The organism is Pseudomonas sp. zfem002 (assembly GCF_032621685.1).
GTDB lineage: Bacteria > Pseudomonadota > Gammaproteobacteria > Pseudomonadales > Pseudomonadaceae > Aquipseudomonas > Aquipseudomonas japonica.
The window spans coordinates 170,085-224,932 of the sequence record NZ_JAVYJH010000009.1; the positions used below are offsets into that span (position 1 = coordinate 170,085).

General features: G+C 60.6%; 63 protein-coding genes (1 of these 63 only partly in view). 4 read left to right on the forward strand and 59 right to left on the reverse strand.

Features of this window, described 5'->3' with window-relative positions:
* Positions 1–189: 189 nt before the first annotated feature.
* Complete coding sequence (fpr, locus tag RTI28_RS12925; RefSeq protein ID WP_003222277.1) at positions 190–969, reverse strand: ferredoxin-NADP reductase; 780 nt, start codon at positions 967–969, stop codon at positions 190–192.
* Positions 970–1,089: 120 nt separating this feature from the next.
* Here fpr and RTI28_RS12930 point away from each other — a divergent pair, with 120 nt between their 5' ends.
* Positions 1,090–2,016 carry a LysR family transcriptional regulator gene (locus RTI28_RS12930; RefSeq protein WP_316920807.1) on the forward strand — a complete coding sequence of 309 codons (927 nt, stop codon included), beginning with the start codon at positions 1,090–1,092 and terminating at the stop codon, positions 2,014–2,016.
* On the opposite strand, the gene RTI28_RS12935 is transcribed toward RTI28_RS12930, so the two are convergent.
* The 3 genes from RTI28_RS12935 to RTI28_RS12945 form a co-directional block, all read right to left on the reverse strand.
* Complete coding sequence (locus tag RTI28_RS12935; RefSeq protein ID WP_316920808.1) at positions 2,013–2,375, reverse strand: diacylglycerol kinase; 363 nt, start codon at positions 2,373–2,375, stop codon at positions 2,013–2,015. The two genes, RTI28_RS12930 and RTI28_RS12935, sit on opposite strands and share 4 nt — an antisense overlap.
* Positions 2,376–2,453: 78 nt before the next feature.
* Complete coding sequence (erdR, locus tag RTI28_RS12940) at positions 2,454–3,104, reverse strand: response regulator transcription factor ErdR (protein ID WP_316920809.1); 651 nt, start codon at positions 3,102–3,104, stop codon at positions 2,454–2,456.
* Between the two features lie 250 nt (positions 3,105–3,354).
* Positions 3,355–4,065 (reverse strand): tRNA-uridine aminocarboxypropyltransferase, encoded by a 711-nt coding sequence (locus RTI28_RS12945; protein ID WP_316920810.1) that lies wholly within the window; start codon positions 4,063–4,065, stop codon positions 3,355–3,357.
* 214 nt (positions 4,066–4,279) lie between these two features.
* Between RTI28_RS12945 and RTI28_RS12950 the strand changes: the two genes are divergently transcribed.
* On the forward strand, positions 4,280–4,702 hold the full coding sequence (locus tag RTI28_RS12950; RefSeq protein WP_316920811.1) for a quorum-sensing-regulated virulence factor family protein: 423 nt from the start codon (positions 4,280–4,282) through the stop codon (positions 4,700–4,702).
* Between the two features lie 10 nt (positions 4,703–4,712).
* Here RTI28_RS12950 and RTI28_RS12955 read toward each other — a convergent pair whose 3' ends face one another.
* Positions 4,713–4,913, reverse strand: a complete 201-nt coding sequence (locus RTI28_RS12955) for a hypothetical protein (RefSeq protein WP_316920812.1) — start codon at positions 4,911–4,913, stop codon at positions 4,713–4,715.
* Positions 4,914–5,342: 429 nt separating this feature from the next.
* On the opposite strand from RTI28_RS12955, the gene RTI28_RS12960 reads away from it, so the two are divergent.
* Positions 5,343–6,464: a TIGR00730 family Rossman fold protein gene (locus tag RTI28_RS12960; RefSeq protein ID WP_316920813.1), complete on the forward strand. Its 1,122-nt coding sequence runs from the start codon at positions 5,343–5,345 to the stop codon at positions 6,462–6,464.
* Positions 6,465–6,470: 6 nt separating this feature from the next.
* Here RTI28_RS12960 and recX read toward each other — a convergent pair whose 3' ends face one another.
* From recX to RTI28_RS13065, 21 genes are all read right to left on the reverse strand, one after another.
* The gene (gene recX / locus RTI28_RS12965) at positions 6,471–6,938 is read right to left on the reverse strand and encodes a recombination regulator RecX (protein WP_316920814.1); all 468 of its coding nucleotides are present in this window, start codon (positions 6,936–6,938) and stop codon (positions 6,471–6,473) included.
* 7 nt (positions 6,939–6,945) lie between these two features.
* On the reverse strand, positions 6,946–8,013 hold the full coding sequence (recA, locus tag RTI28_RS12970) for a recombinase RecA (protein ID WP_316920815.1): 1,068 nt from the start codon (positions 8,011–8,013) through the stop codon (positions 6,946–6,948).
* 104 nt (positions 8,014–8,117) lie between these two features.
* The gene (locus RTI28_RS12975; RefSeq protein WP_316920816.1) at positions 8,118–8,600 is read right to left on the reverse strand and encodes a nicotinamide-nucleotide amidohydrolase family protein; all 483 of its coding nucleotides are present in this window, start codon (positions 8,598–8,600) and stop codon (positions 8,118–8,120) included.
* A gap of 40 nt (positions 8,601–8,640) precedes the next feature.
* Complete coding sequence (locus tag RTI28_RS12980; protein ID WP_316920817.1) at positions 8,641–9,138, reverse strand: lysis system i-spanin subunit Rz; 498 nt, start codon at positions 9,136–9,138, stop codon at positions 8,641–8,643.
* Entirely contained in the window at positions 9,135–9,686 is a 552-nt protein-coding gene (locus tag RTI28_RS12985) for a glycoside hydrolase family 19 protein (RefSeq protein WP_316920818.1), read from the reverse strand. The genes RTI28_RS12980 and RTI28_RS12985 overlap by 4 nt, the downstream gene beginning before the upstream one ends.
* Positions 9,683–10,738 (reverse strand): phage late control D family protein, encoded by a 1,056-nt coding sequence (locus RTI28_RS12990; RefSeq protein WP_316920819.1) that lies wholly within the window; start codon positions 10,736–10,738, stop codon positions 9,683–9,685. Before RTI28_RS12990 ends, RTI28_RS12985 begins: the two co-directional genes overlap by 4 nt.
* Before the next feature lie 58 nt (positions 10,739–10,796).
* Positions 10,797–11,003 (reverse strand): tail protein X, encoded by a 207-nt coding sequence (locus tag RTI28_RS12995; protein WP_316920820.1) that lies wholly within the window; start codon positions 11,001–11,003, stop codon positions 10,797–10,799.
* On the reverse strand, positions 10,978–11,823 hold the full coding sequence (locus RTI28_RS13000) for a phage tail protein (protein ID WP_316920821.1): 846 nt from the start codon (positions 11,821–11,823) through the stop codon (positions 10,978–10,980). The genes RTI28_RS12995 and RTI28_RS13000 overlap by 26 nt, the downstream gene beginning before the upstream one ends.
* Before the next feature lie 9 nt (positions 11,824–11,832).
* A complete protein-coding gene (locus tag RTI28_RS13005) occupies positions 11,833–14,568 on the reverse strand; it encodes a phage tail tape measure protein (RefSeq protein ID WP_316920822.1) in 2,736 nt (911 codons plus the stop codon).
* Between the two features lie 138 nt (positions 14,569–14,706).
* Positions 14,707–15,006: a phage tail assembly protein gene (locus RTI28_RS13010; RefSeq protein WP_316920823.1), complete on the reverse strand. Its 300-nt coding sequence runs from the start codon at positions 15,004–15,006 to the stop codon at positions 14,707–14,709.
* Between the two features lie 18 nt (positions 15,007–15,024).
* Complete coding sequence (locus RTI28_RS13015; protein WP_316920824.1) at positions 15,025–15,534, reverse strand: phage major tail tube protein; 510 nt, start codon at positions 15,532–15,534, stop codon at positions 15,025–15,027.
* A gap of 13 nt (positions 15,535–15,547) precedes the next feature.
* Positions 15,548–16,714: a phage tail sheath family protein gene (locus RTI28_RS13020; protein WP_316920825.1), complete on the reverse strand. Its 1,167-nt coding sequence runs from the start codon at positions 16,712–16,714 to the stop codon at positions 15,548–15,550.
* Positions 16,715–16,805: 91 nt separating this feature from the next.
* The gene (locus tag RTI28_RS13025) at positions 16,806–17,270 is read right to left on the reverse strand and encodes a phage tail assembly chaperone (RefSeq protein ID WP_316920826.1); all 465 of its coding nucleotides are present in this window, start codon (positions 17,268–17,270) and stop codon (positions 16,806–16,808) included.
* Complete coding sequence (locus RTI28_RS13030; RefSeq protein WP_316920827.1) at positions 17,270–19,438, reverse strand: phage tail protein; 2,169 nt, start codon at positions 19,436–19,438, stop codon at positions 17,270–17,272. The genes RTI28_RS13025 and RTI28_RS13030 overlap by 1 nt, the downstream gene beginning before the upstream one ends.
* Complete coding sequence (locus tag RTI28_RS13035) at positions 19,435–20,040, reverse strand: phage tail protein I (RefSeq protein WP_316920828.1); 606 nt, start codon at positions 20,038–20,040, stop codon at positions 19,435–19,437. Before RTI28_RS13035 ends, RTI28_RS13030 begins: the two co-directional genes overlap by 4 nt.
* 1 nt (position 20,041) lies before the next feature.
* Entirely contained in the window at positions 20,042–20,923 is an 882-nt protein-coding gene (locus RTI28_RS13040) for a baseplate J/gp47 family protein (RefSeq protein ID WP_316920829.1), read from the reverse strand.
* Complete coding sequence (locus RTI28_RS13045; RefSeq protein WP_316920830.1) at positions 20,920–21,246, reverse strand: GPW/gp25 family protein; 327 nt, start codon at positions 21,244–21,246, stop codon at positions 20,920–20,922. The genes RTI28_RS13040 and RTI28_RS13045 overlap by 4 nt, the downstream gene beginning before the upstream one ends.
* A gap of 144 nt (positions 21,247–21,390) precedes the next feature.
* The gene (locus RTI28_RS13050; protein WP_316920831.1) at positions 21,391–21,951 is read right to left on the reverse strand and encodes a phage baseplate assembly protein V; all 561 of its coding nucleotides are present in this window, start codon (positions 21,949–21,951) and stop codon (positions 21,391–21,393) included.
* The gene (locus tag RTI28_RS13055; RefSeq protein ID WP_316920832.1) at positions 21,948–22,454 is read right to left on the reverse strand and encodes a hypothetical protein; all 507 of its coding nucleotides are present in this window, start codon (positions 22,452–22,454) and stop codon (positions 21,948–21,950) included. The genes RTI28_RS13050 and RTI28_RS13055 overlap by 4 nt, the downstream gene beginning before the upstream one ends.
* Positions 22,451–22,786 carry a phage holin family protein gene (locus RTI28_RS13060; protein ID WP_042121892.1) on the reverse strand — a complete coding sequence of 112 codons (336 nt, stop codon included), beginning with the start codon at positions 22,784–22,786 and terminating at the stop codon, positions 22,451–22,453. Before RTI28_RS13060 ends, RTI28_RS13055 begins: the two co-directional genes overlap by 4 nt.
* A 473-nt stretch (positions 22,787–23,259) precedes the next feature.
* Complete coding sequence (locus RTI28_RS13065; protein ID WP_316920833.1) at positions 23,260–23,994, reverse strand: helix-turn-helix transcriptional regulator; 735 nt, start codon at positions 23,992–23,994, stop codon at positions 23,260–23,262.
* Between the two features lie 703 nt (positions 23,995–24,697).
* On the opposite strand from RTI28_RS13065, the gene RTI28_RS13070 reads away from it, so the two are divergent.
* Positions 24,698–26,344: a hypothetical protein gene (locus tag RTI28_RS13070; protein ID WP_316920834.1), complete on the forward strand. Its 1,647-nt coding sequence runs from the start codon at positions 24,698–24,700 to the stop codon at positions 26,342–26,344.
* Positions 26,345–26,481: 137 nt separating this feature from the next.
* On the opposite strand, the gene RTI28_RS13075 is transcribed toward RTI28_RS13070, so the two are convergent.
* From RTI28_RS13075 to RTI28_RS13230, 33 genes are all read right to left on the reverse strand, one after another.
* Positions 26,482–28,443, reverse strand: a complete 1,962-nt coding sequence (locus RTI28_RS13075; RefSeq protein WP_316920835.1) for an acyltransferase family protein — start codon at positions 28,441–28,443, stop codon at positions 26,482–26,484.
* 342 nt (positions 28,444–28,785) lie between these two features.
* Positions 28,786–29,352 (reverse strand): hypothetical protein, encoded by a 567-nt coding sequence (locus RTI28_RS13080; protein ID WP_316920836.1) that lies wholly within the window; start codon positions 29,350–29,352, stop codon positions 28,786–28,788.
* Positions 29,353–29,725: 373 nt separating this feature from the next.
* Complete coding sequence (locus RTI28_RS13085; protein WP_410478981.1) at positions 29,726–30,229, reverse strand: lysis protein; 504 nt, start codon at positions 30,227–30,229, stop codon at positions 29,726–29,728.
* Positions 30,226–30,777 (reverse strand): glycoside hydrolase family 19 protein, encoded by a 552-nt coding sequence (locus RTI28_RS13090; protein ID WP_316920838.1) that lies wholly within the window; start codon positions 30,775–30,777, stop codon positions 30,226–30,228. The genes RTI28_RS13085 and RTI28_RS13090 overlap by 4 nt, the downstream gene beginning before the upstream one ends.
* 47 nt (positions 30,778–30,824) lie before the next feature.
* Positions 30,825–31,253 carry a phage tail assembly chaperone gene (locus tag RTI28_RS13095; protein WP_316920839.1) on the reverse strand — a complete coding sequence of 143 codons (429 nt, stop codon included), beginning with the start codon at positions 31,251–31,253 and terminating at the stop codon, positions 30,825–30,827.
* 9 nt (positions 31,254–31,262) lie between these two features.
* On the reverse strand, positions 31,263–32,657 hold the full coding sequence (locus tag RTI28_RS13100) for a hypothetical protein (RefSeq protein WP_316920840.1): 1,395 nt from the start codon (positions 32,655–32,657) through the stop codon (positions 31,263–31,265).
* The gene (locus tag RTI28_RS13105; RefSeq protein ID WP_316920841.1) at positions 32,658–33,263 is read right to left on the reverse strand and encodes a YmfQ family protein; all 606 of its coding nucleotides are present in this window, start codon (positions 33,261–33,263) and stop codon (positions 32,658–32,660) included.
* Positions 33,254–34,294 (reverse strand): baseplate J/gp47 family protein, encoded by a 1,041-nt coding sequence (locus RTI28_RS13110; RefSeq protein ID WP_316920842.1) that lies wholly within the window; start codon positions 34,292–34,294, stop codon positions 33,254–33,256. The genes RTI28_RS13105 and RTI28_RS13110 overlap by 10 nt, the downstream gene beginning before the upstream one ends.
* The gene (locus RTI28_RS13115; protein WP_316920843.1) at positions 34,284–34,685 is read right to left on the reverse strand and encodes a phage GP46 family protein; all 402 of its coding nucleotides are present in this window, start codon (positions 34,683–34,685) and stop codon (positions 34,284–34,286) included. Before RTI28_RS13115 ends, RTI28_RS13110 begins: the two co-directional genes overlap by 11 nt.
* 1 nt (position 34,686) lies before the next feature.
* Positions 34,687–35,178 carry a phage baseplate assembly protein V gene (locus RTI28_RS13120; RefSeq protein ID WP_316920844.1) on the reverse strand — a complete coding sequence of 164 codons (492 nt, stop codon included), beginning with the start codon at positions 35,176–35,178 and terminating at the stop codon, positions 34,687–34,689.
* A complete protein-coding gene (locus RTI28_RS13125) occupies positions 35,175–36,287 on the reverse strand; it encodes a phage baseplate assembly protein (protein WP_316920845.1) in 1,113 nt (370 codons plus the stop codon). Before RTI28_RS13125 ends, RTI28_RS13120 begins: the two co-directional genes overlap by 4 nt.
* A 3-nt stretch (positions 36,288–36,290) precedes the next feature.
* Positions 36,291–37,694, reverse strand: a complete 1,404-nt coding sequence (locus tag RTI28_RS13130) for a DNA circularization protein (protein ID WP_316920846.1) — start codon at positions 37,692–37,694, stop codon at positions 36,291–36,293.
* Positions 37,695–37,696: 2 nt separating this feature from the next.
* On the reverse strand, positions 37,697–40,003 hold the full coding sequence (locus RTI28_RS13135) for a phage tail tape measure protein (RefSeq protein WP_316920847.1): 2,307 nt from the start codon (positions 40,001–40,003) through the stop codon (positions 37,697–37,699).
* A gap of 1 nt (position 40,004) precedes the next feature.
* Complete coding sequence (locus RTI28_RS13140; protein WP_316920848.1) at positions 40,005–40,130, reverse strand: hypothetical protein; 126 nt, start codon at positions 40,128–40,130, stop codon at positions 40,005–40,007.
* Positions 40,131–40,132: 2 nt separating this feature from the next.
* Positions 40,133–40,435, reverse strand: a complete 303-nt coding sequence (locus RTI28_RS13145) for a phage tail assembly protein (RefSeq protein ID WP_316920849.1) — start codon at positions 40,433–40,435, stop codon at positions 40,133–40,135.
* The gene (locus RTI28_RS13150; RefSeq protein ID WP_316920850.1) at positions 40,435–40,782 is read right to left on the reverse strand and encodes a phage tail tube protein; all 348 of its coding nucleotides are present in this window, start codon (positions 40,780–40,782) and stop codon (positions 40,435–40,437) included. Before RTI28_RS13150 ends, RTI28_RS13145 begins: the two co-directional genes overlap by 1 nt.
* Positions 40,783–40,836: 54 nt before the next feature.
* Entirely contained in the window at positions 40,837–42,333 is a 1,497-nt protein-coding gene (locus RTI28_RS13155) for a phage tail sheath subtilisin-like domain-containing protein (RefSeq protein WP_316920851.1), read from the reverse strand.
* Complete coding sequence (locus RTI28_RS13160; protein WP_316920852.1) at positions 42,330–42,545, reverse strand: DUF2635 domain-containing protein; 216 nt, start codon at positions 42,543–42,545, stop codon at positions 42,330–42,332. The genes RTI28_RS13155 and RTI28_RS13160 overlap by 4 nt, the downstream gene beginning before the upstream one ends.
* The gene (locus RTI28_RS13165; RefSeq protein WP_316920853.1) at positions 42,542–43,141 is read right to left on the reverse strand and encodes a hypothetical protein; all 600 of its coding nucleotides are present in this window, start codon (positions 43,139–43,141) and stop codon (positions 42,542–42,544) included. Before RTI28_RS13165 ends, RTI28_RS13160 begins: the two co-directional genes overlap by 4 nt.
* Before the next feature lie 9 nt (positions 43,142–43,150).
* Positions 43,151–43,660 (reverse strand): hypothetical protein, encoded by a 510-nt coding sequence (locus RTI28_RS13170; protein WP_316920854.1) that lies wholly within the window; start codon positions 43,658–43,660, stop codon positions 43,151–43,153.
* Positions 43,638–44,027 (reverse strand): head-tail adaptor protein, encoded by a 390-nt coding sequence (locus RTI28_RS30320; protein ID WP_410478982.1) that lies wholly within the window; start codon positions 44,025–44,027, stop codon positions 43,638–43,640. Before RTI28_RS30320 ends, RTI28_RS13170 begins: the two co-directional genes overlap by 23 nt.
* 2 nt (positions 44,028–44,029) lie before the next feature.
* Positions 44,030–44,581, reverse strand: a complete 552-nt coding sequence (locus RTI28_RS13175; RefSeq protein WP_316920855.1) for a hypothetical protein — start codon at positions 44,579–44,581, stop codon at positions 44,030–44,032.
* 2 nt (positions 44,582–44,583) lie between these two features.
* Entirely contained in the window at positions 44,584–44,844 is a 261-nt protein-coding gene (locus RTI28_RS13180; protein ID WP_316920856.1) for a hypothetical protein, read from the reverse strand.
* A gap of 45 nt (positions 44,845–44,889) precedes the next feature.
* A complete protein-coding gene (locus tag RTI28_RS13185) occupies positions 44,890–46,212 on the reverse strand; it encodes a phage major capsid protein (RefSeq protein ID WP_316920857.1) in 1,323 nt (440 codons plus the stop codon).
* Positions 46,213–46,276: 64 nt separating this feature from the next.
* On the reverse strand, positions 46,277–47,224 hold the full coding sequence (locus tag RTI28_RS13190; RefSeq protein ID WP_316920858.1) for a S49 family peptidase: 948 nt from the start codon (positions 47,222–47,224) through the stop codon (positions 46,277–46,279).
* Complete coding sequence (locus RTI28_RS13195; protein ID WP_316920859.1) at positions 47,221–48,489, reverse strand: phage portal protein; 1,269 nt, start codon at positions 48,487–48,489, stop codon at positions 47,221–47,223. The genes RTI28_RS13190 and RTI28_RS13195 overlap by 4 nt, the downstream gene beginning before the upstream one ends.
* 2 nt (positions 48,490–48,491) lie before the next feature.
* A complete protein-coding gene (locus RTI28_RS13200; protein ID WP_316920860.1) occupies positions 48,492–48,668 on the reverse strand; it encodes a hypothetical protein in 177 nt (58 codons plus the stop codon).
* Positions 48,665–50,494: a terminase large subunit gene (locus RTI28_RS13205; RefSeq protein WP_316920861.1), complete on the reverse strand. Its 1,830-nt coding sequence runs from the start codon at positions 50,492–50,494 to the stop codon at positions 48,665–48,667. Before RTI28_RS13205 ends, RTI28_RS13200 begins: the two co-directional genes overlap by 4 nt.
* Positions 50,457–50,990 (reverse strand): phage terminase small subunit P27 family, encoded by a 534-nt coding sequence (locus RTI28_RS13210; protein ID WP_316920862.1) that lies wholly within the window; start codon positions 50,988–50,990, stop codon positions 50,457–50,459. The genes RTI28_RS13205 and RTI28_RS13210 overlap by 38 nt, the downstream gene beginning before the upstream one ends.
* Before the next feature lie 374 nt (positions 50,991–51,364).
* The gene (locus RTI28_RS13215) at positions 51,365–51,676 is read right to left on the reverse strand and encodes an HNH endonuclease signature motif containing protein (RefSeq protein WP_316920863.1); all 312 of its coding nucleotides are present in this window, start codon (positions 51,674–51,676) and stop codon (positions 51,365–51,367) included.
* A gap of 49 nt (positions 51,677–51,725) precedes the next feature.
* Positions 51,726–52,067, reverse strand: coding sequence for a phage holin family protein (locus RTI28_RS13220; RefSeq protein WP_316920864.1), 342 nt, complete (start codon positions 52,065–52,067; stop codon positions 51,726–51,728).
* Between the two features lie 187 nt (positions 52,068–52,254).
* Complete coding sequence (locus tag RTI28_RS13225; protein WP_316920865.1) at positions 52,255–52,800, reverse strand: hypothetical protein; 546 nt, start codon at positions 52,798–52,800, stop codon at positions 52,255–52,257.
* Positions 52,801–53,125: 325 nt separating this feature from the next.
* Positions 53,126–54,848, reverse strand: the 3' portion of a protein-coding gene (locus RTI28_RS13230; protein ID WP_316920866.1) for a DUF5906 domain-containing protein. 1,034 nt of this gene lie beyond the right edge of the window; the window shows 1,723 of its 2,757 coding nt (coding positions 1,035–2,757); its start codon lies beyond the right edge, outside the window; its stop codon occupies positions 53,126–53,128.

Genomic DNA, 54,848 nt, shown 5'->3' on the forward strand with positions numbered 1-54,848 from the left:
AGCTGGCTTGCCTGCGAAAGGACCGTGCAGCGGTCCCGGAATCGCATGAGCAGCACCATTTTGGGGACCGCTTTGCGGTCCTTTCGCAGGCAAGCCAGCTCCTACAGCGTCCGCGCTAGAACAACTTTTTGAATCTCAGGCATAAAAAAACGCAGACCAAGGTCTGCGTTTTTTGTGCTTCGCCGAAACTTACTTCTCGACGAAAGCCCGCTCGATCAGGTAGTCACCCGGCTCACGCATGCGTGCCGAGATCTTCAGGCCGAAGCTGTCCAGCACTTCGCTGGTTTCGTCCAGCATGCTCGGGCTGCCGCAGATCATCGCGCGGTCGTCCTGCGGGTTGATCGGTGGCAGGCCGATGTCGCTGAACAGCTTGCCGCTGCGCATCAGGTCGGTCAGACGGCCCTGGTTCTCGAACGGCTCGCGGGTCACGGTCGGGTAGTAGATCAGTTTGTCACGCAGCGCTTCGCCGAAGAACTCGTTCTGCGGCAGGTGCTCGGTGATGAATTCGCGGTAGGCGACTTCGTTCACGTAGCGAACACCGTGGACCAGGATCACTTTCTCGAAACGCTCATAGGTTTCCGGATCCTGGATGACGCTCATGAACGGTGCCAGGCCGGTACCGGTGCTGAGCAGGTACAGGTGCTTGCCCGGGTTCAGGTCGTCGAGGACCAGGGTGCCGGTAGGCTTCTTGCTGATGATGATCTCGTCGCCTTCCTTCAGGTGCTGCAGCTGGGAGGTCAGCGGACCGTCCGGCACCTTGATGCTGAAGAACTCCAGATGCTCTTCCCAGTTCGGGCTGGCGATGGAGTAAGCACGCATGAGCGGGCGGCCGTTGGGCTGTTGCAGGCCGATCATCACGAACTGACCGTTCTCGAAGCGCAGGCCCGGATCGCGGGTGCACTTGAAGCTGAACAGGGTGTCGTTCCAGTGATGCACACTGAGGACACGTTCGTGGTTCATGTTGCTCATGTAAGGAGGCTCCTGAGAAAAACGCAGCGCTAACCGAGAGCGCGATTGCGCGGTAGTTTAATGCGGAGGACAATATCTGTTAAATGAATTATCAAGATATGTGTTATCGGTTATATAGATATGCGATTTACACTGCGTCAACTTCAAGTCTTCGTCGCCGTCGCCCAGCACCAGAGCGTGTCGCGCGCTGCCAGCGTGCTGGCCTTGTCGCAATCGGCGGCAAGCACCTCCATCACCGAGCTGGAACGGCAATCCAGCTGCCAACTGTTCGACCGCGCCGGCAAGCGCCTGAGCCTCAATGCCCTGGGCCATCAGTTGCTGCCCCAGGCGGTGGCCCTGCTCGACCAGGCCAAGGAAATCGAGGACCTGCTCAACGGCAAGTCCGGCTTTGGCTCACTGGCGGTGGGCGCCACGCTGACCATCGGCAATTACCTGGCGACCCTGCTGATCGGCAGCTTCATGCAGGTCCACCCGGAAAGCCAGGTCAAGCTGCACGTGCAGAACACTGCGCATATCGTGCAACAAGTCGCTCACTACGAAATTGACCTGGGTCTAATCGAGGGCGACTGCAATCACCCGGACCTGGAAGTGCAGCCCTGGGTCGCCGATGAACTGGTGGTGTTCTGCGCGCCGCAACATCGGCTGGCCCAGCGCGGCCAGGCCAGTCTGGAGGAACTGACCCGCGAGGCGTGGATTCTGCGCGAAGAAGGCTCCGGGACCCGCCTGACCTTCGACCAGGCGATGCGTCATCATCGTTCGGTGCTGAATATCCGTCTGGAACTGGAGCACACCGAAGCGATCAAGCGCGCGGTGGAGTCCGGCCTCGGTATCGGCTGCATTTCCCGCCTGGCGCTGCGCGATGCCTTTCGGCGCGGCAGCCTGGTGCCGGTGGAGACGCCGGAGCTGGATCTGGCGAGGCAGTTCTTCTTCATCTGGCACAAGCAGAAATACCAGACCTCGGCCATGCGCGAATTCCTCGAACTGTGTCGGACCTTCACCGCTGGCGTGCAGCGCAGCGATGAAATCGTCCTGCCGAGCATCGCTTAAAGCAGGATCACGCCCCAGACCAGTGCCACCATGGTCAGCGCCACGAACTGCGCGGCGCTGCCCATGTCCTTGGCGTTCTTCGACAGCGGGTGGCGATCCAGGGAGATACGGTCGATCGCCGCCTCCACCGCGGAGTTCAGCAGTTCGACGATCAGGCCCAGCAGGCAGACCGCGATCAGGACCGCCCGCTCGGCGCGGCTGACGTCCAGCCAGAACGCCAGCGGGACCAGGATCACGTTGAGCAGGACCAACTGGCGAAACGCCGCTTCGCCGTTGAATGCCGCGCGCAGGCCATCAAGGGAATAACCCGCGGCATTGAAAACACGTTTGAAACCGGTCTGACCTTTGAAAGGTGACATAGCTAGCAGCCACTTCGACTCTGGAAAGCGGTGCAGACTAGTGCACCGCGGGTAAAAAAACCGTGAAGGCCAATGGCCTTATCCGGCGCCAACCGATTCGAGCTGTTGCAGGAGCAGCGCGGCCTGGGTCCGGGTACGCACCCCGAGTTTGCGGAAGATCGCCGTGACGTGGGCCTTGATGGTCGCCTCGGAGACGTTCAGCTCATAGGCGATCTGCTTGTTCAGCAGGCCTTCGCAGACCATGGTCAGCACGCGGAACTGTTGCGGCGTGAGGCTGGCCAGGCCTTCGCTGGCAGCCTTGGCTTCAGCGGAGACATCGACCTTCTCGAACGCCTGTGGCGGCCACCAGACGTCACCGTCGAGCACCTTGCGCACGGCGTCCTGGATCGATTCCAGCGGACTCGACTTGGGAATGAAGCCACTGGCCCCGAACTCCCGCGACTTGACGACGACAGACGCCTCTTCCTGGGCCGATACCATCACCACCGGGATCTGCGGGTACTGTCCACGCAGCAGCACGAGGCCGGAGAAGCCATAGGCGCCCGGCATGTTCAGATCGAGCAGCACCAGGTCCCAATCGGATTTTTCAGTGAGGCGGGTCTCCAGTTCGGCGATGCTGGCGGCTTCCACCAGACGCACGTCGGCGCCCAGCCCCAGGGTCACGGCCTGGCGCAGGGCGCTGCGGAAAAGCGGGTGGTCATCGGCAATCAGGATTTCGTATGTGGCCATCGATCTAATGATCCTGTTCTGTGCAGGTACCGGAAGCGGCCGGGACCTGGCGGAGCAACTCAAGGCGCCGGCGGCAGTGCCGGACGCCAAAAAGGCACAGCGGGGCCAGTAAATACCGCATTCAAGCCCTCGACGTGCCCGAATCGGCGCCAAGGATGCCGAGGCGGAACCGGGTGGTCAAGTTCGGTCCCGGCCCGTTCCGGCGCCGACGTCATCATTATGAAGCAAAGTGCAAGGCTTGCCCCTTGGACTATAGGAAGGGCTTGAGGCGCTGATGGACGGCATCGTCGACATCCAGCGGCAACTGGAACTTGGCGCCCAGGTAATGCGCGCTGAAGACATCCAGGTAGGCATCCAGTGCCTGCGCGGCGCGTTGATCGCCGGCCAGCTCGAGACACATGGCCGCCACCTCCGCAGTGCAGAAGTGATCGTCGCGCTTTGAGCGGCGCAGGCGATAGCGCGAGATCTGTTCCGGCTGCAGACTCAACACCGGAAAGCGATCCAGGTACGGACTCTTGCGAAACATCTTGCGTGCTTCGGTCCAGGTCGCATCGAGCAGAATGAACAACGGACGCTTGCCCGCTGCCGGCCTGACCTCGGTCACCACCCGCGAAGGCTCCACGAACTCGCCGGGAAACACGATGTAGGGCTGCCACTGCGCTTGCTCGAGCAGCGCCAGCAATGCCGGATCCACCACCGTGCGCTGCCAGCCGAAGGCGCTGATGTCGTCGATCAGATCGGCGATCAGCCAGCCGGTATTGGTCGGTTTGAGCGGCTCGGTGTCGTGCATCAGCAGGCACATGGCCGATTCGGCACTGACCCTCGGACGCCAGGCGCACAGGCAATAGTCGAAGATCACCCGGCAATCCGGGCAACGTGGAGCCCGGGAGCCGCGCGCGACGAAGGGTTTGACGCTGCGGGCCAGGCGCTCGGCGCGCAGGCGCGATACGGCGTGACTCATGACGGATTACGGCGAGAAAGAGGGAAAAGAAGCACAGCACAGGCTCGGCGGGCAGAAGGCGCGGGAGTTTACGGCACATCGCTTTGCCGTGCAGGGAAATCTCCTGCTCCACTATAATCCCCGGCTTGTAATGGTTGCGACTGACCGCGCCACGTGACGGAACACGGCGCGCGGATGCAGGTCAAAGCGCCAGTCATCGAATCTGGAGAAATGAATGCTGCGTTTCATCGCCCCCACCCTTGGCCTGCTGCTGGCCCTGCCTGTTGCCACCAATGCCGCGTCCAAGCAGGAATACGAACTGACCCAGATGCTGGAAAAGGTCGCCAGGGAAAGCAGTGCCGGTACTCCACGCGCCATCAACGAAGACATTCTCGACCAGGGCTACACGGTTCACGGACCACAGTTGATCAACCACCTGAGCGTGCGCGCCAGCCACGCGGAGCAGATGCGCTCCAACCCGGAGAAAGTCCGCGACCAGCTGGGTGCCAGCGTCTGCAGCAACAACGGCTATCGCCAACTGATGGCACGCGGCGCGGTGCTGACCTACCAGTTCACCGAATACAAGACCAACCGCCCCGTGGCCGTTCAGAACTTCAACGCCCAGAGCTGCGGTATCAACGGCAAGAAGAAAAAGTGAGTCGACCGACTTACATCAATTGACTGCTTTCGCGCCGTTGCTCCTCATCGGCGCGCAACTCGGCGACCAGCGCCTGCAGATAGCGCGAACGTCTCTCGCCGCCCTCGAGCCGACGCAGGCATTCCTCTTCAATACTCAGGTTGTTGGCCCGAGCCGCATTTTGCAGAAGTCGGAACAGCTGGCTATCGACCTCAAGACTGACACGTTGCATGAGCAACCTCCCTGTACCGGTATCGCTACTACTCAGTTAACCAGACCGTCATCACTATTGGATCCGATCTGACGAGCGGCGTGCCAGAGCGTCCGAAAGCGAATAAAACGATCGATTGTCATGACGTTGTGCGCACATGTGCAACGAAGCGCAAATACACGGCAGGGTCTAGATTGATTACAAAGACCTTTCATTTTCCGGACAGAACTAAGGAGGCTGTCCGCGACCATTGCGTGTGATACGAATACATCCCGAAAAGCACAATACAAGGGATCCAGATCATCACTGCGACGAGACCTTCATCAGGTCTACTGCAACGTCCGGGGCTATCCTCCCGGGCCTGCGCAGCCAGCGACTCAAGCAGGGTCGCGGCCAGGTCTGCGATCCTGACCTGGTCTGAGGTTTTGCTGCAGAAAGGAGATGTCTTTAATGCCTTACCTACCCAATGAGCTACTCGCCAGCCATTTCAAGAACCAGGGTATCGACCTCGAACACATCGACCGGCAACTTGGCCTGGTCGCCGCCAACAGCCCCAACCTTCCGCTCTACCGGGACATGATGCTCACCGTCCTGCGCATGGCCCATGACGACAGCAACCGCTGGAATGCCAAGATCACCCTGCAGGCCCTACGCGAGCTCGATCACGCCTTTCGCGTGATGGAACAGTACAGAGGTCGACGCAAGGTCACCGTGTTCGGCTCGGCACGAACGCCGGTCGAACATCCGATGTATGCCCTCGCCCGCGAACTCGGCGCCACCCTCGCCCGCTCCGGGCTGATGGTGATCACCGGTGCCGGCGGCGGCATCATGGCCGCCGCCCATGAGGGTGCCGGCGTCGACAACAGCCTGGGTTTCAACATCACCCTGCCCTTCGAGCAGCACGCCAACGCCACGGTCGATGGCACCGACAAACTGTTGCCGTTCCACTTCTTCTTCATTCGCAAGCTGTTCTTCGTCAAGGAAGCCGACGCCCTGGTGCTCTGCCCGGGTGGCTTCGGCACCCTGGACGAAGCCCTGGAGGTCCTGACCCTGATCCAGACCGGCAAGAGCCCGCTGGTCCCGGTGGTGCTTCTGGACGCACCGGGCGGCAGCTTCTGGCAGGACGCATTGAACTTCATCACCCGGCAACTGGAAGAAAACCGCTACATCCTGCCCAGCGACATGAAGCTGCTGCGCCTGGTACACAGCGCCGATGAGGCCGTTGCGGAGATCAACCAGTTCTACGGCAACTACCACTCCAGCCGCTGGCTGAAAAACCAGTTCGTGATTCGTATGCAACACCCGTTGAGCGATGCGGCGTTGCTCGACATGCAGGATGTCTTCGCAGATCTGCGCCTGAGCGGCCACTTCGTCCAGCATGCCTATTCCGGCGAAGACCAGGACGATGTCCAGTTCAGCCATCTGCATCGACTGGTGTTTGCCTTCAATGGCCGTGATCAGGGCCGCCTGCGGGAGCTGGTGGACTTCATCAACCTGGTGGAGAACTGGACAACGACCCAGCCCTCCCCGCAAGTACCCCAACGCACACGGGAGCCGCTCAAGGTCACCTGAGCGCGATCAGTCGTCCAGGCATCGGCCGCTCAACAAGCGGCCGACCTTGTCCATCGAATAACCGCGGTAGACCAGGAAACGGGTTTGCTTGGCACGCTCGCGAGGATCGCCAGGCAATTGCCCGGCGAACTTGCGTCGCCAGACATCCGCCAGTTGCTCCTGCCAGTCGATATCGGCTTCACGCAGGGCCTGTTCCACCTCACCGCGGGGCAAGCCACGCTGGGTCAGTTCCTCGCGGATACGCGCAGGGCCATACCCCGAACGCGCGCGGGAGCTGATGTAGCTTTCCAGGTAACGGGCTTCGCTCAGCAGCCCCTCGTCCGCCAGGCGGTCGAGTTCGTGCTCGATCATTTCAGGAGAGGCGCCGCGCTGACGCAACTTGCGCGTCAGCTCGGCACGACCGTGCTCGCGGCGTGCGAGCAGGTCCATGGCTGTCCGCCTTACGGCGACGGGGGTGTCGAGTATGACGGACATGGTGGGATCAGAAGTCGGCGTCAGCGTCGGCCAGGTCTTCAGCGGACTCGTTGGCCGCAGCAGCTTTGCCAGCCGCGTCGACTGCGCCCGCGGTCAGCAGTTTCTCTCGAATCTGCTTCTCCAGGGTCTCGGCGATTTCCGGGTTCTCGGCGAGGAACTTGGCCGAGTTGGCCTTGCCCTGACCGATCTTGCTGCCTTGGTAGCTGTACCAGGCGCCGGATTTTTCCAGCAGGCCGTGCAGCACGCCCAGGTCGATGATCTCGCCGTTGCGATAGATACCCTTGCCGTAGAGGATCTGGAACTCGGCCTGACGGAACGGAGGCGCGACCTTGTTCTTGACGATCTTGACGCGGGTTTCGCTGCCGACCACTTCGTCGCCTTCCTTCACCGCGCCGGTACGACGGATATCCAGACGAACCGAAGCGTAGAACTTCAGGGCGTTACCACCGGTGGTGGTTTCCGGGCTGCCGAACATCACGCCGATCTTCATGCGGATCTGGTTGATGAAGATGACCAGGCAATTGGCGTTCTTGATGTTGCCGGTGATCTTGCGCAGGGCCTGGGACATCAGGCGGGCCTGCAGGCCCACGTGCATGTCGCCCATTTCGCCTTCGATCTCGGCCTTCGGTACCAGCGCCGCCACGGAGTCGACGATGATCACGTCGACAGCGTTGGAGCGGACCAGCATGTCGGTGATTTCCAGGGCCTGCTCACCGGTATCCGGCTGCGAGACCAGCAGGTCGTCGACGTTCACGCCCAGCTTGCCGGCGTACTCGGGATCCAGCGCGTGCTCGGCGTCGACGAAGGCGCAGGTGGCGCCCATTTTCTGTGCCTGGGCGATCACCGACAGGGTCAGGGTGGTTTTACCGGACGACTCCGGACCATAGATCTCGACGATACGGCCCTTTGGCAGGCCGCCGATGCCGAGGGCGATGTCCAGGCCCAGCGAGCCGGTGGAGATGGCCGGGATAGCCTGGCGCTCATGGTCGCCCATGCGCATGACCGCGCCTTTACCGAATTGACGTTCGATCTGACCCAGGGCCGCAGCCAAGGCACGCTTCTTGTTGTCGTCCATTGAAGTCCTCACGTAATCGATAGGGCCTGACGGCCAGAAACAACTGTATAAGTACCCAGTATTATTCCACAGGGAATTGCTTCCGCCTACCCCCGATTCGTGAATTACTCCGCACCAAGCTGTAACAAGCCCTCTAGCGCGGCGATCACCGTTTGTCGGCGCACGCTCTCGCGGTCGCCCTCGAAGTGCCGGCACTCGCTGCTGACCCGGACGCCGTCGCCCCAGGCCAGCCAGACGGTGCCCACCGGCTTGGCCGGCGAACCGCCATCGGGCCCGGCGACGCCGCTCACCGCCACGGCGAAACGCGCTCCGCTGGCGCGCTGAGCGCCGCGCACCATGGCCTCGACCACGTCCTGGCTGACCGCGCCGACCTGGCCGAACAACCCTTCCGGCACCTGCAACTGGCGGGTCTTCTGCGCGTTGGAATAGGTCACGTAGCCGGCCTCGAACCAGGCCGAGCTGCCGGGGATGCGGGTGATGGCCTCGGCGATGCCGCCGCCGGTGCAGGACTCGGCAGTGGTCACTTGGGCATTGAAACGACGCAGATGTTCCCCCAGCCGGGCGGAAAGTGCAGTGATCGGGTCCATGGCAGGCTCCTTGGAAAAACTGCCGCCTACCCTACACCACTCAGAAGCGCAGTGCGCGGACATAGGCCTGGCAGGCGCGCAGGGCGATCAGTCCCTGGTCGCCGTCGTTGACGATGGCGACAATTCGTCGAGCATGCGCCGGGTCAAGTCGGGCTCGCGGGGGGTCATGAACCACGCCGCCGCCGGCGCTGGCGGCAGGCACGACGGGAATGGAGGCGTCACTGGCGAGGAGGACTGACAGCCGCAGGTCAGCAGTAGCCAGCCGGTCACGCAGACGAGCTTGAGCCTGTTGAGCATCGATGAGCTCCTGGTAATGGGTTTGATCGACGCTGTGCAGACGTTGCTCCAGCGCCAGGCGACGCTGGCGTTCGTCCTGCAACTGCGCCGTGGTCGCCTGCGCCAGCAACTGGCGCTCGCGGGCATGGGCTTGCTCACGCTGCGCTGCCTGCTGGCCATGACGCCACTCCTGGACCTGCCAGGTCAGCGCGCAGGCCGCCAGGATCAGCAGCGCCAGGGCGACGATCCGTGCGCCGCTCAACACAGCACCTCGCGCGCCCGGGCCCAGAGTCTCAGGCGATCCTCGAGGCCGTTCAGGCCGCCGTTGATGTGCCGGGTGATGCGGTTGAACTCACCGCGATCGGCCAGTTGGTTGAGCCCCCGCGAATGCCAGAACCAGGCCGCCGATTCGGTGGCCCACTGCGGCTCTTCGAGCATCTGCGGGCGCTCCAGCAGGCGCTCGTCCTCGAACAGCGCCATGCTGCAGGCGCGGTAGTTGTTGCGCCCGGTGATCTGGATCAGGCCACGGCCGCAATAGCGCTGGCCATCACCGTCGGCTTCCGGGGTATTGCCCAGGCGCACGGCGAGGTTGCCGGTGTCGTAGCGCGCCAGGTACTGCGCGGAACCCAGCTCCTTCACATAGCGCAACTGCCCCGATTCGTGACCGATCTGGGCGAGGAAGGCCGCCACGCGCCGCGGCGTGTCGATCGACCAGTGGGCCATGGCGGCATTCAGCGGCATAACGAAAACGCCCGCGGTAGCGCGGGCGTCGGGATAGATGCGAAACAATTCGGCTTCTGTCAGATTCATTTCCGGCCCTCGCTCTGCTCGGCCTTGAGCGGTTTGGTTTGCTTGGCTTTGCGCGTCTTCGCCGTGGACTTGCCCTGGTTGGTGCCATTGCACTGCACGGTGGTGTCCCAGCCGCTGTTGGTGAAGGTCTGGGTGACGCTCTCGATGAGGTAGTCGCCATCGAGACCATCCTTGAAGCCCTGCACGCGCAACATGCGCTCGGCGAACAGGTCGGTGCGCCCGGCCATTTCCAGGTGCACCGTGGCGGTGCTGCGCTTGAACGCCTCCAGGCGTGCCGTGGCGGCCTGCTCGGCGGCGGACTTGTTGGGGTAGATATGGCGGTCGGTGAACACTGCGCTGACATCGTCGGGCTTGTTCTGGTTCTCCTTCTCGACCGTTTTCTGCTGCCCCGTCGCCGGGTCTTGATGGCGGGTCTGCACCGCCTTGACGGTGGCCCGGTCCTGCAGATGAAACTTCCAGCGCCGGACATCGCTGATGGCCACACTGACCACCCCCAGGTCCTTGCCACTGGCGCTCTTGCCGCCCTGGCGCGGCAGCACCAGCAGCGCGCCATCGCCGATCTTGGCGGTACAACCGTACTGCTGGGCGATGCGGGTCAGGAAGTTGAAATCCGATTCGTCGCGCTGATCGACCCGCGCAATCACCGTGGTCACCGGACACTGCGGCTGCCAGCCATTGCGCGCGGCGATATCGCGGACGATCCGTTGCAGCGGCACGTTCTCCCAGCTGCCGCTGCGGATGGTCTTGCCGGTACCGCGCATGTCCGCGGCCTTGCCGCGAATCTCCAGGGTCGAGGCCGGCCCGGAGATATCGATCTGGTCGACCGTGTAGCGTCCCAGGCGCGTCAGCTCCTGCCCGGCGTAACCGAGGTAGACCTCCAGTTGCGCACCGCGTTTTGGCAAGGCCAGGGCACTGTCGCGATCGTCGAGCTTGAGTTCGAAATCATCGGACTCCATGCCGGTCTTGTCGGTCGTGCGCAACAGCAGCAGGCGGTCGTTGATCAGCGCGGTGATGTCCTTGCTGTCGGCGACGATACGAAACACAGGTTGCATGTTCAGGCTCCAGAAAAGACAGGCCCCGCACAAGGCGGGGCCTGTTGCTGCGAATGGCTCAGTCCCACAGCAGGACCGTGGGGTCGGTGACCGCGGACAATGCCGGCAGCCTGATCAGCACTCCCGCGCGAAACGGCTGGACCTCGTCGGCCAGCCCCTGGTTGGCATCCAGCACCGTCTCGACACTGCCACGCAGATGCCCGTAGTAGTGCTGGCAGAGGGTATCGAGCAGATCTCCTTCAGACGTTCTGCATGTCGTCGCCATAGCTCACGAACTCCAGTGTGAAAGCTTGCTTTTGCGGAACGCCACCCGCCATCAGGGGTTCCTGGGTCTCGCTGACACTGACCAGACACCAGTTGCCGAGGATCTCCCCGTAACCGGTGGTCAGGCTCAGCGGTTGCAGTTGCTGGCCGATGCTGCGCAGGCGCTGCAACTGACCCAGCCCGCCCTTGAAGGAAGGGAAGATCGCGCCCTCCAGGGTGATCTTGTCCTCGCCCATGGCGACGGCCTGCTGCGCCTTGCTGCGCGACAGGCGCTCCTGGCCGGCCCAAGTGAATGCCTTGGTGCGCTTGAACTGGTTGAACGCCGCGGTATCGAGGTTGAAGTAGAAGGCTTCCGCCCCGGTTCGCAGGGGTTGCATGATCAGCAGGTGGGGGAAGGGTTTGATCGCCTCCTCCGCCGGCGTGACCTGCGGGGCGAAGGCGCCGGTCGGCAGGATCGCGCCCAGGGATGGACTGATCTTGCCGGCCACCCGGTTGATCGCGGTCGCGGCCTTGGCCGCCTGTTCCGAGAACGATTCCAGGCGGCGTTCGACCTCGCCGACCACACTGACCGCCTGGTTGTAGCGCGCGGCCACCATCCCCACCGTCGACTGCGCCACCTCGATGGCGCGCATCGTGCGCTGCAGTTTCTTGCCGATGGCTTCGCCCACGAAGGGCAGGTTTTCCAGCTCGGTGGCGGCACCGGTGACATCGCTGACGGCGCCATTCAAGGGCCCCAGCATGTCATCGGCACTGCGCCGCCCGGCCTCACCCGCCGCGACCAGCGAACGCAGGCCGGATTGCAGTTGTTCCATGTAGGCCATGGGATCTCCTTATGCGACGTAGGTGGCGGCCGGGCTGTCCCACATCTGGTTGCCGCGGTTCGCCTGGGCGGCCAGATCGGTGAACATCCGCTGGATCGCAGGCGCCAGCTGACTGACCAGTTCGTCGGGATTGGTGATGTTGCCCTGGACGGTGATGGGGATGCTGGGCGAGATCGTGAAGTATTGCGGTGCAGGAGGAACGGCCACGGCGGGCTGGACATCCCTGCTCGGCGGCATGAACACATTGCTCGCGGCAGAAGCGGTGAGTGGCGCAGGCACAGGCTGAACGTACTCGCCTGGCAGCATGCCCGCCACCGATACAATCTGTTGATTCAGGCTGTTTCCGACAACGGGTGTCGTGGCAACCGGAGCGGCAGCCGCTGGCGAAGACGAGACTGAAGACAAACGCTCCGGCGGCTTGTCACTGCTTCCAAAGAGAAACCTCCCCAGCTGTCCACCAAGATCCTCACCCGCCATGCCGCCGAGAGAGGATCCCAGCATTCCGCCTATCGCCGCTCCCACTCCGGGAATCGGAATCAGGACCGAACCAATCGCTGCGCCAACCACGCCTCCCACTACTGAACCGCCAAGATTTCCTGCAGCGGCGCCATAACCTTCGGCTTTTTCCTCGACGGTGCCAGCACGCTGGAAAGTGTCCAGCGCAGTCATGCCGGCATCGAGATACCGGGCACCTGGGATGAATCTGGTGAAGGACGTCAGTTTGGTAACCATTCCGGCGGCGCGACTCCATGCGCCTGCGGTAGAGCCAAGACTCAACGAAGGTCCTCCGCCGCCCGCAAAGCTGGAAGAGAACGGTGATGAAAATCCTCCATGCACAGTCGAATTTCCCGAAGCGCCGGAAACCCGATTCGAACTCACCGAATCGCGGGGTGCGTTTCGAGTGCTGCCTTCCTCCGGCAGTTGTCCTGCGCGATTCCGAGCAGCGTCCTGATGTCGTTCAACTCTCGTCCGCCGACGGTTCCTGCGTTTTTCGGTCGGCCCATCATTTCGGCCTTGAGGGCCTTTGTTGGGCCAGTTGAGCACGACGACCCTGGTCGGCTTGAGGGCTCGTCCCTGCTGATCCACAGCAGAACCCTGACTTTCCTTGCGATTCACCGCCACGGTACCCGTTTCACGTGTACTGGATGGCGGCGCGCCATGCCCTTCCCGTTCAGCCCCACGCTGAACGGATTGGCCTGTCTTCTGAGGACGGGGTTCTGGCCAACTCACCACGGAGACATCTATGGGCTCGCGACCACTTCCTTTGGCAAGCGGCTTGCCAGGCGGTTCCTTGCCACCGTCCGGCGCGAAGTTCTTCGGCCAGTTGACGACGAATACCTTCGACTCGAGATTCGCCCCTGACGGCCCGGTTGCTGCTGGACCAGGCTGTTCCTCAACGCCCAGTAGCCTGGAGCCGACACGCTTCAACCACGACGAGCGGCCATTCTGCGTCTCGCTACTCCCTCGGGTGAATACCGCCTTGCCGGCACTCAGCAACTCCTTGCCAGCACGAATCGCCCCGAATGCGGAAACCACAGCGGTGGCCGTAAGCGCGAGCGTTCCCAGCACAGTCACCAGGGGAGAGCCCGCCTTCACCAGGTCGCCAAGCAAATTGGCGGATACGGTCACCCCCCTCATCAGAAGATCAGTAACCGGGCTCAGGGCATCCCCGATATTGATGGAAAGCCTGGAAAAAGCCGCCCCCATCTCGTTGTAGATCTGCGCCGACTCATCCCGGCGAGAGTTCAGATCGCTACTCATGTAGTCGATGCCGGAAATCCTCTCCAGGCTCGGTAAATCACCCTGGGTGATCTGGTGTTCGACATCGCTCGTCACCTGGACGGCGCTACCCAGTTTCGCGCCACGCGCCTGCAGCATCTGCGCCGCAAGCACTACATTGGTTGCCCCGACCTTCTCTTGCGCGGCCATTGCGGCGATCAAGCGCGGCATCATCTGCGAGACATCGCCGATGCCGACACTCCCCGTCTTGGCTTGAGAAATCATCGCGTTGAGCACGCTACCGATCTCGCCATCCTTGACGCCGCCAACGGACATACTTCGGATCAATACAGCCGTGTCCTGCGCACTCACGCCCTGCCCAACGGAGAATTGGGCGGCGATTGGCGCAAAATCCAGCGATTGCTTCAGGTCCAGGCCCGAGTTGAGCAGTTCTCGAATGAGTCCGGCCGCTTCAGCCTTGCCCATTCCAGTGCTGCCGGACAACTCGTCGACCTTCGCGGAAATTTCCTTGCGACGATCACCCCTGTCATCCGGATCGTTCTCGCCCTTGATCGCGATATCAGCGACGATTTCACGATAGGACGCACTCTGCATCACCGTCTGCCCAGCCGCTTGCAGCACCGTATTCGATGCTCCGATCACGGAGGCGCCATGATCGGCCAGCCCGCCACCGTCTGCCGGCAACTTCGCCGACTGCATGGCCTTGCCGAGGTTCTGATACAGCGTGGTCAGCTTGCCGACCGCGACAATCTGGTTGGTCAGATTGCCGTAGATGCTGGTCAGGGCACCCAGCCATTCCCGGCCGCCTTGTGCAGCGCGTTCCTGTGCGGCCTTGTAAGCGATGCCCAGACGAACCACTTCCTGACTGGTGAGTATCAGCACATCACCAATCATCTGTCCTTGCGTAATCAACTGACCGACAGGATTTTCCGCCACCAGGCCGGAACCCAGGGTAAAAGCTGTCGAGCTTCCAGTACTCGTGTTCGTTGCCTGTTCGCCCGCCATGTCATCCTCCTGCGCGCAAACCCGGCTCAATCGGTGAGCCACCAGACCATGTCGGAGTACGACATGGTCATGATCTCGGCGGCAGAGAAGTTCAGCTCCTTGGCGAGCCGCTTCGCTGCCGCTTTCTGACGCGAGGGGTCAAAGCTCGTCGTCTTGCACCAGGCGAAAATATCCGGCCTGCAGACGGCTGTAGTCCTTGAGACTGAGTCCTTCCAGGTCCGTGATACCGACTTCGGCCAGGGAGGCGAACAGATTCAGCTCGCGCTGTTCATCGTCGCCGCCACCGGACTGCGCGGCACGCAGGTCGCGGACGGTCGGGGCGCGCAGCGCCAGGCTGTCGACCTGCACGCCGTTGGCCTCGGTGGGGCGGCTGAGCCTGACCACCACGCGCTCGGTGCTGACGGTCATCCAGGCGGGTACTTTCGTTGCTTGCGTCATACGAGCTTGTTCCTTGTGTCAGAGGCCGAGGGCGGTGCGCTGGGCGATGAGCTGGTCGACGCCGTTGATCACCCGCTTCATGCCCAGCGGATCGATCTCGTACATCAGCCGGCCATCGATCTCCAGCTTGTAGTAGGTCAGGGAGACGGTGTGCTTGACCGAGCTTTCGCTCGGCGTCTTCCACTCGCCCATTTCCACCGCGGTCAGCGCGCCGCGCAGGGTAACGATGACCGGCGTGATCTTGCCTTTCAGGCCTTTGAAGGCACCGCGGAAGACGCCGTTGAACGCCGAGTTGTCGGCCAGGCCGAAGAACTTCAGCGACTCCGGACGCACGCCGGCGGTGGCGAACTCGGCGGTGATCTTTTCCATGCCCTGGTCGATCTCGACCGGGACATCCATGCCGCCGAAGCGCTGCTCGGCAGCTTTCATGGTGAGTTTCGGCAGGGTCAGACTGGAGACGTTGCCCTGGAAGCTGACGCCATCGACGAACAGGTTCAGGTTGGCGAGGGTTTCGGGAATCATTGCCATGTGTTGTTGCTCCTTAAGCGGCCTGGTCGAGGACTTCGGTCAACCACTGGTTGGTGACCTCGACACGGAAGTTGGGGTTTTCAGCGGGGGGTACGTCGGTGAAGCGGATGTTCCAGTAGACCTTGCCCTGCTCCAGCTGGCTGGCGGTGTTGAGCTCGGTGTCGGCGTACACCTCGAAGTTGATGATCGCGCCCTGCGCCTTGAGGTCGCGCATGAAGTTCTCCAGGCCCTCGGTCACGTCCTTGACGTAGGTCGCGGTGATCGAACGGTCGACGGCCCACTTGTGGCCGTAGAGGATCGCGTCCATGACGATGTCCATGGTCCGCACGCGGGTGACGAAAGCCCATTTCGGATCGCTGGACAGCGTGCGGTTGCCCCACAGGCGGAAGCCGTCGTCACGGATGATGGTGGTGATGTTGGCGTTGTTCAGCAGGTTGGCGCGGCAGCTTGCATCGCCGTCGAGGAACTCCACCGCGCGGGTGGTGCCGGTGATGCCGACGAATTCCTTGTTCGACGGGGACGCCCAGAAGCCGTACTCGCTGTCGGTCCAGGCGAACAGGCCGGCGACCCAGGCCGAGGCCGGGGCATCGACGGTGGCGTCGGCGCCGGTGTCCCAGTACTTCACACCCGGGTCGACCATGAACGCACGCTTGGCACCGAAGTTTTCCGCGTAGGCCAGGGCGGCTTCGTCGGTGCTGTTCGGGCCGTCGATGATGGCCAGGCCACGCAGCTTGTCGGCCAGGGCCACCAGGGCGGTGCCGACTGCCTGGGTGGCGCTGTGTTTCGGGGTCACCAGCAGGCGTGGCTGGGCGTTGAAACGGCTCTTGCCGTCGAGCAGGGCCTGCAGGCCGGTGCGCTTGCCGTCGGCTTCGACGCTGCCGATGATCGCCGAGGTCTGCTCGGCGGCGTCGGTCAGCTTGGCCACGCCGCAGGCGACGATGACCGCCCTGGCCCGGGCAAAGACGGCCTGGCAGGCCTTGGTGATCGCGGCTTCGGCACCGAACGCGGCGATGGCTTCACGCTCGCTGGTGATCAGCACCAGGTCGTTGGCCTTGGCCGTGACGGTCGGACCTTCGGTGAAGGTATCGACCAGGCCGATGATGGACGAAGACGGCAGTGCGATGCTGCGGGCGCCGGTGTCGACGTTGGTTACGGTAACGCCGTGGAAGAATCCACTCATGGGTATGTCTCCAGAAATGAGAAGGCCCCGTCAGTGCGGGGCCGTTCAGGGGGGGTTGCGGGAAAGAAAAAGCCCCGGCGGTGCGGGGCTTTCAGTCGAAGTATTCGGCGAGCCATTCAGGCTGCACCGGGCGCTGCTCACTGACGGGAAAGACGCTGGATTGTGGCCAATCACGCAATTGCTGGAGATAAACCAGCAGCTCGCTGAAGCGTTCACTACTCAATGTCGTTTCGATATGCAATTCCAACTGGTCGCGGTGACGCTCACGCAACCAGCGCAGGCGTTCGATCTGACCGTCACGCCAATGTCGCTCAGCGGATTGAATGTCCGCTGCTGCAGGTTGCCACTCTACAAACTCCGTAGAAGGGGCTCCGGCTTCAAGCATGTCGAGGATCTGCGCATACACATGTGGAGTCTCGTTTTCCGTGGCGTGAAACGGGTAGCCATTGAAGTTGACCACGAAACTGCCGTCTGCCTTGCACTGGATGTCCTTGATCGAATCGAACGACTGTCCAGTTGCTTGCAGGTTGGACTCTTGAGTTGCAGATGCGGCCATTACTGGACCCTCCAAGCAAAACCGTGGAAATGGCCAGTCAAGGCCGTGCCGCCTGCGGCGATGCCGGCCTGCGCCCCCGTGGCCCCCCCGGTAGGGTTATAAAACGTGATGTGGAAGACCCAGGTACCGCCCGCGGGCAAGACCGTACTGTCGCCCAAGTTGATCCACGTTCCGGCCATAGGCTTGAGGAACGTTCCTTCCGTGTGGCAAGCGTAGCCATTGGAGAGCACCTGACCGGCGTCCAGCGAGGCATACTGGGCGGCATGATTGCGCAGGTACAGTGTGTTGGAACCACCTTTGTGGGAGAGCAGTACAGCACTGTTGTTAGTGGTCAGTGTCGCGCTGATCCAGGCGGTGTCAGAAGCGGGGTTATGAAGGACCAGCCCTGCCTGCGTGTTGGTTTGATTGGAGTCATGGATAGTCAGCCTACCGTTGAGCTCTCCACCCGCCAGGTCGAGCTTGTTCGCGACGAGGTTGCTCACCTCGGCTTTGGTGTAGGCGTTCTGGATGCCATATCCATCGAGAGTGGTGGCCCTGGGCGCTTTGCCTGCGAGGCTGTTCTGCACAGTAGCAGCAAAGTTTCCATCCCCACCTAGAGCCAGCGCGAGCTTCTGAAGGGTATCGAAACCCGAACCGACACCGCCACGCAACGCTGTTATTGCATTGTTCACCGTGACGTTGGTCTGCGCCTGAGTGTATGCATCGACAATGCCGTAACCCGCTAGGGTCGACGCTTTGTCTGCCTTGCCTGTCAACTCAGTATCGCCAGAAAGCAGCATGTTTTTGCCGTTCCACGCTGGTCGGCCACTGGCATTCATCCCCAATGCCCCAGAGGTGATACCGCCCCAATGGAACATGATACGCGGCGCATAAGCGAAACTGGTGTTGGATGTCCCGACCAGTTGCGCTTCACGAATTTCCAATGCACCACCGACGCCACTGCCTTCATCACCGCCCATAGTGGCGGAGTACAACGCCGGGCGTTGATTGCTCGGTGGACCGACCCGAAGCGCATCGGTGATGCCATATCCACCCAACGTAGTGGACTTGGCTGCCTTACCCGCCAGGGCACTGGTCATTGTGGCGGCGAAGTTCGGGTCATTGCCCAGCGCTGCGGCCAGTTCGTTGAGAGTATCGAGGGCCGCTGGCGATGAACCGACCAGACCCGCGATGGCATCCATGACGAACTTGGTATTTGCCACCTGGTCGGTGGACGTACCGCTTGCCACGCTGGGGACTCGTGGTATGCCGGTGAAAACGGGGCTTGCCAGATTCGCTTTCAGCGCCGGATTGAAGTTCCCGTCATGCCAGAACGCTCGCCATTCTCCGGGAGTACCATCGCCCAGGACATACCTCGCGCCATACCAATCCGATGTGATGCATCCGACGAGGTCGATGGCATACTGACCCGTCGGATACTTGATGTGCATGCCGACACCATATGGAATGGCTGGCGGCTTATCCAATGCGAGGTTTGCAACGCTGATGAACTGCGTGGAGTCCAGGTCGGTGATTTTCCCTCGCACGAAGCCAGGCGAGGTCATTAACCCGCCTGTTCCCTTCGGCATCGCGTCGGTGATGCCATACCCGGCCAGGGTAGTAGGATTGAATCCCTGCTGAACGATCCCCCTCTCATTGACTTTTACCTGCGTATAGGTGCCAGCAGTCTTGTTGGGCGGCAGGACATTCAGGATCGAATTGTCGACATAGTCCCGTGTCGCCAGCACCACCGCCGGATCGATCTTCAACTGCACATTGGCACTGCTGGTCACCACCAGGTTGAGACGCACCACCTGGGTCTTGCCGGTACCTTGCGCCAGCAGCGGCTTGTAGCTCGGTGCACAGTTGGCCACCGCGACAAGATCGCCGGCTGTGTCGTACAGGCCGATCTCCCGGATCCACCACCCACCGACATCCGGAGGAATCACCTGCTCGGCAATGATGATGCTGGAGTCCTTGGGATCGACCGTAAGCTGGTTCAACGGCGCCCGACGGCGTTCATTGATCAACCGGGTCTGGGTGCGCGAAGGCACCGGATCAGTATTGTTGGCGTCGCCCACACCCATCTGGGCGAAGGTCCAGGGCACGCCCAAGGCGTTCGCGTTGGCCTGCTTGGCCTCCCCCACCGCGGTGAGGATCGCGAAGAACTGGCTGTTCTGGTCAGTCATGAGTAAACGTCCAGGGTTTCGATTTGATGGTCATGGCCTCTGCGGCCAAGGTTGCCGCGCACCTCGATGTCACGTGAGGCGGGCGGATAGATGTCGATTTCGTCGCCTTCGCTCAGGCCCAGGCCGACACGCAGGTAGCCCTTGGTGTCGAGGGTGATGGCGAGGCCGATCATGTGCCGGCTGACCGGTCGGGCATCGTCGATCAGCGCGGTGAGCTCTTCATAGGTCTCCTCGCTGATGCCCGACTCGGACACGCCGATCTTCAGGGCGAAGGTGCCCGGCACGCCTGGCGGCACGGTGTTGAACCATTCGGCGACTTCGATCAGGTAGCCGAACGGCTCGACCACCCGGCGCAACGCGCCAAGGGTGCCCTTGCGCGCATGGACCTGGAACGAGCCACGGATCACCGCGCGCTTGACCGCATCCGGCCAGCTCTCGTCCCAGCGGTCCACCGACCAGGCCAGCGCCAGCTGGTGCAACAGGTGCGACGGACAGGTGTCGGGGTTGTACAGGGTGCGCAGCGGAATCTGCGGAACATCCGCCGAGGCGGCCTCCACAGCCCGTTCCAGCAAGGTGCTGTTCAGTGGCAGGAGGCTGGTCATGTCAGCCTCCCAGGGTCACGTCGAAGCCGTCGCACCAGGCGGCCTGGCCCTTGCTCGGACGGATGTCCTGCCAGTCGCGCAGCTCGACCCGGGTGACCCCGCTGATATGCAATTGCGCGTCGATACCCGAGCGCGCCACTTCCACACCGAGACGACGACGCGGGTTGATCCAGGCCTGCAAGCGGCGCCGACATTCCGTCAGGGTCGCTTCGGTTTCCGGACCGTTGCCCGTCATGTGCAGCACCGCGTCGATGCGATACGGCAGGATCTCGGCGCTGCGCACGCTCAGGCGATCGGCCACCGGTCGCACCTCGTCGTCGTTCAGGTAGGCCGCGACCTGCGCCAGCAGTTCGGCACTGGCCACGCCCCTGCCGTCGACGCCCAGCACCGTGACATCCACCACCGCCGGCGACGGACTTTCCGCCGTCGCATCGGCGACCTGGCCGGAGGCATTGCGGGCATGCAGGATGTAGCTGTTGCGCGGCCCCGCCGTGGTCAGTCCTTCGTAGACCAGCTCGATGCGCTCGCGCAGGGCATCGTCTTCTTCAAGAACCTGTTCGACAGCAGGCACGGCGTTCGGGTCGGCGGCACGCACCAGCAGACGTCGCAATTGCACGTTGGCCGCCAGTTGGTCCAGGTCGCTGCCCTTGGCGTAGGCCAGCAACAGCGCCTTGGCGGCGTCGTTGACCCGCGCGCGGTTGAGCAGCGTGCGGTAGGCGCCGACTTCCAGCAGCTTGGTTACCGGATCGCTTTCCAGTTGCGCGGTCCAGCTTTCGCCCATGTGCGACTTGAAGGTCGCCAGGTCGGCCTGGAAGATCTCCTCGAAATCCAGATCCTCCAGCACCTGCGGCGCGGGCAGCGCCGAGAGGTCCACAATGCTCATGCCGTCACCTCCAGGATCTGGCTGTCGCCCAGGTACTGCCCGGTGAGTTGCAGGCTGATCTGCCCGTCCACCACCGCCAGCACCCGGACCCGTTGCAGTTTCAGGCGCGGTTCCCAGCGCACCAGGGCCCGCGCCACTTCGGCCTGTACTGCGCTCTTCCAACCTTCGTTGACCGGCAGGTCGACGAAACGGCGCAGCTTGCTGCCGTAATCCGGACGCATGCGCCGGCTGCCCAGCGGGGTACTCAGGATGTCCTCGATGGACTGGCGCAGGTGGGCGATGCCGGACAGTGGCTGGCCGCTGTGGCGATCCATTCCGATCATCGCGTCACTCCTGTGTCTTGATGTCCGGTGCCGGGGAATCGTTGTCGCTGTGCACCACGGCGCGAGCGCCGGGTGCGAAAGTCTTTTTCGGGGTCGCCATGGCGTTCCTCCCTGGCATAAGAAAGCCCGCGTGGCGGGCTGGTTTCAGTGTTTGTGGTTAGGCGTATTGCCGGCGGTATCGATGATCGCCCCGCCGCCGTGGATATCCCCCGTCACCTGCAATGCGCCATTGATCTGCACCGGGCCATTCAAGGTCAGGCTGCCAGAGGTGAGCGTGATGGCGTCGGGAGTGGCCACCAGCGTGCTGCCGCCGACCTTGAGGGTGAGGCTGCCGCGTGGCAGCTCGACGCTGTAACTGCTGGCCTGCCAGTCGTAGGTCAGCGAACCGCCATCGTCGAAGCGCCAGACCTCGACATGCTCGCGGTTGTCCGGCGGATTGCCGGCGTTGCCGTAAAGACCGGCGACGAAGGTGCCCTGGGCCGGCTCGCCGCTGGGACTGAGCAGCATGCCCTGCTCGTTCAGACTCGGCGCGCGCCAGTGTCGTGCCTTGCCGGCGGCCTGGCTGTGCCAACGCACCCAGGCGCTGGTCCAGCCGGCACCATCGGACACCCGCACCCGCGCCGCGGCCAGGTCCACGGCAACCACCCGGCAGGGAATCAGCAAGCCGGCGATCATGCGGTCGTGCATCGCACTGGCATAGCTCATGCGAAATCCTCCGCAGACTTGTAGTCACTTTCGTGCCCGGGGCCGGTATCGGGATCGAAGGACAACAGCAGCGATCCCGGTGGCTGGTTCGGCCATGGCCATTGCGCCTCGCCCAGATGCAGGACCTGCTCCCACTGCACCACCCAGGTGGTCGGTGCCGTGCTCGACGGTAACGCCTGGACGCTGCGGGCCTCTTCGACGAAGTCGATGTTCCAGTACTGCTTGCGCAGCAGCACCATCAGTTGCGCCGCCAGGCTGACGGCTTCCAGCACCGCCTGGGGGCGAGTGCCGTCGGTGCTGATCCGTGCCTCGAACGTGGCGATGACACGGGAGTGTCCATCGCCCGGATCGGTACCGGGCTTCAACCCGACGATGCCGTAGAACAGCGCCGGCAGCGCCGTTTCCTGTTGCACGGCGGCATAGCTGCCAACCGTTGCGAGCTGCGCCAGCGCCGTTTCCAGGGTCGCGCTGATGGCCAGATGCAATCCATTGAGGTCGCTCATGATCTCTCCTTGCTATCGCTGCCCAGGCCCAGGCGCTTGATCGCCCAGCGCTCGTACAGCCCCATGGTGATATCCGCACCGCCCACGGCGGTCAGGCAGCCCAGGGCACTGGCCGCCCATATCGAAAGGCCGCTGGCGTACAGCAGCATCATGGTGGATACGCCGCAGACCATGCAGGCCCCCGAGCGCAGTGCCAATCGTCTCAACAAGGCCGCACCCCGGGCGCCCGCCTTGTCCGCTCGCCACATCTCGCCGGAAACCCCACCCAGCAGCGCCAGGACGATCACCAGCCAGATCGGCATTTCCAGCAACGTCTGTTGCTCGCTTGTCACGGTCCTGCCTCCTTTGTACTTCCCGCACAGCGACGGGCCGAACGGGGAATGGGACCGAGTGATCACTCGGCATTCCAAAAAGCCCGGGGCAGGCCCTGGGCTTTTCAGTAATGCGTCGTTGAAACGCCCGCCACGACTGGTGCACTGGACGTCTCCGCTTCAAATTGTTCCTCCGACCGCGGCCACCTGCCCGCCGGATAACTGCTCTTGGTGCTTTACGCTGCACACCCGGGTCAGTTGCCAACCCTCTGAACAGTCGAGGCCTGTTCATCGCTGCCTTTCTCGCCGCCGGTGTCTGACCGGCTTGGAACGAACTCTATGCATCAATGCATATGCAGTCAATGCATTTTTGAAAATATTTGCACAAATGTATTTGCTGAAATGCATTAAGCCCTCGCCCGCTCTGGCTCTGGGCAGTTTTCGACAGGCGAAAAAAAACCCGCCGAAGCGGGTTTTCCATGAGAAGGATGGGCTCAGCGAGCGTACATGCCCCACCAGAACACATGGCCGAGAATGACAATCTGCTCGTCCTGCATCTGCTGGAAGCTGTAGTCCTCGTCGGGGTGTTCATCGCGGTTGAAGCTGCGCAGACGGATGCCGACCGGCAGGCGATAGAGCTGTTTCACCCGCAGCTGGCCGTTGTGATTGATGGCATAGAGATCGCCATCGATGATGTCGCCAATGGAACACTTGCCCGTGTTGACGCCCACCGTGGCACCGTCACGCAACACCGGCAACATGCTGTTGCCGCGCACCGTCACGCACTTCGCCTGGTCGAACTGCACACCGTTGTGACGCAGGCTGCGCTTGCCGAAACGCAGGCGGGCGCGCTCGCTTTCCTCGATGACGAATCTTCCTGATCCTGCTGCCAACTCGACCTCACGGAGAAAAGGAACGGAGACCTCGTCGTCCTCGACGGGGGTTTCGTCGTCCCACAGGCTGATGTCGCGCAACTCGTCATGACCGGGCACACGCTCGGCTTCGCGGCTGTCGCCCAGGTCGACACGGCCACGCAACTGATCGGTACTCACACCGAAGTACTCGGCGATCTTCGACACATGCTTGTCCGAAGGATCGGCGATCTTCTCGCTGAGAATCCGCGACAGGGTGGATTGGGGCACGCCGGTACGGCGGTGCAACTCCGTGGGAGAAAGACCGTGACGTTCCAGCAGTGATTTGAGGACGGTAGCTACATTGCGCTTTTGCATGACGTGCATACTGCCCCCGCCTCGACGGAAATGCAATTGCAAAAACGCATCGAGCATGACAACGCCCATGAATTGCAACGAACGAAGGCTGTTTACCCCGCGCCGCGCTCAGCGCACCGGAATAAATCCCTGTACTATTAGCGGTTTCATACCTTTTAAAGACACCTGCTGTAAGGCCTTGAATGTCTGATCTTTCCGCACACACTCCGATGATGCTGGAGTAGTAACGAAAAAAAGCGCTCAAGCCCCCATATACAAAGGGGTTGGGCGCTTTTGTTGTGTCTGGTCTCCAGGCGTCCAAATGGCATAGAGGGGCATAGAATTGCGCTCGGTTTGCCCCATGTTTGCCCCACAGAAGAGCCAACTAATCGACCGCTTTTTCCCCAAGTCCGCGATGTAGGTTTGGACGTCAGCGAACAACCTTTCAGCCTCTTGGATCATCATCTCCCGCCGCACTCCCCAGCCCGGAGAGGCATGAGCGCCAGCCGGCCGAAGCGCCTCCTGCCCTACCGGTCGTTAACGCTAACCGCGTAATATACTCCTAACGTGGTGTTTCAGCGCTACTTCTGAAGCACCACACTAGTCCCTACGAGAGTATTTGTGTAACATCCTGAGAAAGCTTAAGCAACACACTCCTCTACAACTACTTATGAAAAGGCTTTGACAGATGGTTGTAAATTTCTGGAAGCATGGAAGCCCGGCATTGACCAAAAAAATTACAACATCAATGCCCACGACTATTTATTTAATCTCCTATGCAATAACCACATTGCTAGCTGCCACAATTTACTTACTCCCAGGCGGCGCCGAATATATTACAAACCGGGGTACTGCATTGGCAGGAAAAGCATTTCAAATGATAGGATCCCCCACCTATCTGATGCTGCTTTATCTTCCAGTAATTATTGTCCCATTGGTTGCTTGGCTGACAGTAAGACTGCTGAAAAAACCTGCAAAAACATTGCAGAATTTCGCGTCCAGCGACCTGCAGATAGTGACACCGGTACTCTGGGTAGTCGCGGTGATCAGCATCATCTATTGCACCCTGACACTGCATGGCGCCGGAGCCCTAGACACCGGCGTGCTATCTGGTGGCGACTATATTTCAAAAACGACCCGCAGGCTTAATCTCCTGGAGAACCTGGGTTTCACATTCTTTGCATTTGCCTATGGCATCAACCTGATCGTCCCCATTCTGGCCTTTATCGCCTATGTCATGCAGGGCGGAAAAATCAGCGACCTGATACTGTTCATCGTGTCTTTTGTTTTCTTTCTATTCACCATCACGGCTACTTATTCCAAAGCGCAAATTCTCATCTATCTGGTCATGATGGGCACCGCCTTCGTCCTGACCCGGGCAAAGTTCAAGTATGTGGCAATAGTCAGTGCAGTATCGGTGTCGGCATTCATTCTGACTGGCTATGCAATGACCGCCCCTATATCGACCGCCGACACGACGCAGGAAAGCACTGCGCAAGTACCAGAAACCATAGAGACTGAAGTAACCACCACCCCTACCGCTGCTCTTACCACAGGTGGCTCTTCTGCTGTTAATGCAGCCAACCAAACAAACTCGAGTGCACAGCAGCCAGCGACTCACCCGCACAACGCTCACATCAAGGACACGCCTACCAAACCCGCGACCTCGAAAGATCCGCAGACCGGAGAAAATCAAACCCATCCGGCTCAAACAAACGACCAAGAAGTTGCGACAATATTACCTACCCCCCCGGCCAATCTGGCAATTTTGCCAGTGCCACAGATCGAAGCCCAGGTTCCGGTCAGCGAACCCAAAGCCGAACAGTCATCGGTGAAGCTGGACGGCGGCCTTATCATGTCCTACATAAAACGGCTTTCTGGCGATGCGCTGCATCGCATGGCAGCAGCCATGCCGTTCTACATCGCGATGTTCGAAAACGAGTCAGAGCGCTGCGGCATCCAGGGCAACCTTGTCCGCAAAGTGCTCGCCATGCCGGAAGCCAAATGCGTGTTGCCAATCAAGGTATTCAACGCGATGTATCCTGAAGTGAACTGGGCACAAGGCCAACAACCAGCGCCTGCGACACTTTCGGCTTATGGCGAACTCGGCCTACCGTGGTCGATTTGCGTGATGGCCCTGTGCGGTATATTCCTTGGCATCCTCGGAACCATCGGCGGCCTAAGCTCCAGTCCGCTGTTCATCGGGTTCACAGTAGCCGCCTGCTCGTTCGCCTACTATCTGACCCAGGTTTCCATCATTGCCAGCTTCACCTACCCACACGGTATCTTCGCCTTCATGATTCCGATAGCAGCACTTGTAGCTGCAGCACTAATAAGGACAAAGGTCATGCCGCAAAAAATCAAGGCGTAAAAGCGATGCCAGTCGGTCAAACTGACTGGCATTGTTTTTTTAAACTACTGAAAAACTGTGCCGCAACTTACCTTTCTGCGCTCAAGCGAGAATGCGCCCCATAGGGGCGCACACTTAACCATGACATTAGAGAACAATTATCTGAACAAATCAGAAAGCCCTAACTCATCAAGAGACTCGCGTTTGCTCTTCGAAATATCCATAATAATCGACTTTACAAATTTTGCACTCAAATGGTTCCAATCAAGCATAAACGGCACACCCTCACTACTGGATGGGCACTTATCCTTCTCATACCCGCACACAAGATCAACTATATCCACCAGCGTATACTCAGGATAAACGCCTGAAGATGTGGACTCGTAATCTTTCAGCTTAGAACTCGGATACGAGGCTTTCTCAAGACACGCCCCGGCCCCACGAAATGTAGAAAACATTTCACCCATACAAGTACCAGACTCGATACTATCAAACTGGTAATAATTCCCGAACAGATAGAGTCTCGCCCCTGAACGCTCTTGCAAATACCGAAGCAACTCGAAGCGAAACATGTTCGAGTGATATTCAAACGGCCGGAAAGAAACAAAGAGTATCTTACTAATCGATTTCAGCAACTCATCATCATTAGCAACCCGCTCAAGATTCTCACAGCCTTTTATATACTTGGCTTCTTTTGGAGCAGCTGCGACACGACCACCATTGAAAGTCACGTCACATTCAAGGTAAGTAGCAGAAATAACTCGATACTTCGAGTGATCTATATTCTCATTAATCCCGATTGACCAATTGAACTCATAAGAGTCCCCAATCACGAGAATTGTATCTTTCGGACTGGAGGCACTCCGATACACATCACTAGACTGAGAGTCCACGGTATACTTATACCACAGGTTAGCTTCATCATTTTGTGCCTCTAAGCTATAAAACTTATTAGCCCTACTTGGAAAGCCCTCTGTACTACTACCGAGATATCCAACGCAACCAAGCACCAACACACCCGCGACTGCGCTGCCCATGACATAATAAGATTTCTGAGCCTTCGCCCTCCGGGCAGGATTTTCGACAAACCTAAATGTCACCATCGACAACACAAAAGTCAACGCAACCATCACCACCACGATACTTAGATCGAGGTCATGAGAAAACCTAATCTTTGCAAACGCCAATATTGGCTGATGCCAAAGATAAGCACTGTAACTCAACAACCCAACCCACAGCATGGGACGCAGAGTTAGCAACCGATAAACAATCGTTCCCGGCATTGAAAACTGAATAATTAAGGCCGCACCAACAACTGCCGGCAAGGCATACAACTCAGAGAGTGCGGTCGTACTACCATATAAAAACATTGGGATAACAATCAGGGTGAGCCCGACCAGGCTAGCAATATTCCCAAACTTACGATTGGTCGCTCTAAAATTTAGCAGCGCCACCATGGCACCAATCAAAATTTCCCACGCTCTTGCAGGCAGCAAGTAGAAGGCTCCCACAGGATCGCGACTTACAAACCAAACAGAAAAAGCAGCGCTCGCAACCAGTAACAGAGCCATTGTAGGAACAATAACTTTCCTCCCTGCCTTCCACAAAAGCATAACCAGCAAAGGAAAGAATATGTAGTACTGCTCCTCTACTGCCAGGCTCCATGTATGCAACAACGGCTTGAGTTCCGCCGCGGTATCAAAGTACCCACTCTGGAGCCAGAATAAAACATTAGACCCAAACAAAATAGTAGAAATAATACTTTGCGAAAAGTAGTCCATCTCTTTCGGCGGTAAAAAAAACCAAGCAGCTATAGAGGTTGCCGCCATCACAACTAAAAGAACAGGCAAAATCCTCTTAGCGCGACGACTATAGAAAGAAGAGAGCTTAAACACACCGGACTTCTTCTCCGCCACTATAATAGATGTTATCAAATAACCGCTAATTACAAAAAATACATCCACTCCAACATAGCCGCCACTAAACACACTTAGTCCAGCATGGAATAGAATGACCGGCAGCACAGCTAAAGCGCGAAGCCCATCTATATCCGGTCTATATTTGGTATGTGACGACTGTGAAACCTCTAACACAGTAGGCTTTTCGACTAAAGACGTCATTGTCTGAGCAGCTCCGGACTTGGATCCAATAAAAAATAGTCGAGCATTATACGCAAAAAAATACGACTGTAAAGCCCCCGCAAACAGGGCCGCTTTAATTTGATCAATTAAAACTCATCTCAAAACAGACTATAAATAACCAGACCTCCTACCTATAATAAATCGCAAGAGCAGAAGAGAACGAATAAGAACTCGCCCCAGTCTTAAGCAGCATAACTTCCCACCGAAATCTAAAACCACCATACAAACAACGTATATCGATGCTCATCAATACGCCATAGATCTATTAAAAAGCGCCACCCCGGTTGAGAACAGCGCCTTTCCTACATAAAAATAAGTAAGTTACTTTTTGGAGAGCAATTCAGCAGGGCAACTCCAATTCTGATTTTTCCCTTCAGAATTTTCCCCTGCTAATTTCGAACACCCCTCAAAAGGCGCGGCTTTACCTGCCGCTGTTTCCACATACGCCAAGAGCTTTGGACCGATATTAATCTGATCCTGACAAACCTTCGCCTCTTCAACATAGGCTATTAGAGCAACCTCTGGTGATTTACTCGCAGCCACCGCTGACCAATAAGCCTGAGCCTTTTCTCCTGCTCCACGGCAATGGGAGAGCGGGGCAAAGGCTTTGATCAAGGTATCACCTTCAGTTTTTAGATCTAGCATTTTTTTATGCTGATCTTGCAGCGCCACACCAACTAGCCGAGTTTTCATATCTCTTACCTCGCCGACATACGCGAGAGTCTTATTGAGATAGACCAAGGCTTGATCTCGACCTGCCGCATACTGCTCAATATCTTTTTTATTATCACCAATTACTTTATATTCAGATTCCTGACACCCCACCAGTCCCGAAATAGCCACAAATAAACTCAGCGCAATAATCGAAGTCCTTTGAATCATACTCACCTTCATAGCTTTTTGGTTTTGAATTTGCAATGTTTTCAGGGCTCTACGTTCCCGTGTTGCTTCCTATATCATACAAAGATTGAGATACACAAGGAAGGTGATACTTGAGTTTTCGTTTCCATCCGACACGCTTATCGCTCATAGGCAGTTGCTTATGGAAATAGCTTACCATAGAGCTGCTAGGCCAGAGACTCCCTATAGACGCTTGCTGATGTACTTCGACCCGAGCGGTAAAATGCGCATCAATGCCATCGACCCTCAAACCGCCCTATTCAAGCAGGATGAAATTACATCGTACATCGGCGCCCCAAGGGACACCGAACGGCCTACCGCTAGATATCCTCGAAGCGGTCAGCCATAGAATGACAGAGCGCTACCGTGCAATCCCTCGCACGTAAGCCTGGCAAGCGCGCAAGGCAATCAATCCCTGATCACCGTCGCCGGTAATTCCGATAATTCTTTGAGCATGCGCTGGGTCAAGTTGGACTCGCGCGGTTCCATGAACCACGCCGCCGGCGCGGGCGCCGGCTGGCAACCCACCGTCACCACCTGCTGCGAGGTTGGCGAGGAGGACTGACAGCCGTAGATCAGAAGTAGCCAGCCGGTCACGCAGACGGGCTTGAGTCTGTTGAGCATCGATAAGCTCCTGGTAGTGGGTCTGGTCGACGGCCTGCAGGCGCTGCTCCAGCGCCAGCCGCTGTTGTCGTTCGTCCTGCAACTGCGTCGTGGCGATCTCGGCCAGTCGCTGGCGCTCGCGGGCATACGCTTCTTCACGCAGCGCTACCTGGCGGTCGTGACGCCATTCCTGCACCTGCCAGGTCAGCGCGCAGGTCGCCAGCACCAGCAGCGCCAGGGCGGCGATCCGCAGGCGGCTCAACACAGCACCTCGCGCGCCCGGGCCCAGAGTTTCAGCCGGTCTTCGAGACCATTCAGGCCGCCATTGATATGTCGGGTGATGCGATTGAACTCGCCGCGATCGGCCAGTTGGTTAAGCCCCCGAGAATGCCAGAACCAGGCTGCCGATTCCGTGGCCCACTGCGGCTCCTCGAGCATCTGCGGGCGCGCCAGCAGGCGCTCGTCCTCGAACAGCGCCATGCTGCAGGCGCGGTAGTTGTTGCGCCCGGTGATCTGGATCAGGCCGCGACCGCAATAGCGCTGGCCATCACCGTCGGCCTCCGGAGTATTGCCCAGGCGCACCGCGAGGTTGCCGGTGTCATAGCGCGCGAGGTACTGCTCAGAACCCAGCTCCTTCACATAGCGCAACTGCCCCGATTCGTGACCGATCTGGGCGAGGAAGGCCGCCACGCGCCGCGGCGTGTCGATCGACCAGTGAGCCATGGCGGAATTCAGGGCAGGAACAAAAACGCCGGCGTTTTTGCCGGCGTTGGGGAGAATGCGCAGCAGTTGCTGCTCTGTGATCGACATTTAAAGCGTCCTCAGTATGCAAAGAAAAGCCCCGACAGTGCGGGGCTTTATTGAAGTTGATCTGCAATCCAGACCGGCGGCGCCGGACGATGCTCAATGCCGGGGAAAAACTCGGACTGTGGCCAGTCGCGGAGCAACTGCATATACCCCAGTACATCGGAATATTGATCGGCGGTCAGCGTGGTTTGACGCGCAAGTTCTACTTCGTCTCGATGACGATCTCGTAGCTCAGCCATTTGCAACAGCGCACGATCACGCCACGCTCGCTCGACAACCCTTACCAACTCTGGATCCGCGACAGGCTCGATCAGCGCCGGCATCCCGCCTTCGTCGACCGAGATAACCATGCCATTGCGCTCACCCTCCAGCAGCTCAGCCTTGCGCTGAGCCGTGACCGGAACCGCATCGTCTGGAATTGCTGAATGCACACCATCGTCAAAAAAACTTTTGCTTGCCGCGTGATAGAAAACCGCCATGTGTGCCCCTTAGTTACCGATAGAAATCCAGAAGATGTCGCCGGCCGAACCGGTGTAGTTGTTCTGTAGACGAAGCGTCGATTTCGAGAGAAGCGCAGCGCCGGGCGCGTAAGCTGCGCGCGTCCCCATCGTAGAAAACGACATCGACGCCAACGCGCCGAACCCTTGGTTCGGGTATGCCAAAGAAAGCGTTACGTCTCGGGTCGGCCCAACAGATGAAACAGAGTCGGTGGCTTGCGGGATTCCCGTTTCGAGCCCCCAATTGATGATCCATCCGCCGCACCATGTCGGAAATGCGAAGTGCCCACGGCTCCCGAATGACGACGAAACGCCGAACCGCAGCTTTCGCGGCGTAACCACTTTACTGTCGTCGGCACCTGAATTGGTTTCTGCCTGAGACGCGAGCTGCACGACGCCGAATGCCGCTTCCGTTGCACCCTGCCAGAGATTGCCGAGTTTCACGGACAGCGTTTTCGACGTGACCGCTTTCTCGGTGTCCCAGCCTTCGTTCACTTCCGTTTGAGACGCCAGCTTGATGACACCGAAGGCCGCCGCCGTTGCACCCTGCCAGAGATTGCCGAGTTTCACGGACAGCGTTTTCGACGTGACCGCCTTCTCTGTATCCCAGCCTTCGTTCACTTCCGTTTGAGACGCCAGCTTGATGACACCGAAGGCCGCCGCCGTTGCACCCTGCCAGAGATTCCCGAGCTTCACGGACAGCGTTTTCGACGTGACCGCCTTCTCGGTGTCCCAGCCTTCGTTCACTTCCGTTTGAGACGCCAGCTTGATGACACCGAAGGCCGCCGCCGTTGCACCCTGCCAGAGATTGCCGAGCTTCACGGAAAGCGTTTTCGACGTGACCGCTTTCTCGGTGTCCCAGCCCTCGTTCACTTCCGTTTGAGACGCGAGCTTGATGACACCAAAGGCCGCTTCCGTGGCGCCTTTCCAGATCGCGCTAATGTGCTTACTCACAGCAACGACCAGAGTCGCGGGTGTAACAACCTTCCTCGTATCTTCACCGCCTTCGACTTCATGCGGTGTTGCAATCTTGACGACCCCGGCGTCCAGCTCTGTAGCGCCTTTCCACAACCGGCCAAATGCGACAGCCTGTGTTTTCGGTGTAACAAGCTTACCGGTCTCGGAGCCATCATTGACTTCGTCCTGGGATGCAATGCGATCTCGGATCGCCTTACTGTTTAGCTCACCAATGGCAGAAAGTAGCTGGTTCAAATTCTGCTCATCCGGAACATAACCAGCCGCCCTGATGACGTTGAGCAATTCAGTCGTCACTGAGTTGCCCCATGCAGCCGGGATCAACGACCCCGGCTGTCCAGTTGTAACGTTTTCATCAACGAAACGTCCGTCCACCAGGCCGACGCCCGGCGTGCTTTTCGGGAAATCCATCTACGTGTTCTCGCTGTATTTGATGTATTCAACGGCATGTGCCGGCGCGCTTTGCCGGACCGCACATTCAAGAGCGGTGATCGGATCTTTTCCGAAGCGATCCCCCCAGTAACTTGCACCGAACCGCCGCCCGACTCGGCGCCGCGGACCCGATTCAAGTGTCCACATGAACTGTGCAGACCAGGTGCCGAAGCGGGCAGCACCGAATCGACTACGCCCAAAGCGTGGGGAGCGGTGCTCGATAATCCTGGCCTCTGGGTAACCCAGGCTGAATGCCAAGTCGATAAAGTAGGCGCGGGATTGCCCACCGACCGCGACAAGCCGCCGACGAACCGCCAACTGTCGATCGTCGAAGCCTGGGGACGGACCAAGGCATGGATCAGGAAGCCCCATTACACGCTCCCACCCGGGCACAAGTTCACGCACGGTTTCTGGATTCGACTCAGACAAGAGATCGAAAGCCCGTGCGTCTTCGCGCGCCAACTCTTGGGCCCCAGCCCTCAGCAGCTCATCAACTTCTGGATGGAATTCCCGGTCCCAGGCCGGGCCAGGGGGCAATAAGGCGCGTAAGTGGGAGTAGTAGTCTTCAGCCGTTCTCACGACCATAGAACCCCTCCATAAGTCAGCAACTGATTGGCTGTCGCCGGCACATCGCCGATCGGGCTCAGGACCTTGTGGTCACGCTCCCCCGCCGCACCGCTGATAGCCTCACCGATGTGGGTCTCAAGAAGCGTTGCACCAAGCTCCGACTCCCTGTTGTGCATGTCGATCAACGCACCCTCTACAGCCCGCCGCACCGCACTGCTGTCCGGTGTGACCTTGAGCTGGTACTGCACAGGCTTTTCTACCGGAGGCAGGACATACAGTTCAGCGGTCACCGGCCTTTCGTTCTCGATGTACTCGGTCACGACCGCGCAGGCCTCCGGGCTCGGGATCGGATCGATGTCACCATCTCGGACGAAGAACACGCCCACAGTGCCAGGGCCCATGTAGTGCCGAACCAACCACGCCCGCGTGACACCTGGCACCTCCATCGCCCAGGTGACGTAATCGGACTTGCTGCCGCCATGGGCGATCACGCGGTACGAGCGAATCACTCGGGCTCGTAGCGACTCGATGCTTTCCTGCTCCGTACCACCCTGTATGCCCGACTCGGCGACGGTGAATACGTCGTTCACGCCGAGCACGGGCGACACGAGACGCAGCGTTGTACCCGCAGGTGTGTTGCCCAGCAGCCCGACCTCCATCGCCTCCAGCTTCGCGTTACCCTGCGCGGCAGTGAGCTTGACCGATGCTGTCACACGAAAGCGCACGCCATCGTCTCGCTGCAGTAGCGTACCGGCGTCTAGCAGCGCGGACACGGCGCCAGTGAATGTCGCAGCCCCTGTCCCGGCCACGGCTTCCAGGCGATCACGCTTGAGCCGGGCCCGGGCCATGCGACGGAGCGTCTCTTCGTCTGCAGTATCCGGCAGGATCTGGTCTGCGATGTAGGACTGATGGCCGTAGCGGCCAGCGCTGCTCGCACCAAGGACGCGCGCGAGCACTTCTGAATCGGAGCGCAGCAGTGCAGTGGAACCCGCCAGGTCGCTTCTTGCCCGCGCGATCAGCGCCGGCAATGTAGGTATTTCAAACGGCATTGATCACCTGCCAGAGATTGTCGAATTTCACATCGATCGCGGTGCCGTTCTTCATCGACAGCACCACAGCCAGGTCCAGACGGTTGACGCCCCGAACAGGCGTTACCGCAACGGCGGCGACCCGCCCGTCCTCGATCATCCATGCCAATGCTTCGCGGGCGAACGCGACCGCGTCACGCTCGGTTTCAGCAGTCAACGTACGGCGCCGCAACTGCCAAAGACGCGACCCTATCTTGTCGTTCGCCACGGTCGGAAAGCTGTCCCCCCACCACCCCCAGCGCTGTTGGTCGTCGAGGTTGTCTCCAGGCTCAGCCCGCCGCCAGGTCAGCAGGCTGATAACCGCCGCGCGCTGCCACGCCCGTACTCCTGGGTCGTCACTGAGAGAAATCATTTCAATCCTCCGGCACCGGCTTTTTGTCCGATCCCTCATGTACGTGCCTGGAAGTGCTGACGCCGGCCGCTACCACGTCCCCAGCAGCCTCGATCCGGCCGGTAGTACGGATAACCGGGGTGTCGAAATCGACGGCCACCCCCGCCTTGACCTCCAGTTGCAGGGTCTCGATTGCGATCGTTCGATTGCGCTTCAGGTGGATGAAGTCCTTTTCATCTGTGTAGATCGCCACCTCGCCACCTTCCAAGCCCTGCAACCGGTAGCGCCTGTCCGCAACGCAGACGGTGATAGCGTGGGAGCGGTCGCCATTGACGAACAGCGTCACCCCCTCCGCACCGGGATGCGGGTTCGACGTGATGCCGTAAGGTTCGAAGTGCTCAACGTTGTCTTTCAGTTCGCCAGCCGTCAGGCGCATTTGCACGCTCTGCATCTTGCTCGCGGCATTGACCAGGGCGAGCACGCCACGCACGATGAAGTTTCGGTGTGCCGTCATGATTCAGGCTTCCAGTCAGCAGGAATGAGGTATTCGAAGTTGTCCGCCTTCCCGCCTTTTTTGAGCTTGCGGGCCTTGTGCGGATCTTTAGGCTCGGGGTCGAATGCATCAGGCGGGGCGACAGTGATGTTGGCCACCGTGCCGCTTTCGTCGAGCACATACTCGATTTCACTGATCAGCATGTCGCGATCGATACCAACAAGCGGGTCGACTACCCGCACGATCATGTTCGCAAGCCATAGTGCGCCGTTCGACTGCCTCCAGCCCTGCACCTTGTAGTTCAGAGTCAGGGCCTTCCCCATGCGGTTCCCGCGCTCCCAGTTCGCGCGGGCCTGGGCCAGATCAGGGGTCATCTGCCCGCTTTCGTGGATCAGCAGGACACGCTTGCGCGCCGCCCGCGGATCACTCACCGATGCCTCAACTTCAGAAGCAGCGGTGCCGAAGTCGTTATTCGAGCCCGAACGCTGGCCCGTTACGCGGTACTCGGAGAACACACCAGAGAAGTCCAGTTGCGCGCCGCCTGTCAGAATGTTCTGCCCCAACTCCAGACGATCAACCGCACGCCCCGCGCTACCCGGTCGAACAATCACAAGGCGACCTCGTGAGTCGTCGGTCGACAGCAAACGCGAAAGCGTCAGCAAGCGGTCGATCGACTCGAACACTGTTTCCCCGGGCTCAATGCTGTGGTCGGAAAGGTTCGTTGTTTCGTGCACCTGGCTCACGACCTTTACCCCATAGGGCTCGGCCAGTGCCTCGACGATGCGCTGCACGCTCTGCCCCTGCCACTGCCCCGGGGTATTGATCGCTGAGCAATCAACAAGGTCAGATGTCAGCGACCGACCGGCAACTGAGCGATTCACCGACCGGGAGTCGTAGTTGACCGGCGTGCCGTAGATCCAACCGGTCAGCACCAGGTCGCCACCGATCCGCACCTGGCACTGATCGCCCTGCCGGACAGGAATTTCCACCGCTTGTCCCGGCCACCGCCAGGTCACGTCAAGTTTGAAATCACGGCTTTGTCGTTCAATCCCGGCACTGATGCTGACTTTCTTCCAGCCGGCATAATCCAGGCCGTTCACGGTCAACGTGACGGCATTCATTGAATCCATTGGTTACTCCTGGGCGACTGTTAACGCACCGATCGGCAAGAAACCGGGGTGATTCACCTTGTTACGGGTGACGATCTCTGCTGCGCGGGTAGCGTCGCCAAAGCATTGATAAGCCAGCACCACCGCCGGCACGCTTTCCGTTGTTGTGACTTGCGTCAGTCGAACTCCAGTGCGTGCAACTGCGGTCAAATGCGCCTTGACCGCTCGACGCACCGTTTCCATGACTTCGAAGTGCTGCCGGTCAACGTGCTGGGCCGCCTCCCACAGCACTGCATCCAGCGCGTCGCGCAGGGCCACCACCTCATCAACAGACGGAACGTTAGAACGCTGTATCGGTTCGGCGGCCTGCTGTTCCAAAGACGGACAGCCAGGCAACGCAATCGGCGTCGGCGCAACTGGCATGGCCGCCGCCGTCCGAACCGCAAGCACGATCAGGGCATCACGCCCAAGTTCACGGGCGGCCTGAACAACGGCCGCCGTGGCAAGACCGCCGGACACGTTGCCGGCCTGCCGTGCTGCCGCCAGCTCAGTGGCAAGCGCCTGGGCCGCCTCGACCTGCGCGACAATTTCACGCGCGGCCGCGACATAGGTCGTGAAGGTGGGCCCGTCCGGGCCCAAAGCCGCAACAGTGCGAGCGAAGTCCGGGTCAACATCCAGCTCGCTCGCAGAAGCCGCAGCGCCCGCCCCCCCCGCGTCGCTGGACGAATTTGCGGATGCTCCCCAGCGATAGCCGGATGACCGCGACCCGCCTGCCAGATCGGCGAATTGTGCGCGAATCATCGCCGAGAAGTTTCCCGGGAAATTGATCAGCATGTCAGCCAGCGCCTCAACCGAGCGCACCAGCCCCACGATCTTCCCGAACTCCTGATACAGCGACTGCTGCAGACCAGCGATACCGTTTTGCAGAGCGACAACAGCGAGACGCGCGCGGTTAACAACAGCCATCGCGGTCTTGTAGCGCTTGATCGCCGACTCCAACATGCTTTCCGACGATTCTTCGAGTTGCCGCGAGGAATTCGGTACGCCCACCGGAAAGCCCTTTTCTCCGTCCTCATAGAACATCAGGTCGAAGCGCACCACTCCACCCTCGCGTCGCTCGTGAGTCACCTCGCACGAGCCGGCAGTGACCATCATCCGCCCAAACCACGGATGTATCAGCTCACCTGGGCCGGGCTGGTCCAGTGCGTGCAAGAGGTCATCGCGCTTGACGAAGCAGTCGTCGCCGATCACGAAGGCCGAGAACTTGGGCGTTCGGGTCACACGCCCCATGTCTTCCACCAGAGGCTTGTCCCGCTGTGGGTATTCATGGAGCTGTGTGCGCCTCCCGACCGGCATGCTGTCGCTGTCAACATGAAATGGCACACCACGAAACGACGCAGCATGCAGATCATCACGCCAAGTCTTCATGCTCACCCCCCACTCAACGAGCGATATCCAACCTGTGGCGTAACCGTCAGACCTGGCTGGTTTGTTTCCGGCTGGTCTACACGCATCCCCGCCGGGGCACCTTCAAAGCGAATCAACATCGAGCCCTCCAGCTTGGTTTTGTTCGCTGCAGCCTGCTCAACCAGCGAGCCCCTGTATGCCGGCAGGCTGCTCGGTGCGGCGGCCTGCTGCACCAGTGAAGGCGCGACCGCAACCGGCGCGCGCGGTGCCACAAGGGGATCTTTCGCAAGATCTCGTGGAGCTTGCGACACTTTCGGCAAAGCGACCGCCGGCGGGGCTGCTGGTACCTGCACACTCAGTCCAGGCACCGACGGCGCCACAGGTGCAGGCACGTTCGAGACCAGCGACAGTGCAGGTGGCCCCGCCGGCGGCCGGCTGGCTGGCGTCGTCATTGGCAGAGGCGCCGGCGGAACCAGAGATAACGGCGCGGAAGGAGCCCGCAACAAGCTGGCAGTGGTCGTAGCCTCCGGTAGAACTTGCGGCATCGGAACCATGGGCTTGACCAACGCACCGGGGACCGGCTGGCCCTCGACATTTCGCGCTTTCTGGTCCTCGGTCCAGGCCCTCACCTTGTCCGTCGCCGACTTGATAACGCCGTCTCCGCCAGACTCGTAGCCAAGGAATTTCATCATCGGCTCAATGATCGGTCGGAGCTTGTCCCAGAGGCCCTTGAAGTACGCCGTGATCGGTTCCCAGTGCTTCAAGATCTGGCCAAGCGGCGACCATTCAAACGCAGACTTGAGGAATTCAAAGAACGGTACAGACAGCGCTTTGATCAACTCCCACAGCGCGCCGAAGAACTCCGTCAACGGCCCCCAGTTGGCGACGATCTGGCCGAGGGGCGTCCAGTCGAATGCAGTTTTTAGCCAGCCCCAAACCCGCATGGCCGGTGCCTCCACCATGGCCCACACACGCTGGAAGTATGGAGCGACGGTCGACCAGTTGGCGATCAGTACGCCAGCAGTAATCGCGATACCACGAACGATCATGCCAATGGGGCTCATGCTTGCAACGCCGTTCATCAGAGCCAGCGCTGCCGTGGCCCCCGCTGTCGCTAGGCGCAACACGGTGAAGCCCACAGCAGCCCCGAGCACGCCCTTGACTAGCCACGGGTGAGCAGCGGCGAGACTGGTCACCGTGGTGACGATCGGGCCGATCGTCGCCATAAAGTCATTAAGCGGCGGCAGCAGCATCGAACCCACCGTGATGCCCAGGCGGATGACGCGGTTCTGCAGTAGTTGCATCGAATTCTGCGTCGTCGCCGCCCGCGCCGCATACTCAGCGTTCATCGATCCGGCGTACTGGGTGGCATCACCCACCGACTTGAAGTTCTTCTGCAACGTACCAAGGCTTGTCAACAGCGGCGCAATGGCCCCCACCGACTCCTTGCCGAACAACTGTGTCAACACTGCTGCCTGCTTGGCTTTATCGACTTTTGCCAGCGTCTGAAGAATCTTGTTGATCGTTCCTTCGCTGTCGGTCTGCATGCCCTTTGCAATTTCGTTTGTATCCAGGCGCAACGCCTTGAATGCGTCTTTCTGCGACTTCGTTGCCGAGGTCCCGGCGGTCAGGGTCAGCATGAAGTTCTTGATGCCCGTGGCAGCAACATCCTGGGCGATACCGACACCAGCCAGGGTCGAGCCCATCGCCGCCAACTGGCCCGCGTTGACGCCGGCGACTTCACCCAGTGGGCCGATCGCGGTGATGATCGCCGAGATTTGTGCTGTGCTGGCCGCGCCAGTGTTACCGAGATAGTTGATCTGGTCGGCCAGCCCGACCACCTCGGCCTGATTCATCTTGAACGCCGTTCGCCACTTGGCCATCATCGAACCCGACTCGGCCGCCGTGGTATCGAACGCGACGCCCATCTTTACAGCGTCCTCGGCGAAGCGGTTCAGTTCCTCCCGGGCGATGCCGGACTGGCCACCGGCCGCAACGATCTGCGCGATGCCCTCTGCAGCCATCGGCAAGCGCTCAGACATGCTCAGCACGTCGTCGCTCATAGCCTTGAACTGCACCGGGGTTTCGAAGTTAACCACCTTCTTCACGTCCGCCATCGCGCTTTCAAAGCCCATCGCGGCTTTCACGCCCATGACGAAAGGGGCCGCAATGGCCCCACCCTGCAGGGCTTCACCGAAGGTGATTTTCCCCAGTCCGGAATTGTTCAACTGCTTGCGCAGGATTGCCGCGTTCTTTCGTACCCCCTGCAGCACCGGCGACAGCTTGTCCACACCGGTGATCAGGGCCTTGAGCTGGAAACGGTCAGCCACGTCACGCTCCCTTTGTCAGGTCGTTGATCCGCCAGGCGTTCTCTTCACTCTCGAACAGCTCGTCGAGCGGCAGGTTCTGCATCTCACCTGGGCTGGTCTTCCAGAACCAGGCGAGGTCATACGTCAACTCTACGATTCCTCCGATTCCCCCGAATCGGCAGGCAGGAAAAAACCGATGATGATCCAGGCCAACTTGTTCAGATCCGGCAGAGCCAGTTGGTTGACCGAGGTAGGTGGAATTTTGGCGCACACAGCGATGTACTTGGCGGATGCCTCGACTTCCGCCACGGGGTAACCGTCGCCGGCGATGGTGTACGGCAGCACCTTGATGGCGCGGCACTCCTGCACCGTGGGGCGGCGCAACTCCAGCTCGGTGACTTCCTCTCCATGGGCTTGAATCGGGGCGCTCAGCTTATGGGTTACAGTGCTCATTACTGCCAGTCTCCAGCAATGCCTTCGAATTTGAGCGAGACCTTTGCGTCATCGCCGGTCACTTTTGTTTCGTCCACGAGAAACGCGCCAGACAGCACGTAGACCGAACCATCGGCAAACTCGGCGGTGACGGTCATGTTGGTCCCTGCCGCCAGCTTTGCGCGGGGGAAGTTGGGGGTTTTCACGGCATCGACGCTGACGTAAGGGATCAGGTCTTCTTCCTTGTAAAACCCGGGTACGATGCTTTCGCGCTTCACGTCCATCAGCGGCGCTTCCACGCCGCCAGTGATAGTGAGCTGGTCGCCATCGACCTTGATGTAACAGGTACCCGCGACTTTCTGACCCATGGGGGCCTCCCATAAAAAAGCCCGCGCAAGGCGGGCCGAGGTAGATGAACTGCGTTACGCCGCGCCGGCGTACTGCAGGCGGAACTGGTAGAGCAGCGCGAACACGCGCAGTTGGTTGACCAGGTCCGGCGGGAACAGGACGTTGAGGCGGTTCGGGTTGTTCGGGTCTCGTTCCACGATCAGGTTCTGCTTGAACAGCTCTGTGTTCTCAACGATGCCGTCGCGCTCCAGGGCGCCATATGCCGCCACCAGCTCGCCACGGATCACCTTGGGCGTGACGATCGCCTGACCCGCCCCGAAGCGCGTACCGTCGTTCGCGAGCTTGTGCCGGGCGTACTTGCTGGTGATGATCGAGCGCAGGTAGCGGATCACATGCGCCGACTGGTGCAGCGTCTCGCTGTCGATGTACGAATCATCCGCCTGGCCGAAGGCGTTACGCTGGTAGGTCGTAACCGCGCGCTCGATGCGGTAGCTGCCGCCGTTGTAACAGGCGGTCGCCACGCCGTTGGTGAGCAGCGACTGCCGTTCGTTCAGCAGGAAGCGATCGCTGGCCTCGGCCGGACTGATCCCTACCAGCACGCCGGTCTGTGTCGGCCGTGCCGGATCTGCGCTGATGAATACCGCCGTTCGGGCCATCCAGGCCGCTGCCAGCTCCCAAGCAGACTGAGGCACGCCGGCTTCGAAACCGTGCACGCTGACGTGCGGGTCGTTGCGCAGTCGCCCGGCGGCGACCAGCTGGCCGAGCGTCCCGCGCCGGGCGGAATAGACGTGACCGTAGATCTGCTTGGCCCACGACCATCGGCCGGCGCTGTCGTCCATGGTGTCCTTCCAGGCGTCGAGCGTTGTCGGATCGGTCCAGGGCTGGGCGATGAACTCGAACTCCTCATCACCGAGCGCCGCCAGTGCCGCAGCCATGTCCGGAGTGCCCGCGCCGGCAGTCATTGGAGCGACGGCCGCCGTCAGGCCGGCCGGGGTAGCCTCGCCATTGACCCGGCCCAAGCGGTTGAGCTGCAACTGAATGTCGTTCCCCAGCTCGCCCTTGAACTTGGCCTTGAGGGTGACGACGCCCTCGGCCGCCGTGGCGGTCACCGGCAGCGTCACGGCGGTGTTTACCGCTGCAGCCAGACCGGCAGCCACGGCAGAAGCATCGGCGCCGGCGGCGACTGCCGTCTGCACCCGCGTGCCCGCGACGTAGAGATTAAGCAGCCCCGCTGCCGAGGCCGTGCCGGTTACGGTAACGGTGCCCGAAGCGACAACGCCGGTACTGACCTTGAGGGGCAGGCACCACACCTCGCCGGCTACGTCGATCGCGCGCACGCGAGCATGCATCGCGGCGAGCATCGAGCCGTCACCGGCGATGGTACGGGCCTGGCTGGTCTGCGACACCAGCGTCAGGCGCCCGACCTCGGGACCGATCACGTCATCGTTGACCTGGCCAACCAGCAAGCGGCGCAGAGTTGAAGTGCCGCTGTTCGCCATCGAGTTGTCAACTTCGGCGTAGAACAGCGGTACACGGATATCACTGGGGATACTGCTGAAACTCATGCTCATGCCTTGCCCCTCCGCTCAGGCTTCGGTGCAGGATCGTCCGGGGCGTCAGCGGCGGGATCCGGAGCGGTTCTCACCGCGTCACCATCGTTGATGCGGCGCTGCCAATAGGCATTGAGGGGCACAGCGGCGCCCTCAGCGGGCAGCAGCTCGCCGCCCTTCTCCGGCATCGGGCACGCACGTCCCGGGGCCGGCCACAGGTGAACAGTGGTCACTGGGGTAAGTCCTCTTTGGTTTGGAATTCGACGCGCCCGTCAGGGCCGGTCGGGGAAACGTTCTTGTCCACCAGGGGATCGATGAAGTCGTAGCGGGTGTCGATCCCCTCCAGCGCTGGCAAACCGGCCAAGACCATTTCCTGCCAGGTCTGCGGCTTGCCCTCACCATCCCACTCAAGCCGGCCCAGCTGGAAGTCGGCATAGAAGCGGTAGCGGTAGACCATGCGGCCGCGCTCAAGCAGCAGCAGTTGGCCACCGTCATACAGCAGCGGGCCCGATTCATCGTCAGGCTCGAAGCCGACAAGGGCCCGCCACAGCTGCGCACGAACGCCGTGCAGCACATCAACGACAGACTGGCCCCGCTCGTCATCGGTGGGCAGCACGACGCAGACGTCTATCGCGTCGCGCACGTCCTGGGTGATCACGTTCTGCGCCTGGGGCTCGTCGGCCGAGTCGCCGACACCGATCACATAGGCCGCCGGGGGCTTCATCTTGGCGCTGTCTTGGGTGGGGTCCCACTCCAGCCCGCCGGCCACACGTCCTTCGAAGCCGAGCGCATAGGCGCGCAGCTGCTCAATCACAGGTGTGATTTTCATAGTAGGTGCTCAGTTGAGCAGCGCGGCGGCAAAGGCCTGCTGCAGGATGCGCTGCACCTCGGCACGACTGTCGGTCAGCGCGTCGGTCATGTAGTTATCGCGCGGAGTGATACGCCAGCCGTTTTGCCGCCGGGCATTCAGCAGCTCTTGCCGCTTGCCCCGCGCCCGACGCTTCATGCCAGGTCCACGGCCTCGCACCTTCGAGCCCATGCGTACGCCGTAATGCAGGTAAGCCGGGTAGAACTCCTTCATGCTGCTGGTCTTTGTCGGGGAGACCCGCACAAGAAAGCCAGCGCGCGACACCTTGAAGCCGATGGAATCAGTGGTCGCGCCGGTGCGATTGACCGGGTAGCCATCCTGGCCCCCACCGAGCGCCAGGTTCATCTGCGCGCGCCCGGTGACCAGTTGCCCAACCTTGCGCATCCCTCCGCGGATTTTGCGTTTGTCGAAGGCCTCCCGATCGAACTTGTCGAAGCCCTCGAAATGCAAGTAGCCGTCAATCGAAACTGAGTTGGCCATGACCCCCTCCAGCAATGTCCGGACCCAGCTCCTCGACTTCGATCACAGACCAGACCTGCCGCCCAGCCAGCTCACTCGGTCGCTTAACCCGGTACACCCTGCCCCGCCCGACGAACTCGACGTCCGCTTGCAGGTCAGGAATGAACCGACAATACAAACGATGCGTAACACCGGTCTTGGTCTGCTGGGCATTTGCGTAAGTCGCAGTGCCCAGCGGCTCGACCTTCACCCACCGCATGCAGATATGCCGGAACTCCGCCGACAAGCCAGGACCAGCAGTCTTATCGGCACGCTCGCGCACTTCCATCCTGTGAATCAGCTCGCCTGACGCCGGCTCGCGAATTCCTCCCATAGCTCTCGACGCCATGACTAGAACCTCGGCGGAATAGTGATATCGGCAAGCAGGTGATCGACGAAGCTGCTCGGGATCTCGGCCAAGGACTGGCCTACGACCAACTGACCGCGATGGGTGAACGCCGTTTCAGCAGCCATCAGCAACCAACTCAGCACCCCGGGGTGGGCTTCCAGATCTACGCAGGCTCGGTAGCGAATCCTCAGCCTGCCAGCCGGTCGGCCTGCCGGGAACTCCAGGTAGCTTTCCTTGCCACCAAGTATCAGCTCCACTGGGCCCGAAAACGGCACCGGCGAACCGGCATCGCCCAAGATGTGGATGGACTCGATGGTGACCACCTGGCCGACATCCAGCGAATGCCCCGACGGATAGCCCGCCGGCCAATCTTCCTCATAGATCGCTTCACGGATCGCCGCCCCCGTTTTCGATTCTCCCTGGGCAGTCACGCCCGGGATGATGATGTGGTCGATCAGCTCAGTCTGAAGATCTTCCGGCTCAGCGTTGCACTGAAAAGCGACCTGTTCCAACGTCAGCACGGGCGCCCCCGTGTATGCGATACGGCGAGCCATGATCAGGGCTTGCCTTCGTCGTCTGGATCAGTCGTGGTCAGATCCGGACTCGACGCCAGCTCCGCCGATGGGCCGGGCTGGGGGTCTTTTTCTACCTGGTTCGACTTCGCCTTGGCGGCTGGCTTACCGCCTTTCTTGGCGTCGTACACCTCTGCACGGCCACCGGCGATCAACGACTGAGCAGCTTCCTCGGAGAAACCCGCGACCTCACCAGCGCTGTAACCCCGCCAGGAGCCAGTGAACTTAACGATTACTTTTTCCATGAATCTCACCTTCCCGTTACGGCCCCGTAGAAACGGGACCTAGGTTTACATGCCAACGCCCCAGTCAAGGTCAACCGCGACCACAACGCTTTCAACGTGGCGCGGACCGAAGTCATGCTTGGCGATCACACGAACCAGGGTCTGATTGCGCTGGAATGCGCTGACCATGTTCCCCTCGGCGTCTTTGTACGAGGCTTCGCTACTGAAACCGATGCTCAAGTCCATGTCCTCACCGATCATGCAGTCTGCGAAGTTGACGAAGTAGAGCTCCGTCTTATCACCGCCAGCACCGAGATTGACTGGGATCTGGTTGCTGAGACCAACCGGGTAGCCTTTGAGCATACCCGCCTCGATTTCCGGGTATGCCTTGTTGCCGTTGCCGTCACGCAACGATTGCAGCCAACGCAGCACGCGAGGGGCCATCAGCCAGCCGCACGACTTCATCTGCACATTCGCCGTCTCCAGGCGCAGCATCATGCGGCCCAGGAACAGATCGATCTTTTCCAGGGTGAGACCAGCGGCAGCCGGGGCCGGCAGCACGTTGAACGCCGGGGCCCAGTGGCGCAGGCCCTTGGGCAACACGCCAGAACCATCGGCCCGGATGAAGTGCAGGTCTTCGGAAAGCCCCATGCTGACGGTCAGGTCGTTCGCCACAATCGCATCAACACGCTGGTTCACGCCGCTCATCGCCAACAGGTCGTTCGAGATCGGTACGATGGCTGCGGCAGTCTTCGCCGACAGCTTGGTGTCGGCGAAGCTCATGCCAGTGACGGGGATATCAGTGTCGCTGCCGATGTAGCTAACGACCGTGTTGCCTGTGATTCGCGGCATGGTGAGGTTGCCGTTGTTCAGCGGCAGGCTGGTGACGCCCATCTTTCGGACGATGGAGACAGGCCGCAGCGATTCGATGATGTCGGTCGCGAAGTTCTGCGGCACCAGCACCCCGCCCGCGCCTGGAGTGACAACACTCAGGGCCATATGGACATCGGACGGGTAACCGCCGTCTTTCGCCAGTTGCGCCGCCATCTGCTGGTTACCTTGCGCGGCAGCCAGCAGTCGGGCCATCTGCGCCATCCCGGTACCCGGCTTGGCCTTTTCGCTGAATGGGCCGGAAATGCTGCCAGCAGGCGGCCCGGTCACACCCCGCGCCGACTCGTTGACGGGCACCGCACTGGCCGCCGCGAGCTGCTCTGCAGTTTCAGCGCGCTTGATCTTGGCGCTGAGATCATTGATTTGAGTTTCCAGGCTGGTGAACTGTTGCAACTGCTCGGCAGTCAAGCTGCCGCCGTCGGCCTCGATCTTTGCCAGGACCTGCACCTGAGCGACCAGACCGGCGCGCTCGTTACGCATCTGAAGTACAAGGGACATGCTGCCTCCAAGGCATAAAAAAACCCGCACGGAGCGGGTCAGGATTCGTTTGATAAAAGAGGGGTCAGATCAGCGACTGCATTGCCAAGGCTGCTGCGCGCACGCTGATACGGCTCGACTGCCGCGTTGCACGGTTCTGCGCAACAGCACGCGACAGGTCGTCGACAGCGTGTTGCGGGCTCTGCAACCGATCGGCGAGGCCGGCATCGATTGCGCCCTGTCCTCGGTAGAGCCCCGCCTCGGTGGCGATCACCTTTGCGACCGGCAGTCCGCGAAACTCAGCCACTGCATTGACGAACATCTGGTAGCTCTCCTGCACCAACTCGTTGAGGAAAGCCAGGGACTGCTCGGTAATGGGTTCATGTGGTGAGAGGTCGTTCTTGTGAGCGCCGGCAAACACAGTGGTCACCTTCACGCCCATGTCCTCCTCCATCTTGGACCGGTCCATGTGGCTTGCAATTACGCCGATGGAGCCAACACCGCTGGTACGACTGACAACCAGCTCGCTGCAGGCAGAACCGATCAGATAGCCGCCGCTATAGGCCATGAAGTTGGACAGGCCGGTGATAGGCTTCTGCTGTGTCATCGCACGGATGTCATCAGCCAACTCGAATGCCCCAACCGCCGAGCCGCCGGGGCTGTCGATGTCGAGCACGATGTGCTCAACCATCGGATCAGCCACCGCGCGTTGCAGTTGGGCGCGCAACGCTTCGTAGCTTGTCATCGTCTCGCACATGTTCATGTGGCTGCCACGACTGACCAGAACCCCACAGACAGGAATCACCTCGATACCCGATTGAGCAATGGCGTTGCGCCGCTGCTCGTCGGCATAGGCAACGCGGTCAATGGGATCGTCATCCTTCCACATCTGGGCCGAGCCGGGGCCGAGGTTGATGATGTTGAGGCTCATGGCCTGGTTGGCCCACCGCACGCCCAGGTCGAGCATGTCGGGCGTAACCAGCAGGGGCTGATTGAACAGCAGGCTCGACGCCCGCAGGTATTGCTTACTCATTGGGCAAGGATCCTCCCGATCTCTGCGTGCTGCATCTCCAGTTGGGCGCGCACTGTAGGGTTGTTCAGGTCAGGCTGCTGGCCAGCATCGACCATGTTGAGGGGTTGCAAGTAGATGTCGCCGCCCGGCACCGGCGGCATGTTCTCCAAGCGCCGGATGTCGTTCACGCTCAGCCAGCCCCACTGGCGGCCGATCGCGTAAGCCTCGTAACGGCTCTTCTGGTCGCCGCGCAGCAGCCCCGACAGGTTGAACTCGATGAAGTAATCGCGGCGATCCTTCGGCAGCAGGAAGTCGCGCATCATCGCTTGCTCGTGACGCTTCACCCAAGGCAAGAGGGCGAACACGACAAACTGGATCATCAGCTGCTCCAGGGTGTTGTAGTTCGACTTCTCCAGGTCGTTGACCATTGGCAGTGGGATTTTGTAAATCCGCGCAATGTCGAGGCCGGTCAACTTCATGATGCCGACGATCTCTGCATCAACGTTGGTCATTGATACCGGTTTGAAGGTCATACCCTCTTGCAACAGCGCGACCTTCTTCGCGTTGTCAATGCCGCCGAACTTCTGGCCCCATTGATCAACGATCTTGTCGATGATGCCCTGGTCCCTGATCGCGGGTGCCTCGCGCGGCCGCTCAATCACGCCCGAGACGGCGACACCGTTGGCAAAGCTCTTGCCGGTGTACTGACGAACGGCCTGGGTCAGGCCGATGGCATCCGCGTGCAGTTCGATCGGCGAGAGCCCTACGTATGGGTTGGTACCGAACCAGCGAACATGATGGACCATCCGCATCGGCACCGGCTCACTCGTGCCGATCCGGTAGAACGGCATCAGGTCGGCCCCCTTGAGCACCTGCACCTGCTCATGCTTGAGCGCCCACAGGGAAGTGACGTTGCCGTCTTCTCCGCGGTCGATGAAGCTGAATGCGTTACCGCGCAGGCCAGCAGCACCCTGATGCCGCTCCATGTACTCGCACGGGGTCTGGAACGGGTTAGGCTGATAACGCAGCACGTCATACAGCGGGTGATTGATCGCAGCATCCCGCTGTCCCTTGTCCTTGCGCTGGAACAGTTCCAACGGCAGCTGCGCCACCGTCTCTGCAAGCAAGGTCACGCAGTTCTGCAGAATGGGCAAGGCAAGGGCGGATTCTGGCGTGACTGCTACGCCTGCAGAGCTTCGACCGCCCCCGAGCAAACCGCGCCAAAAACCGCTATCTGGGTTGGTCAACGTGCCCGCGCCGGAGGCGCGTAGGCTGGAAAAGAACATTGTCAGCCGCCCCCCCTTTCCACTTTGCTCGCTGCAGCCTGGTCAGCCAACCAGGCCCAAGCCAGCAGCCCGATACCTGCGACGATGAATGCGCCCGGCCGGTGCACCATCCAGACGCCCGCTACCAGCAGCGCGAAGCCCAACAGACCTGCCAGCCAGGCCGCAATTTCCAACTTCATATACCCACCCCTCCGTCATAAACCGACGTGCCTGATGCCTCGGAAATGTCACCGCTGATACCAGCAGCCATCACAGCAGCAACGATGCCGTCGATACGGCCTGTGGCCTTCGATTTGTCGACCTTTCGATTGTTGGCGGGATCGAACACGATCACCGCGTTGCCCGCGTTCCATGTCATCACAGGGTTGTCGTCGTGCAGCAGGGTCTCGACTACCTCGGTGGCAGTGGCCTCCGACACGACCTCATAGTCCTCCGGGTCCAGTTCGATGAGCTCGGCCGGCTCGGCTTTTCGCCCCAACAGCCGGCGCTCGAATTCATCAACCGCCGGCCCCATGTCCTTGAAGCCCTGGCCGAATGGCTTGAGCTCGGGCAGCGTGATGCCGTTGTCTGTCATCAGCTGCAGCAAGTCTTCGGTCCGCCAGCGGTCATATGCGATCCGCCGCACGTCGAAGAAATCGCAAATCGTCTGCAGGCGTCGAAGCACATGCAGCTTGCTGATGGCCCGCCCCGGGGTCGTCTCCAGGTGCCGCTCCTTGATCCACTGGATGTACGGCACGCGGTCGCGCTTCTCCCGCCCCACCAGATCTTCGTCGGGGATCCAGAAGTACGACAGGCAGCGCCAGTGGGGGTCGTAGTGCATCGGGCTGAACATCAACACAAACGCAGTCAGGTCCGTTGTACTGGAGAGGTCGAGCCCGCCAACGCATGGCCTGTTGCGCAGGACTCGCATCGGCACCCGCTCAGCGGCCCCGCTCCAGATCTCCCACGACAGCCAAGGCGATGTCGCCTGTGTCCACTCACAGAAGTTCAAGCGCCTTACCACGGCCTCTTTCGCGGGCAAGCCCTTGGCTTCGGCCACTTGCTCACGCAGATACTTGCGGCCCGGGATGCCGTCTGTCTGGCCCTCCAGGATGTAGTCCAAGGAAGGGTTCACTTTGGGCCAGCAGGATTCGTCCTTGAACGGGTCATCACCTTTGTCAAGCGAGCAGATGAAGGCGAAGAATGCGTCGTTATGTTCCTTGCCTTCGCAGATGCGCACGCCCAGGTCGTGATACTGACCGCACACAGAGTTTTTGTCAGAGCCGCTGTTTGTGATCATCACAATCAGCGCCCTGCGCCGGAACTTGGTACCGGCCCGCATCATGTTCACCGCGCTGGCTGTCTTGTGCTCGTGCAGCTCATCGATCAGCGCAACATGGGGCCTGGGGCCGGACTGGCCGTCGTCGGAACTGATAGGTCGGAAAAAGCTGTTGGTCGCGGGGTAGAACAGGTTCCAAACCTTTTCGTCGCGTCCCGACTGCACCAGGCGCCCAGCAAGATGCGGCGCCATGTTCACCATCGCTACGGCATCACGGAACAGGATCTGCGCCTGGTCCTTCTTCGTCGCAGCCGCGTATACCTCCGCCCGTTGCTCACCGTCAGCGACCAGGCCGTACAGGCCGATCCCGGCGACCAGTGGAGACTTGCCAGACCCCTTGCCGGTTTCGACGTATGCCTGCCGAAACCGGCGGTAACCATCGTCGGTGTACCAGCCGAACAAGCTACCAACGATGAAGGCTTGCCATGGCGCCAGCCGGAACGGCAGCCCCTCAAAGTCGCCGCCGTTGAGGCGCAGCACATCTTCGAAGAACCCGATGGCCCGCAGCGCAGCCTCGGCGCTCCAGATCAATCCGCGTTCATGCCCCACCTCAAGATCCTGCAGATGGCGGCGCGCAGCGTTGCGAACATCCGGTCCAGCGACGATTGAGCCGGCCAACACCTGGTCAGCGAAAGCCTTTACCCGGCAGTCAGCTGAAATACTTGGACGCTGCGTCTCGTTCTGCATTCGGGAACAGATCTCCTTGTGCCGACGGCGCGGCTCTCATGTTCCGGCGCGCCAGGGGAGACAAGCCGAACTGTGCACCGGCCGCGTTCGCACGCTTCTCGGCGTCGTTCGCCAGCTGACGCAGTACATGGGTTTGTTGCGCACCGGTCTTGAACGTCTGCACCTCGCCGCCGAGGCCGTCCAACGACGCGGCGTTGCGCTCGGCGATCAGTCGCTGGAAGCGCAGCCAATCGGCATAGGCCTGGCAGTACGTCGCAAGCGCCATCTGGTCGAGGCGTGAAACCCAGCCCAGCGCCAACAGCGCTTCGCTGATGCGGGTCCACTCGGCAGCTGCGTCACCGCTGAGGAAATCGGGCATGGGCGGCACGCCAACCGGCACCGTAGGGTCTTTGATCTCGTTCATCAGTTGCGCGGGTGACAACTTGCTGCGGTTGCCGTTAAGCAGATGCACTGACGCGGGCAGACCAGGCCGCCCGGAGTTACCGTTTCCGGCCATGGAAACCTCCTATGTCTGATACCCCCCTCCCTCATTTTTCCCGGTTTTGCACACAGAGGTGGGCGAGCGGTCAACGAGAGAGTCGGGAAAAAGTTTTTAACCCCCCCTACCCTTCGGGCAGCAAGGGCATTGGCAAACCTGGGCAGGCGGCTCGGGCTCTGGCGCGGCCGGCGGCACCCAGCCCTGACGTTTGGCGATCCTTGGCGGGAGGAAGGCGAGCTTCCCGCCCTGCCACCTATCCGGGTGAACTGCCAAGTACCCGCTTTGCAGCAAGGGTTCGAGCAGCTTCATAGCCTGCCGAACCTCTTCCGTGTAGCCCTTAACGTCATCCGGACCAAATGGCCGATTGGGGGGAAGCGCAGGCCCCATGATGATCATGGTGATCTCCTATTCCAGTGATGGTTCGGGTCAAGCGGCAGGCCGGAGGCATCGCAGCCCGCGATCCGTCCGCTGCGCTCAAGGCGCTGTTTCACCGAGTCGTGGCACAGCTTGCACAGCGGCTGCCAGTTCGCCTGGTCCCAGAACAATTTCCAGGCAGTGCGCAGCTTCTCGGGGTCACCGCTTTCCTTCGCCTCTTGCAGGCGGGGCGCAATCTTGTGGTCAACGACCGTCGACGCAACAGGACGCCGGTCGGTCGAGCACATGACGCAGAACGGGTTGTTCGCCAGGAACACTTCGCGGGCCAACCGCCAACGGTGACCGTAGCCACGCGAGGCACTGCTACCGCGTCGCTCGCTACCCTTCATTTCGAGAAGCCGGCACTTCGCAGACACCGATGCGCTTCGCAGCCCAGCGCTCATAGAGACTGATTGCCACGTCGGCTCCCGCAACCGCAGCCAGGCAACCGAACGCCGAGGCCGCCCACAGCGAAGCACCGAGGGAATACAGCAGCATGATCGTCGCCATGCCGCACACGATGCAGGCTCCAGAGCGCAGCGCCACTCGGCGAATCAGAGCCCAACCGCGCGCCCCCGCCTTGTCAGCCCGCCACATCTCTCCCGACACCCCGCCAACCAGGGACAGCAGAATCACCATCCACAGCGGCATCTCGATTAACGCTTGTTGCTCATTGGTCATACGGTCCTCGCAGGTCAGAGCACGGCGCCAGAAACAGAAAACCCCGCCAGTCGGCAGGGTTCTCGGAGGTTGGAACAACAGTGCTTGTGGTGATGCGCCGAAGCGCACCTTTGATATCCTGACGCCTTTCTACCTGCCGCCGGAAAAACCGAAAAGGGGCAATTTTCGGTACGTGGCAATGCGGCAGCTATGTAGCATCAATGTTGCACGCAAGTCGCATTGTGACCCGACGAGCGGTCTGCTGACGAACCCGGCCAGCGCGGGCGCTCAGGATGGCGAACACTTGGAGATGGAGCGCCTTGACCCAGTTCCGATAGGTCCTGTCCGCCCCTTCCGCCAAGCCCACCTCACGCATCTGCTCTCGCACCGTGACCCCGTACAGGTAACGCAAGCGCGCCAACTCCGCCAGGACAGCGCCACGTTTGTCACGCCGGGACAACTCGGCAACGGCCGCCTCGACCTCGGCAGCAGAGTGATCGAGTCCAGCACCGGCCACCAGGATTCTCGATCCCGAGGAACCGCCACGCGGCGCCGCGCCCTTCCATTCCATGATCGTGCCCATCTGGCTACCCATGCTGGACCCAAGCCCCAACTTAGCGCGCTGCTCTCCCCAGTGCTGCATTAGCTCGCCGACCAAGCGCAGGCGCTCAGCAGGATCCAGCAGTTCGGCCATTTCGAGCCGATGAGCTGCAAGCCGGGAGGCCAGCACGAAACCCATTTCTTCCATGCTCATCGCTGATCCCTCAAAAACCGAACCCAACACACATTTGGCTTACCCAACACAAACCCAACACACTCAAAACTCAATGAAATCAATTGATTAATCAAAGTTGTGTTGGGTGTGTTGGGTTTGTTGGGGTTTTCAGCCCTCGCATAGAGAATTTTTCTACGCTGACCAATAGCCCTAAAGAAATCACGCGCGCGCGCGTGCGCGCACAAACCCAACACACCCAACACACCACCCCTGTGAGCCACAGTTTCAGGGGCCCCAATGTGTGTTGGCTTGTCGATTTCGACCCAACACATACCCAACACACCCAACACACCTCTAGTCGTGCTCATGCCGCAAGCGTCCTTTTCACGTGTTCCCAGCCTTCCACGTTCCAACCAGCCAGCTTCGCCCGTGCACGCCACTCACCGACGGTCTTGCCCAGCTCGGCCGCATTCAAGGATGGGGGCAGGGAAGGATCACCATCGTAGGGAAAGAAAAACGCCGCGAAGCGCCTGGTATTGCCATCAGTCCAGGGAATCGCCCGTGTCTTCTCCACCTTCGCACTGAGCATCAACGAGAACTTGGTATGACTCATCGAATTCTCTTTGTTCAGCGAGCACCACTCCAAGAACATGGCGTAGACGTCGGACGTCAGTGCGCTGCCCCACAGGCCGTACCCGAGCTCCCCAAGCCGCCACAAGCTGTAGAACGTCTGCCAGGCTGTTCGGCTCAGTTCGACCAGCCGTTGGCGCGCCTCCGTCTTCGGCGGGCGAGTCCGCTGGTCGAAGTCGCCCAGGTCGACGCTCAATAGCCATCCGTACAGGGCTGCAACACCGCCGTTGGCCAGCTCCCGAGCGATCGCCTTCTGACGAGCAGCCGACAACGTCTCCTGCGGCCACATGACCAGCATGCGTCGGTCGTCTTCGCTGATTGGCCACGGCATGATCTCATTGCTCAGGAACGCGGAATTCATGTGGTTGGATTCCTCCCAGCCGTTGATGAACTTCGACTCCATCCGCACCGTCTTGCCGGTCACCATGTGCTTGATCTTGCCCACCTGGTTGTACCGCTGGTCTCGGCTAACCACCTCTTCGAAGACGGCCCAAAGCTTGCCGCTCTGCCATGCGTTGAAGTTGCCTTCCAGTTGCTGCTGCCCGACGGTCGCCCCGTAGCGGCCATACAGCTCGCCCATCACGTCGGAGAACAGCAGGCTCTTGCCCGAGCCCTCCATCGTTGAATGGAAAAGGATCGCGGTGTCCATCTTGGCGCCCATGTGCTGCAGCGGATATGCCAGCCACCTGGTCAGCCACTCCAAGGCCTCGGCATCGTGGTTGCACAGGAACGAGACAAGCCAGCGCAGGTTCTCGCACGCGGCGTCATCGCGAACAGGCTCAAGCGGCAGACCCTCGAAGGTGTTGATGTAGATAGCGGGGTCTTTGGTCATCGTCGGGTCGAACACAATGTGGTCAACATCGACGACCCGGCGATTCGGGCTGTTCAGCCAAAGCTGATAGGCATCGCCCAGCGCCATCTTGATGCTGCCCTCTGGCAACCGGCGTTTCTTCTCGCGGTCCCAGGCCTCTTTCGTGCCGTCGATGTACACATAGCGATCGAGCGGCGACAGGTTCAGCACTCCCCCTTTCTTACTGGCCATCCGCCGGGCTTGCTCAAGCTCTTTGACCTGCTCACCGGACACCAGCTTTTTGTCGGTCCGCTCCATCCACTCCTTCACAAGGGGCTTGCCGACCAGGGCTTCGAAACCTGATCTTTTCATCGCCTGCCCCTTGTCCATGTCCCACACACTGGTGGTCCCTTCAATCAGCGCGAAGCGGCGGAGTGCGCTCTTGAGCACCAGGCCGCCTTCCCCCGCGCCCCCTTCGGCCGATGAGGAGACCTCGCCGGTGGCCGGGCTGGATTCGTGTGGTTCATCCGCTGGCGCATGGCAGGGTTCAACGTCGCCGGCCTGCTCTACCGGCGATGGGGTGCGGGGAAGTTCGCCGATTGGCGGAGGCTCCGGGGGACGTGATCGCGCGTCGAGGCCCAGGGCCTTTGCCGCAGCCTTGATAGCC

Excerpts from the sequence above, each read along its gene's own strand:
- fpr (WP_003222277.1), bottom strand. The coding sequence starts at position 969 with ATGAGCAACATGAACCACGAACGTGTCCTCAGTGTGCATCACTGGAAC.
- RTI28_RS12930 (WP_316920807.1), top strand. The coding sequence starts at position 1,090 with ATGCGATTTACACTGCGTCAACTTCAAGTCTTCGTCGCCGTCGCCCAG.
- RTI28_RS12935 (WP_316920808.1), bottom strand. The coding sequence starts at position 2,375 with ATGTCACCTTTCAAAGGTCAGACCGGTTTCAAACGTGTTTTCAATGCC.
- erdR (WP_316920809.1), bottom strand. The coding sequence starts at position 3,104 with ATGGCCACATACGAAATCCTGATTGCCGATGACCACCCGCTTTTCCGC.
- RTI28_RS12945 (WP_316920810.1), bottom strand. The coding sequence starts at position 4,065 with ATGAGTCACGCCGTATCGCGCCTGCGCGCCGAGCGCCTGGCCCGCAGC.
- RTI28_RS12950 (WP_316920811.1), top strand. The coding sequence starts at position 4,280 with ATGCTGCGTTTCATCGCCCCCACCCTTGGCCTGCTGCTGGCCCTGCCT.
- RTI28_RS12955 (WP_316920812.1), bottom strand. The coding sequence starts at position 4,913 with ATGCAACGTGTCAGTCTTGAGGTCGATAGCCAGCTGTTCCGACTTCTG.
- RTI28_RS12960 (WP_316920813.1), top strand. The coding sequence starts at position 5,343 with ATGCCTTACCTACCCAATGAGCTACTCGCCAGCCATTTCAAGAACCAG.
- recX (WP_316920814.1), bottom strand. The coding sequence starts at position 6,938 with ATGTCCGTCATACTCGACACCCCCGTCGCCGTAAGGCGGACAGCCATG.
- recA (WP_316920815.1), bottom strand. The coding sequence starts at position 8,013 with ATGGACGACAACAAGAAGCGTGCCTTGGCTGCGGCCCTGGGTCAGATC.
- RTI28_RS12975 (WP_316920816.1), bottom strand. The coding sequence starts at position 8,600 with ATGGACCCGATCACTGCACTTTCCGCCCGGCTGGGGGAACATCTGCGT.
- RTI28_RS12985 (WP_316920818.1), bottom strand. The coding sequence starts at position 9,686 with ATGAATCTGACAGAAGCCGAATTGTTTCGCATCTATCCCGACGCCCGC.
- RTI28_RS12990 (WP_316920819.1), bottom strand. The coding sequence starts at position 10,738 with ATGCAACCTGTGTTTCGTATCGTCGCCGACAGCAAGGACATCACCGCG.
- RTI28_RS12995 (WP_316920820.1), bottom strand. The coding sequence starts at position 11,003 with ATGGCGACGACATGCAGAACGTCTGAAGGAGATCTGCTCGATACCCTC.
- RTI28_RS13000 (WP_316920821.1), bottom strand. The coding sequence starts at position 11,823 with ATGGCCTACATGGAACAACTGCAATCCGGCCTGCGTTCGCTGGTCGCG.
- RTI28_RS13005 (WP_316920822.1), bottom strand. The coding sequence starts at position 14,568 with ATGGCGGGCGAACAGGCAACGAACACGAGTACTGGAAGCTCGACAGCT.
- RTI28_RS13010 (WP_316920823.1), bottom strand. The coding sequence starts at position 15,006 with ATGACGCAAGCAACGAAAGTACCCGCCTGGATGACCGTCAGCACCGAG.
- RTI28_RS13015 (WP_316920824.1), bottom strand. The coding sequence starts at position 15,534 with ATGGCAATGATTCCCGAAACCCTCGCCAACCTGAACCTGTTCGTCGAT.
- RTI28_RS13020 (WP_316920825.1), bottom strand. The coding sequence starts at position 16,714 with ATGAGTGGATTCTTCCACGGCGTTACCGTAACCAACGTCGACACCGGC.
- RTI28_RS13025 (WP_316920826.1), bottom strand. The coding sequence starts at position 17,270 with ATGGCCGCATCTGCAACTCAAGAGTCCAACCTGCAAGCAACTGGACAG.
- RTI28_RS13030 (WP_316920827.1), bottom strand. The coding sequence starts at position 19,438 with ATGACTGACCAGAACAGCCAGTTCTTCGCGATCCTCACCGCGGTGGGG.
- RTI28_RS13035 (WP_316920828.1), bottom strand. The coding sequence starts at position 20,040 with ATGACCAGCCTCCTGCCACTGAACAGCACCTTGCTGGAACGGGCTGTG.
- RTI28_RS13040 (WP_316920829.1), bottom strand. The coding sequence starts at position 20,923 with ATGAGCATTGTGGACCTCTCGGCGCTGCCCGCGCCGCAGGTGCTGGAG.
- RTI28_RS13045 (WP_316920830.1), bottom strand. The coding sequence starts at position 21,246 with ATGATCGGAATGGATCGCCACAGCGGCCAGCCACTGTCCGGCATCGCC.
- RTI28_RS13050 (WP_316920831.1), bottom strand. The coding sequence starts at position 21,951 with ATGAGCTATGCCAGTGCGATGCACGACCGCATGATCGCCGGCTTGCTG.
- RTI28_RS13055 (WP_316920832.1), bottom strand. The coding sequence starts at position 22,454 with ATGAGCGACCTCAATGGATTGCATCTGGCCATCAGCGCGACCCTGGAA.
- RTI28_RS13065 (WP_316920833.1), bottom strand. The coding sequence starts at position 23,994 with ATGCAAAAGCGCAATGTAGCTACCGTCCTCAAATCACTGCTGGAACGT.
- RTI28_RS13075 (WP_316920835.1), bottom strand. The coding sequence starts at position 28,443 with ATGACGTCTTTAGTCGAAAAGCCTACTGTGTTAGAGGTTTCACAGTCG.
- RTI28_RS13090 (WP_316920838.1), bottom strand. The coding sequence starts at position 30,777 with ATGTCGATCACAGAGCAGCAACTGCTGCGCATTCTCCCCAACGCCGGC.
- RTI28_RS13095 (WP_316920839.1), bottom strand. The coding sequence starts at position 31,253 with ATGGCGGTTTTCTATCACGCGGCAAGCAAAAGTTTTTTTGACGATGGT.
- RTI28_RS13100 (WP_316920840.1), bottom strand. The coding sequence starts at position 32,657 with ATGGATTTCCCGAAAAGCACGCCGGGCGTCGGCCTGGTGGACGGACGT.
- RTI28_RS13105 (WP_316920841.1), bottom strand. The coding sequence starts at position 33,263 with ATGGTCGTGAGAACGGCTGAAGACTACTACTCCCACTTACGCGCCTTA.
- RTI28_RS13110 (WP_316920842.1), bottom strand. The coding sequence starts at position 34,294 with ATGCCGTTTGAAATACCTACATTGCCGGCGCTGATCGCGCGGGCAAGA.
- RTI28_RS13115 (WP_316920843.1), bottom strand. The coding sequence starts at position 34,685 with ATGATTTCTCTCAGTGACGACCCAGGAGTACGGGCGTGGCAGCGCGCG.
- RTI28_RS13120 (WP_316920844.1), bottom strand. The coding sequence starts at position 35,178 with ATGACGGCACACCGAAACTTCATCGTGCGTGGCGTGCTCGCCCTGGTC.
- RTI28_RS13125 (WP_316920845.1), bottom strand. The coding sequence starts at position 36,287 with ATGGATTCAATGAATGCCGTCACGTTGACCGTGAACGGCCTGGATTAT.
- RTI28_RS13130 (WP_316920846.1), bottom strand. The coding sequence starts at position 37,694 with ATGAAGACTTGGCGTGATGATCTGCATGCTGCGTCGTTTCGTGGTGTG.
- RTI28_RS13145 (WP_316920849.1), bottom strand. The coding sequence starts at position 40,435 with ATGAGCACTGTAACCCATAAGCTGAGCGCCCCGATTCAAGCCCATGGA.
- RTI28_RS13150 (WP_316920850.1), bottom strand. The coding sequence starts at position 40,782 with ATGGGTCAGAAAGTCGCGGGTACCTGTTACATCAAGGTCGATGGCGAC.
- RTI28_RS13155 (WP_316920851.1), bottom strand. The coding sequence starts at position 42,333 with ATGAGCATGAGTTTCAGCAGTATCCCCAGTGATATCCGTGTACCGCTG.
- RTI28_RS13165 (WP_316920853.1), bottom strand. The coding sequence starts at position 43,141 with ATGAAAATCACACCTGTGATTGAGCAGCTGCGCGCCTATGCGCTCGGC.
- RTI28_RS13170 (WP_316920854.1), bottom strand. The coding sequence starts at position 43,660 with ATGGCCAACTCAGTTTCGATTGACGGCTACTTGCATTTCGAGGGCTTC.
- RTI28_RS30320 (WP_410478982.1), bottom strand. The coding sequence starts at position 44,027 with ATGGCGTCGAGAGCTATGGGAGGAATTCGCGAGCCGGCGTCAGGCGAG.
- RTI28_RS13175 (WP_316920855.1), bottom strand. The coding sequence starts at position 44,581 with ATGGCTCGCCGTATCGCATACACGGGGGCGCCCGTGCTGACGTTGGAA.
- RTI28_RS13180 (WP_316920856.1), bottom strand. The coding sequence starts at position 44,844 with ATGGAAAAAGTAATCGTTAAGTTCACTGGCTCCTGGCGGGGTTACAGC.
- RTI28_RS13185 (WP_316920857.1), bottom strand. The coding sequence starts at position 46,212 with ATGTCCCTTGTACTTCAGATGCGTAACGAGCGCGCCGGTCTGGTCGCT.
- RTI28_RS13190 (WP_316920858.1), bottom strand. The coding sequence starts at position 47,224 with ATGAGTAAGCAATACCTGCGGGCGTCGAGCCTGCTGTTCAATCAGCCC.
- RTI28_RS13195 (WP_316920859.1), bottom strand. The coding sequence starts at position 48,489 with ATGTTCTTTTCCAGCCTACGCGCCTCCGGCGCGGGCACGTTGACCAAC.
- RTI28_RS13200 (WP_316920860.1), bottom strand. The coding sequence starts at position 48,668 with ATGAAGTTGGAAATTGCGGCCTGGCTGGCAGGTCTGTTGGGCTTCGCG.
- RTI28_RS13205 (WP_316920861.1), bottom strand. The coding sequence starts at position 50,494 with ATGCAGAACGAGACGCAGCGTCCAAGTATTTCAGCTGACTGCCGGGTA.
- RTI28_RS13210 (WP_316920862.1), bottom strand. The coding sequence starts at position 50,990 with ATGGCCGGAAACGGTAACTCCGGGCGGCCTGGTCTGCCCGCGTCAGTG.
- RTI28_RS13220 (WP_316920864.1), bottom strand. The coding sequence starts at position 52,067 with ATGACCAATGAGCAACAAGCGTTAATCGAGATGCCGCTGTGGATGGTG.
- RTI28_RS13225 (WP_316920865.1), bottom strand. The coding sequence starts at position 52,800 with ATGAGCATGGAAGAAATGGGTTTCGTGCTGGCCTCCCGGCTTGCAGCT.